The sequence below is a fragment of the Pedobacter kyonggii genome (assembly GCF_004310665.1).
Taxonomy (GTDB): domain Bacteria; phylum Bacteroidota; class Bacteroidia; order Sphingobacteriales; family Sphingobacteriaceae; genus Pedobacter; species Pedobacter kyonggii.
The window spans coordinates 115344-173014 of record NZ_SIXF01000001.1 but is presented as its reverse complement, the minus strand read 5'-3'; the positions used below and the strand labels follow the sequence as shown (position 1 = coordinate 173014).

The 57671-nt window shown below is 39.4% G+C and carries 55 protein-coding genes and 2 tRNA genes (2 of these 57 cut by a window edge); 46 read left to right on the top strand and 11 right to left on the bottom strand.

Translation table 11 applies throughout. The features are described from left to right. On the top strand, positions 1–560 hold the 3' portion of the coding sequence (locus tag EYS08_RS00735; RefSeq protein ID WP_131027959.1) for a lycopene cyclase domain-containing protein. The gene continues 130 nt to the left of window position 1, outside the view; only the last 560 of its 690 coding nucleotides appear in the window; the start codon falls outside the window, past its left edge; its stop codon occupies positions 558–560. A gap of 674 nt (positions 561–1234) precedes the next feature. Beyond that, a complete protein-coding gene (locus EYS08_RS00730) occupies positions 1235–1477 on the top strand; it encodes a cytochrome b5 domain-containing protein (RefSeq protein WP_131027958.1) in 243 nt (80 codons plus the stop codon). A gap of 146 nt (positions 1478–1623) precedes the next feature. Here the strand turns inward: EYS08_RS00730 and EYS08_RS00725 are convergent, their stop codons facing one another. Then, the gene (locus EYS08_RS00725) at positions 1624–2544 is read right to left on the bottom strand and encodes a PfkB family carbohydrate kinase (RefSeq protein ID WP_131027957.1); all 921 of its coding nucleotides are present in this window, start codon (positions 2542–2544) and stop codon (positions 1624–1626) included. A gap of 144 nt (positions 2545–2688) precedes the next feature. Between EYS08_RS00725 and EYS08_RS00720 the strand changes: the two genes are divergently transcribed. Then, positions 2689–2765, top strand: a tRNA-Asn gene (locus EYS08_RS00720). 142 nt (positions 2766–2907) lie between these two features. On the opposite strand, the gene EYS08_RS00715 is transcribed toward EYS08_RS00720, so the two are convergent. Next, positions 2908–3810, bottom strand: coding sequence for a PhzF family isomerase (locus tag EYS08_RS00715; protein WP_131027956.1), 903 nt, complete (start codon positions 3808–3810; stop codon positions 2908–2910). A 216-nt stretch (positions 3811–4026) separates the two neighbouring features. Between EYS08_RS00715 and EYS08_RS00710 the strand changes: the two genes are divergently transcribed. From EYS08_RS00710 to EYS08_RS00690, 5 genes are all read left to right on the top strand, one after another. Beyond that, complete coding sequence (locus EYS08_RS00710) at positions 4027–4350, top strand: ArsR/SmtB family transcription factor (RefSeq protein ID WP_086549015.1); 324 nt, start codon at positions 4027–4029, stop codon at positions 4348–4350. 6 nt (positions 4351–4356) lie between these two features. After that, complete coding sequence (locus EYS08_RS00705; RefSeq protein ID WP_131027955.1) at positions 4357–4824, top strand: SRPBCC domain-containing protein; 468 nt, start codon at positions 4357–4359, stop codon at positions 4822–4824. 6 nt (positions 4825–4830) lie between these two features. Beyond that, a complete protein-coding gene (locus EYS08_RS00700) occupies positions 4831–5211 on the top strand; it encodes a DoxX family protein (protein WP_131027954.1) in 381 nt (126 codons plus the stop codon). A gap of 64 nt (positions 5212–5275) precedes the next feature. After that, complete coding sequence (locus EYS08_RS00695; RefSeq protein ID WP_208745760.1) at positions 5276–5860, top strand: YdeI/OmpD-associated family protein; 585 nt, start codon at positions 5276–5278, stop codon at positions 5858–5860. A 286-nt stretch (positions 5861–6146) separates the two neighbouring features. Then, on the top strand, positions 6147–6713 hold the full coding sequence (locus tag EYS08_RS00690) for a DUF4256 domain-containing protein (RefSeq protein WP_208745771.1): 567 nt from the start codon (positions 6147–6149) through the stop codon (positions 6711–6713). Between the two features lie 7 nt (positions 6714–6720). Here EYS08_RS00690 and EYS08_RS00685 read toward each other — a convergent pair whose 3' ends face one another. Then, positions 6721–7221 (bottom strand): GNAT family N-acetyltransferase, encoded by a 501-nt coding sequence (locus tag EYS08_RS00685; RefSeq protein WP_131027951.1) that lies wholly within the window; start codon positions 7219–7221, stop codon positions 6721–6723. Positions 7222–7471: 250 nt separating this feature from the next. Here EYS08_RS00685 and EYS08_RS25615 point away from each other — a divergent pair, with 250 nt between their 5' ends. The 8 genes from EYS08_RS25615 (at position 7472) to EYS08_RS00650 (ending at position 17457) form a co-directional block, all read left to right on the top strand. After that, positions 7472–7630, top strand: a complete 159-nt coding sequence (locus tag EYS08_RS25615) for a hypothetical protein (protein WP_165456336.1) — start codon at positions 7472–7474, stop codon at positions 7628–7630. Positions 7631–7772: 142 nt separating this feature from the next. Beyond that, positions 7773–8342 carry a helix-turn-helix domain-containing protein gene (locus EYS08_RS00680; RefSeq protein WP_131027950.1) on the top strand — a complete coding sequence of 190 codons (570 nt, stop codon included), beginning with the start codon at positions 7773–7775 and terminating at the stop codon, positions 8340–8342. Positions 8343–8434: 92 nt separating this feature from the next. Beyond that, a complete protein-coding gene (locus EYS08_RS00675) occupies positions 8435–9325 on the top strand; it encodes an alkaline phosphatase (RefSeq protein WP_131027949.1) in 891 nt (296 codons plus the stop codon). 155 nt (positions 9326–9480) lie between these two features. Beyond that, complete coding sequence (locus tag EYS08_RS00670) at positions 9481–10800, top strand: DUF5690 family protein (RefSeq protein ID WP_131027948.1); 1320 nt, start codon at positions 9481–9483, stop codon at positions 10798–10800. Positions 10801–11111: 311 nt separating this feature from the next. Next, complete coding sequence (locus tag EYS08_RS00665; RefSeq protein WP_131027947.1) at positions 11112–12272, top strand: TIGR03364 family FAD-dependent oxidoreductase; 1161 nt, start codon at positions 11112–11114, stop codon at positions 12270–12272. A 105-nt stretch (positions 12273–12377) separates the two neighbouring features. Then, on the top strand, positions 12378–15605 hold the full coding sequence (locus EYS08_RS00660; RefSeq protein WP_131027946.1) for a SusC/RagA family TonB-linked outer membrane protein: 3228 nt from the start codon (positions 12378–12380) through the stop codon (positions 15603–15605). 10 nt (positions 15606–15615) lie between these two features. Further along, positions 15616–17184, top strand: coding sequence for a SusD/RagB family nutrient-binding outer membrane lipoprotein (locus EYS08_RS00655; RefSeq protein WP_131027945.1), 1569 nt, complete (start codon positions 15616–15618; stop codon positions 17182–17184). Between the two features lie 196 nt (positions 17185–17380). Then, positions 17381–17457, top strand: a tRNA-Asn gene (locus tag EYS08_RS00650). 196 nt (positions 17458–17653) lie between these two features. On the opposite strand, the gene EYS08_RS00645 is transcribed toward EYS08_RS00650, so the two are convergent. Beyond that, a complete protein-coding gene (locus tag EYS08_RS00645; RefSeq protein WP_131027944.1) occupies positions 17654–17908 on the bottom strand; it encodes a hypothetical protein in 255 nt (84 codons plus the stop codon). Between the two features lie 80 nt (positions 17909–17988). After that, a complete protein-coding gene (locus tag EYS08_RS00640; protein WP_244215821.1) occupies positions 17989–18804 on the bottom strand; it encodes a helix-turn-helix domain-containing protein in 816 nt (271 codons plus the stop codon). Positions 18805–18921: 117 nt separating this feature from the next. Here EYS08_RS00640 and EYS08_RS00635 point away from each other — a divergent pair, with 117 nt between their 5' ends. The 6 genes from EYS08_RS00635 to EYS08_RS00610 all read left to right on the top strand — a co-directional run bounded on the left by EYS08_RS00635 (position 18922) and on the right by EYS08_RS00610 (position 22500). Continuing rightward, positions 18922–19482, top strand: a complete 561-nt coding sequence (locus EYS08_RS00635) for a DapH/DapD/GlmU-related protein (protein WP_317130065.1) — start codon at positions 18922–18924, stop codon at positions 19480–19482. A 2-nt stretch (positions 19483–19484) separates the two neighbouring features. Beyond that, positions 19485–20546: an alpha/beta hydrolase gene (locus EYS08_RS00630; RefSeq protein ID WP_208745759.1), complete on the top strand. Its 1062-nt coding sequence runs from the start codon at positions 19485–19487 to the stop codon at positions 20544–20546. Positions 20547–20553: 7 nt separating this feature from the next. Then, on the top strand, positions 20554–21036 hold the full coding sequence (locus tag EYS08_RS00625) for a cyclophilin-like fold protein (RefSeq protein WP_131027941.1): 483 nt from the start codon (positions 20554–20556) through the stop codon (positions 21034–21036). Between the two features lie 9 nt (positions 21037–21045). After that, a complete protein-coding gene (locus EYS08_RS00620; RefSeq protein WP_244215820.1) occupies positions 21046–21546 on the top strand; it encodes a cupin domain-containing protein in 501 nt (166 codons plus the stop codon). Between the two features lie 108 nt (positions 21547–21654). After that, complete coding sequence (locus EYS08_RS00615) at positions 21655–22062, top strand: putative quinol monooxygenase (protein ID WP_131027940.1); 408 nt, start codon at positions 21655–21657, stop codon at positions 22060–22062. Positions 22063–22098: 36 nt separating this feature from the next. Next, complete coding sequence (locus EYS08_RS00610; RefSeq protein WP_131027939.1) at positions 22099–22500, top strand: (R)-mandelonitrile lyase; 402 nt, start codon at positions 22099–22101, stop codon at positions 22498–22500. A 296-nt stretch (positions 22501–22796) separates the two neighbouring features. Here EYS08_RS00610 and EYS08_RS00605 read toward each other — a convergent pair whose 3' ends face one another. Next, on the bottom strand, positions 22797–23051 hold the full coding sequence (locus EYS08_RS00605) for a hypothetical protein (RefSeq protein WP_131027938.1): 255 nt from the start codon (positions 23049–23051) through the stop codon (positions 22797–22799). A gap of 130 nt (positions 23052–23181) precedes the next feature. Here EYS08_RS00605 and EYS08_RS00600 point away from each other — a divergent pair, with 130 nt between their 5' ends. The 9 genes from EYS08_RS00600 (at position 23182) to EYS08_RS00560 (ending at position 29896) form a co-directional block, all read left to right on the top strand. Beyond that, positions 23182–23511 carry an ArsR/SmtB family transcription factor gene (locus EYS08_RS00600; RefSeq protein WP_131027937.1) on the top strand — a complete coding sequence of 110 codons (330 nt, stop codon included), beginning with the start codon at positions 23182–23184 and terminating at the stop codon, positions 23509–23511. A 56-nt stretch (positions 23512–23567) separates the two neighbouring features. After that, positions 23568–24035 (top strand): DUF6428 family protein, encoded by a 468-nt coding sequence (locus EYS08_RS00595; protein WP_131027936.1) that lies wholly within the window; start codon positions 23568–23570, stop codon positions 24033–24035. Positions 24036–24041: 6 nt separating this feature from the next. Then, positions 24042–24527, top strand: coding sequence for a GNAT family N-acetyltransferase (locus EYS08_RS00590; protein ID WP_131027935.1), 486 nt, complete (start codon positions 24042–24044; stop codon positions 24525–24527). A gap of 22 nt (positions 24528–24549) precedes the next feature. Continuing rightward, entirely contained in the window at positions 24550–25629 is a 1080-nt protein-coding gene (gene arsB / locus EYS08_RS00585) for an ACR3 family arsenite efflux transporter (RefSeq protein ID WP_131027934.1), read from the top strand. A 19-nt stretch (positions 25630–25648) separates the two neighbouring features. Then, on the top strand, positions 25649–26419 hold the full coding sequence (locus EYS08_RS00580) for a metallophosphoesterase family protein (protein WP_131027933.1): 771 nt from the start codon (positions 25649–25651) through the stop codon (positions 26417–26419). Positions 26420–26422: 3 nt separating this feature from the next. Next, complete coding sequence (locus EYS08_RS00575) at positions 26423–27157, top strand: metallophosphoesterase family protein (RefSeq protein ID WP_131027932.1); 735 nt, start codon at positions 26423–26425, stop codon at positions 27155–27157. A gap of 1120 nt (positions 27158–28277) precedes the next feature. Then, positions 28278–28415, top strand: a complete 138-nt coding sequence (locus EYS08_RS25610; RefSeq protein ID WP_165456335.1) for a hypothetical protein — start codon at positions 28278–28280, stop codon at positions 28413–28415. Between the two features lie 3 nt (positions 28416–28418). Further along, positions 28419–29285 (top strand): hypothetical protein, encoded by an 867-nt coding sequence (locus tag EYS08_RS00565; protein WP_131027931.1) that lies wholly within the window; start codon positions 28419–28421, stop codon positions 29283–29285. Between the two features lie 158 nt (positions 29286–29443). After that, the gene (locus EYS08_RS00560) at positions 29444–29896 is read left to right on the top strand and encodes a DUF2059 domain-containing protein (protein WP_131027930.1); all 453 of its coding nucleotides are present in this window, start codon (positions 29444–29446) and stop codon (positions 29894–29896) included. An 88-nt stretch (positions 29897–29984) separates the two neighbouring features. Here the strand turns inward: EYS08_RS00560 and EYS08_RS00555 are convergent, their stop codons facing one another. The 3 genes from EYS08_RS00555 to EYS08_RS00545 form a co-directional block, all read right to left on the bottom strand. Beyond that, positions 29985–30236 carry a hypothetical protein gene (locus EYS08_RS00555; RefSeq protein WP_131027929.1) on the bottom strand — a complete coding sequence of 84 codons (252 nt, stop codon included), beginning with the start codon at positions 30234–30236 and terminating at the stop codon, positions 29985–29987. A gap of 279 nt (positions 30237–30515) precedes the next feature. Beyond that, a complete protein-coding gene (locus tag EYS08_RS00550) occupies positions 30516–32378 on the bottom strand; it encodes a right-handed parallel beta-helix repeat-containing protein (RefSeq protein ID WP_131027928.1) in 1863 nt (620 codons plus the stop codon). Positions 32379–32596: 218 nt separating this feature from the next. After that, positions 32597–33010: a VOC family protein gene (locus EYS08_RS00545; protein WP_131027927.1), complete on the bottom strand. Its 414-nt coding sequence runs from the start codon at positions 33008–33010 to the stop codon at positions 32597–32599. Between the two features lie 517 nt (positions 33011–33527). On the opposite strand from EYS08_RS00545, the gene EYS08_RS00540 reads away from it, so the two are divergent. Genes EYS08_RS00540 through EYS08_RS00530 form a run of 3 tightly spaced genes read left to right on the top strand, consistent with a single transcriptional unit; the run spans position 33528 to position 36472 of the window. Further along, on the top strand, positions 33528–35045 hold the full coding sequence (locus EYS08_RS00540; protein ID WP_131027926.1) for an alpha-L-fucosidase: 1518 nt from the start codon (positions 33528–33530) through the stop codon (positions 35043–35045). A gap of 28 nt (positions 35046–35073) precedes the next feature. Further along, positions 35074–35412, top strand: coding sequence for an L-rhamnose mutarotase (locus tag EYS08_RS00535; RefSeq protein WP_131027925.1), 339 nt, complete (start codon positions 35074–35076; stop codon positions 35410–35412). Position 35413: 1 nt separating this feature from the next. Beyond that, entirely contained in the window at positions 35414–36472 is a 1059-nt protein-coding gene (locus tag EYS08_RS00530) for an aldo/keto reductase (RefSeq protein WP_244215819.1), read from the top strand. A 70-nt stretch (positions 36473–36542) separates the two neighbouring features. Here EYS08_RS00530 and EYS08_RS00525 read toward each other — a convergent pair whose 3' ends face one another. Continuing rightward, a complete protein-coding gene (locus EYS08_RS00525; RefSeq protein WP_131027924.1) occupies positions 36543–37157 on the bottom strand; it encodes a hypothetical protein in 615 nt (204 codons plus the stop codon). Between the two features lie 382 nt (positions 37158–37539). On the opposite strand from EYS08_RS00525, the gene EYS08_RS00520 reads away from it, so the two are divergent. From EYS08_RS00520 to EYS08_RS00500, 5 genes are all read left to right on the top strand, one after another. Then, on the top strand, positions 37540–38358 hold the full coding sequence (locus EYS08_RS00520) for an SDR family NAD(P)-dependent oxidoreductase (protein WP_131027923.1): 819 nt from the start codon (positions 37540–37542) through the stop codon (positions 38356–38358). Positions 38359–38433: 75 nt separating this feature from the next. Further along, on the top strand, positions 38434–39324 hold the full coding sequence (locus EYS08_RS00515; RefSeq protein WP_131027922.1) for a helix-turn-helix domain-containing protein: 891 nt from the start codon (positions 38434–38436) through the stop codon (positions 39322–39324). A 409-nt stretch (positions 39325–39733) separates the two neighbouring features. Beyond that, positions 39734–40795, top strand: a complete 1062-nt coding sequence (locus EYS08_RS00510; protein WP_131027921.1) for a sensor histidine kinase — start codon at positions 39734–39736, stop codon at positions 40793–40795. Further along, the gene (locus tag EYS08_RS00505; RefSeq protein ID WP_131027920.1) at positions 40792–41484 is read left to right on the top strand and encodes a LytR/AlgR family response regulator transcription factor; all 693 of its coding nucleotides are present in this window, start codon (positions 40792–40794) and stop codon (positions 41482–41484) included. The genes EYS08_RS00510 and EYS08_RS00505 overlap by 4 nt, the downstream gene beginning before the upstream one ends. 16 nt (positions 41485–41500) lie before the next feature. Continuing rightward, entirely contained in the window at positions 41501–43255 is a 1755-nt protein-coding gene (locus EYS08_RS00500) for a CocE/NonD family hydrolase (RefSeq protein ID WP_131027919.1), read from the top strand. A gap of 178 nt (positions 43256–43433) precedes the next feature. Here the strand turns inward: EYS08_RS00500 and EYS08_RS00495 are convergent, their stop codons facing one another. Continuing rightward, positions 43434–44243: a helix-turn-helix domain-containing protein gene (locus EYS08_RS00495; protein ID WP_165456334.1), complete on the bottom strand. Its 810-nt coding sequence runs from the start codon at positions 44241–44243 to the stop codon at positions 43434–43436. A 93-nt stretch (positions 44244–44336) separates the two neighbouring features. Between EYS08_RS00495 and EYS08_RS00490 the strand changes: the two genes are divergently transcribed. From EYS08_RS00490 to EYS08_RS00460, 7 genes are all read left to right on the top strand, one after another. After that, a complete protein-coding gene (locus tag EYS08_RS00490) occupies positions 44337–45395 on the top strand; it encodes an SDR family oxidoreductase (protein WP_244215818.1) in 1059 nt (352 codons plus the stop codon). 223 nt (positions 45396–45618) lie between these two features. Continuing rightward, positions 45619–47154, top strand: coding sequence for a SulP family inorganic anion transporter (locus EYS08_RS00485; RefSeq protein ID WP_131027916.1), 1536 nt, complete (start codon positions 45619–45621; stop codon positions 47152–47154). Positions 47155–47867: 713 nt separating this feature from the next. After that, the gene (locus EYS08_RS00480; RefSeq protein WP_244215817.1) at positions 47868–50708 is read left to right on the top strand and encodes a SusC/RagA family TonB-linked outer membrane protein; all 2841 of its coding nucleotides are present in this window, start codon (positions 47868–47870) and stop codon (positions 50706–50708) included. A gap of 34 nt (positions 50709–50742) precedes the next feature. Next, a complete protein-coding gene (locus EYS08_RS00475; RefSeq protein ID WP_244215816.1) occupies positions 50743–52257 on the top strand; it encodes a RagB/SusD family nutrient uptake outer membrane protein in 1515 nt (504 codons plus the stop codon). Positions 52258–52268: 11 nt separating this feature from the next. Continuing rightward, complete coding sequence (locus EYS08_RS00470; RefSeq protein WP_131027913.1) at positions 52269–53378, top strand: discoidin domain-containing protein; 1110 nt, start codon at positions 52269–52271, stop codon at positions 53376–53378. A gap of 37 nt (positions 53379–53415) precedes the next feature. After that, positions 53416–54504, top strand: coding sequence for a DUF5007 domain-containing protein (locus EYS08_RS00465; protein WP_131027912.1), 1089 nt, complete (start codon positions 53416–53418; stop codon positions 54502–54504). Between the two features lie 21 nt (positions 54505–54525). After that, positions 54526–57671, top strand: partial view of a SusC/RagA family TonB-linked outer membrane protein gene (locus EYS08_RS00460; RefSeq protein ID WP_244215815.1) — the 5' portion only. 4 nt of this gene lie beyond the right edge of the window; 3146 of the gene's 3150 nt are visible here — the first part of the coding sequence; the start codon lies at positions 54526–54528; its stop codon lies off the right edge, out of view.

Genomic DNA, 57671 nt, shown 5'->3' with positions numbered 1-57671 from the left:
TGTTTTTAATTTGGGATATCCTGTTTACCAAACTCAATGTGTGGTCTTTTAATCCCGATTACCTTATTGGGGTAAATCTTTTGGGGCTACCTTTGGAAGAGATTTTATTCTTTTTAACAGTTCCTTATGCCTGCGTATTTATTTACGAATGTTTGAATGCCTATTTCCCAAAAAACGATCTGCAAAGGTATAGCCTTGCATTAAGTAATTTACTCCTAGGACTTTGTGTGGCTATTTTATTTTTCGGTTATAACAGGTGGTATACGCTGATCAATTTTGGCTTTTTATTTATGGTGCTGGCTTATGTAGAGTATGTAAATGTCGAGTTCAGGTTTATGTACAAGTTCTATAGGGCTTATCTGGTTTCGCTTATCCCATTTTATATCGTTAATGGATTTTTAACTTCTATCCCTGTGGTGATGTATAACGATAAGCAAAACCTTGGTTTTAGAGTAGGTACTATCCCTTTCGAAGATCATTTTTATTTAATGGGACTGTTGTTGATGAATATCTGCCTGTACGAAGTTTTTAAAAGTAAGGGAGGCAAAAGCCAAGCGTAAAATAAAATTTTATTTATAGAAAACGAATGTTCAGTGGCTCTTGGCGCAGTTCGGTCCCGCTCTACATTCCTCCCGACTTAACGTGGGGATTCATTGCATCCGACAGCTATCGGATCGGGTTTAGGAACAGGGGTTTGTGCACCCTGCAACCCGAAAAATGAAATGCTGTCGAGGCCAACTAGCCGCGGTTGAAGAGATGCCCTGGAGCAACGAAGCGTAGAGCGTAAAAAGGGAAGCGACTTTACTGTTTTGTACAGGTATTGCGCTCCAAATGAAATCGATAATTTTTTAATAGGGAAACGAATGGCCTGTGGTTCTTGGCGGTTCTTAGTCCTGCCATTCGCTGTAGCTCCGATAGAAGAATCGGAGGCTGCCGCTACTGTCCCTTAGGTTTAAAGATAAGGGTTTGTACATCCTGCAGCCCCAAAAATGAAATGCTGTCGAGGCTAACTAGCCGCGGTTGAAGCGATACCCTGCAGCAACGAGGTACGAGGCAGCGAAGCGTAAAAGCGTAAAACGGGAAGGAAGTTGGTGTTTTGTAGCGAACTTGCGCTTCAAAAACAATAGCTAATCAAGGATATAAGGCATTGAAGGAAATATAAGCTTATATGGTACTTAAATTTCTTATATGGTTAAAAACCTTTTTGATTATCTTCAACCCGAAATTAATTTAAATGGATTTACCCAGCTATACCAAGCAGCAACTCGCATTACGTAACGGACAGGATAAACCTCAAATATGGGTGGCTTATAAAGGTTTGATCTACGATATGACCGATAGCAGGCTGTGGCGGGACGGTAAACATTATGAGCACTGGGCCGGACAGGATTTAACAGACGAACTGCCCGATGCACCCCACACTGAAGCTGTTTTTGAGAAATTCATACCGATAGCTATACTTGCTATACCAAATTGATTTTGGTATGTACAGATGGTTTGGTGTAAAGACTTTACTCTATAAAAAAGCCGCAGATTTAAAAGAATTAATCTTTAAATCTACGGCTAAAGTTTATTTAATTAGAACTGGCAACTGAAAATTGCCTGCTGTTAACTGAAAACTTATTAAACTTCTATTGTAAAAGCACTTAAGCTTACAAATTCCTGAATTCTTGCTGCAACTTCTTCATCGGTTAAATTTAATAACCTTTCTGTTCCAAATTTCTCTACGCAGAAAGAAGCTAGTGCAGAGCCATAAATGATCGCGTTTTTCATGTTATTGAAGTTAATTGTGCCCACTTTAGCCAAATAACCGATAAAGCCTCCTGCGAAAGTATCGCCGGCACCAGTTGGATCAAATACTTCTGCCAAAGGCAAAGCCGGAGCTGAGAAAATCTGATCTTCGTGGAATAACAATGCACCATGCTCACCTTTTTTAATGATTAGGTACTTTGGCCCCATGGCAAGAATTTTTTTAGCAGCTTTAACCAATGAGTATTCACCCGATAACTGACGTGCTTCGGCATCATTTATGGTTAATACATCTACCAGTTTAATGGTTTCCAATAAATCATCCATCATAATGTCCATCCAGAAGTTCATGGTGTCCATTACGATCAGTTTCGGGCGGTTTTTAAGGCGTTTAATTACCGTTTGCTGCACCTGTGGGGTTAGGTTTCCTAACATTAAGTATTCGCAGTCTTGATAGCTCTCTGGGATAATCGGATCGAAATTTTCCAGTACATTCAGTTCCGTAATTAAAGTATCGCGACTATTCATGTCGTTATGGTATTTTCCTGACCAGAAGAATGATTTTTCACCTGCTTTAATCTGTAATCCTTCGGTATCAATACCGTGTGCCGTGAAGGTGTTGATATCTGATTGATGAAAATCATCGCCAACAACTGCTACAATTTTTGCTTTATTATAAAAGTAAGATGCCGCTAAACTTGCGTAAGTTGCTGCTCCGCCTACAATTTTATCCGTTTTTCCGAAAGGAGTTTCAATAGCATCAAAAGCTACAGTACCTATGATTATCAGGCTCATATTTATGTGTTAATTTTTTTTTAAAATTTTTCACTGCAAATATTGCATAAATAATTTAAAAGCCCTAATATTGCATTCCCAAAACGAACAAGGGTATGTGTGCTGTAAAGTGCAAAGAGCCTCGTTTTAGGAAACGACCAGTACTCCTTCTTAGCTCAGCTGGTTAGAGCATCTGACTGTTAATCAGAGGGTCGCTGGTTCGAGCCCAGCAGAGGGAGCCAAAACCCACAACGAAAGTTGTGGGTTTTTTGCGTTTATGGCTGGGTGAGAAGGGATCAAGCAAAAAAGTTGGGGAGTCACTTTAAGCATAAATTTTAGATAATCTAAACAGAAAGAAAATGTATTAAAGCCTTTGGATTATTGTTATATTTTAATTTCAGTTTTAAATACTACCGTTGCATCGCCTTTTATCTTGATTAGCGAAGGTAGACCATTTTCAATTCCGACGCTAACGCTTATCATTCCGAATCTGTTTATCTTTTCTCCTTGTTTACCATTGAATTCGAAAAGGTTATCTTTAAAATCGACGATTTTATTTTGTATAAGGTATCCACCTAATGGTCCATTTGCATTACCTGTAACCGGATCTTCATTTATTCCGATCGCAGGGGCAAACATTCTTCCATATGTTAATACGTCATCATCATCCGAGTCAAATGTGAATACAAAATAGCCATTGCAATTAATCTGTTTACTTAGGTCAATCAGGCTATTGTAATCAGGGTTCAGATTGTTTAGCTTTTCTCTGCTTTTTATCCCGATCATAACTTTCGAATGTCCTGTAGAGGCAATCTGAATGGGGCATTTTTCATCGGTATCATTATAATGAAGTCCTAGCGCTGATAATATTTGTCTGGTTGTAATGTTGTCAAATGCAGGGCTAAGTTCAAATTTACCTTGAGTCATTATAATTTGGTAATCCTCATCTTTTTTGACGATCTCAAAAGGCAGCGTGCCAACCTTAGTTTTGTATCTCAAAATACAGGTGTCTAAATTGTATTCAATGGCTTTTGCATACATCGCGGCAATTGTAGCATGGCCACAAATGGGAACTTCTGATGTTGGCGTAAAATACCTGATTAGGCCATCGGCACTATTATCATCTGGAGAAAAAAGAAAGGCTGTCTCAGAATTGTTTAATTCTTTGGCAATCTGTTGCATTTGAGTATCAGTCAGCCCGTCGGCATTCACGACCACGCCCGCCGGATTTCCACTAAATCTCTCTTTTGTAAAAGCATCTATTTGGTATATTTTATACGTTTTCATGATCGTTTCAGGTTTGTTAAAAGGGCTTTCTTCTCTTTTTGCATACACTGATCAAATATATTCAATTTTATAAGCCGGATCCTGATGCTTTAATAGATGTGACGGATGAAACCAGACTTATGACGATCTGTTGAAGAAAGTCCCATTAAAAAAACTTTCATAAAAATTTGCGTAGTTAAATGACTACATTTATATTTGTAGTCAAATAGCTACATAATGAATTTAAGAAGAGATGTATTTCAGGCCATTGCTGACCCTACAAGAAGGGCAATATTGCTTTTAGTTGCTTCGCAATCGATGACGGCTGGTGCAATAGCCACTAATTTCGACACCGCAAGGCCAACTGTTTCAAAACACCTGCAGATTCTCACCGAGTGCGAATTGTTGGAGCAAAAACAAAACGGCAGAGAAATTCATTACCACACTAACGCAAAAAAAATGAAGGAAATTGCCGATTTTATTGAGCCGTTCCGCAAAATGTGGGATGACAGATTTAATAAACTGGAAGATATCATGAAAAACTATAAACCAGGCAAATAGCATAACATGGAGCAGAAAACAAAAATTGAGGCTGAAAATGGTAAACAGGAAATGATCATTACCAGAGAATTTGATCTACCTGTGGCATTGCTTTTTAAGGCTTATGTAGAACCTGAGATTGTGGAGCAATGGATGGGGACGAAAGTGCTTAAGCTTGAAAACAAAAAGTATGGTAGTTATCAGTTCGAAACTGCTGGCCCTAAAGGAAATGTAGCATTTGTTGCTACAGGGGTAATCCACGAATTTGTACCCGATGAAAAAATAACGCGGACATTCGAAATGGAAAATACACCTTTTGGCGTTCAGCTTGAGTTTTTAAAGTTTGATAAACTAACCGATGATCGTAGTAAACTCACGATGCATGTTGTTTATAAATCAGTTGCACTTAGAGATCAAATACTGGCTTTGCCTTTTGCGCAGGGCATCAATATGGCACATAACCGCTTACAAAATATCGTACACCAATTAAAATAACACATCATGACAAAGAGAAACAAAATCATCTATTGGATTGCTACCGTTTGGCTTGCATTAGGCATGTTATCAACTGGAATAGTACAGTTGATAAAAATGAAAGAAGAAGTAGCGTTGTTTAACCAATTGGGTTATCCGCTTTATTTTCTGACGATATTGGGTGTTTGGAAAATTTTGGGTGTTGTTGCTGTGCTTATTCCTAAATTTACTTTATTGAAAGAATGGGCTTATGCAGGCTTTTTCTTTGTGATGTCTGGTGCTGTTTTCTCACATCTGGCTGTTAGGGATAATAGTTTTTCGGCATATTTTGGACCAATGTTATTACTCGTGCTAACTATGCTGTCGTGGTACTTCAGGCCTGCAGATAGAAAGGTTAATTTCGCTTAAATTAATGATCAAATTTTGAATATTTAAAATGGAAGGGCGAAAAAATACAACAAAACCAGCTGACATGAAAACGAATCCAAAAGTTGATTTTTATTTTAACAAAGCAAAAAAGTGGCAGGAAGAACTGCTGCTGTTGCGGGCAATTGCACTAGATTGCTGGCTTACCGAAGAATTAAAATGGGGAGTGCCTTGTTATACCTTAAACAATAACAACATCGTTTTAATACATGATTTTAAAGAATACTGTGCATTTTTATTTTTTAAAGGCGTTCTATTAAATGATACCGCCGGGATCTTGATCCAGCAAACGAAGAATGTACAGTCGGCAAGACAGGCGCGCTTTACTAATGCCCTCGAAATAGTAGAACTGAAATCAATTTTGAAGACTTATATGTATGAAGCCATTGAGGTAGAAAAAGCTGGTTTAAAGGTAGATTTGAAAAAGACTACGGAATATACCGTTCCCGATGAGTTTCAACATAAATTAGATCATATTCCTGATTTAAAAGCGGCATTCGAAGCCTTAACGCCTGGCCGTCAAAGGGCTTATTTACTTCATTTTGCGGCACCCAAGCAAGCTAAAACCCGTGAGGCAAGGGTTGAGAAATTTATGCCACAGATTTTGAATGGCAAAGGGTTGAATGACTAATCGTTTCCCCGTTTCGCGGTGTCGGATGTTGTCATCTGTGCGAGGAATCGTCATTGCGGGAAGGCTTTTTCAGCCGGCGAAGCAATCTTTAGGGCCGGGGCCGCCAGTATGAAAGATTGCTTCGTCGTTCCTCCTCGCAATGACGACTTTTCTTTTGTAGCTGCCAATGGCGGCGTAGTCGGAAGAAAATCTTTTTTAATTATATTGACTGTAAATTAATTTACCAAACAGTTACCGGCTTTGAGAAATGCGAAGCATATTTAATCAAATAAAACATATGAGTAAAATAAATAGGAATAAAAAAGAGTTATCGCCCGAACAGGCTAAAGAACTACTCGATACTCTGAGAATTCGTTTCGAGAAAAACATGGACCGCCATAAAGGTATTGAATGGGTTAAAGTAGAAGAAAGGTTAGCGGCCAGGCCTGAAAAACTATGGGTGCTTGATGAAATGGAAATAACTGGTGGCGAACCCGATATTGTTGATTATGATAAAGAAACAAGCGAGTATATTTTTTACGATTGCTCGGCAGAAAGCCCTAAAGGCCGTAGAAGTATTTGTTATGATTTGGAAGGGCTAGAATCAAGAAAGGAGCATCAGCCAGAAAATAACGCCATTGATATGGCTGCTACAATGGGTGTAGAGCTCTTAACCGAAGAACAGTACCGCTTTTTGCAGCAATTTGGAAAGTTCGATACCAAAACATCGAGCTGGATTGTTACTCCTCCCTCGATCAGAAAGTTAGGTGGTGCTCTTTTTGGCGATCACCGCTACGACCATGTGTTCGTGTATCACAATGGTGCACAATCGTATTATGCTGCAAGAGCGTTCCGTGCTTTGTTAAGAGTGTAACTGATGATCACAATGATTTTTGATAACAAAAGAAACGTAGCCCAGGTCGTTTAGCCAGGCTGATTTCGCCACTAAACTGATAACCAAGCTTCGGGAAAAGCGCTTGGGTGGCCATGTTTTTGCTATTGGTATCGACCCTTAAGATAGAAATACCCGAAGCTTTTGCTACTACTTCAGCCTGGTTCATTAAAGCCTTGGCAATGCCCATGCCCTGGCAGTCCGGATCTACCGCTAAACGGTGGGTAACAATTGCTTTTTCGTTAATATCCCAACCTACATCTGCATACTCGGGATCCTGATCTGTAGTAATTGCAGAAACACCAACAAGTTTGTCGTCCAGCTCCGCTACCCATAACTGACTTCTAGTAATATCGCTGGTAAATACCTCGGGGTTCGGATAATCATCTCCCCACTGAAAATTCCCTACAGCATGCATTAATGGTACAACCTTGCTTACCAGGTGCATTATTTTCAGGATATCTGCTGTTATGGCTAATCTAATTGTCATGGCTGCAAAGGTAACAGAATAGGTTTGATGTAATTAGTCCTTGGTTCAATGGGCATTGGTTGCCAGGCGGCCACCTAACCATCAACTATGGGTCATAGACGAGTAAGCTATCTCACTTTCATGAAGCTATCAAGGTTGATAACATGAATTAGTTTTTTCTTTAAAAAAATTAAACTTTTCTCTTACCCCTCCGTCAAAATAAAACACACAGCATAAAGCTTGATTTATTTTTTACTTAAAAGATTAGGTTATGAAAAGGATTGTAAATGCATTGCTCTTATTGGTTATGGCGGTTAATTTTAGTGCATGCGTGGTAAGCGCACGTGCACCAAGGGCACGCTGGGTACGCGGGCATTATAATATTGGCCCTCATGGCGGTCGGTATTGGGTGCCCGGGCATTACCGTTAAATTTTTGCTATCGCCGCCTTTTTATGGCGGCAGTTTGTTTTTATAAGCATGTTGAAAAATGTAATTCGGTAACTTGTACGATTGTTGATCTAGATTGTAGGAATAAAATAATACATTAGCGTTATTAACACGATTTTAGCATATGCAAGAAGAAATTCTTTTACAGATTAGCCTTAAAATTAAAGAAAGACGTAAAGAGCTAGGTATTACCGTTCAGGAGCTTGCAAATAAAGCAGAGGTAAGTAAAGGGCTTATCTCTCAAATCGAAAACAGCCGTACTATTCCGTCTTTAATGGTATTAATGGATATTATTAAAAGCCTGCAGATAGACCTGAACAGTTTTTTTAAGGATATTAATTTTCATAAAAAAGATGCCCCCGTTCTGGTGAAACGAAAAGATCAGTACCAGAAGTTCGAAAAGGAACAGGCCACAGGTTTTAACTACTCGCGTATTCTAACCAAGAGCATTAAATTTTCGACCGCCGATTTTGTACTGCTCGAGCTCGAGGTGAATGCGCATCGTCCAATGGTGAAAACCGAAGCATTCGAATTTAAATACATGATAGAAGGTAAAGTAGAATATCAGTTTTCGAAAAAGAAAATTATACTCGAAAAAGGAGATTCCATGCTTTTCGACGGAAGGCTTTCTCACACCCCGGTTAATGTTGGCGATAACAAGGCGCTAATGCTGGTCATTTATTTTTTTGAGTAAAACTTATGTAAACAAAGTTTATTATTACTTAACAATTATTTATCTTCATCTTTATAAACCAAGCTTAGGTTTGGTGATAGAAAAATATGAATATGAAAAAATTTTTGAAAAGTACTTTAGTGTTACTTTGTTTATGTGTATTTGCGCAGGCACAATCTAAAAAAATTAAACACGTAATTTTAATTGGTTGCGATGGTTTTGGTGGCTACGCTTTGCCAGAGGCAAATATGCCTAATCTTAAAGCATTAATGGCCAACGGTTCGTGGACTACACAGGCACGCTGTGTATTGCCATCTTCCAGTGCTGTAAACTGGGCTTCCTTGTTAATGGGCGCTGGGCCAACCGAGCATGGTTATACCGAATGGGACAGTAAGGTTCCCGAAATTCCATCTATCACCAAAACATCTTATGGTTTGTTTCCAGGGATATTTAGTGTAATCAGAGATCAAAAAAAACAGGCTAAAACGGCCATTGTGTATAGCTGGAGCGGTATTGGTTATTTATTTGAAAAAGAAGCAGTAAATATCATCGTTAGCGGAAACGATAAAGATGATTTTTGCACCGATACCACTGTTGCAATTATCAAAAAAGAAAAGCCTTATTTTACCTTCCTACATTTAGACGAACCTGATGGTACGGGACATTCAATAGGTCACCGTACACCGGCTTATTATAAACAATTAGAGTTGGTAGATCAGCGGATTGGTAAAATTGTAAAAGCGGTTAACGATGCAGGCATAGCTGATGAAACCGTTATCCTGGTTACTGCCGATCATGGCGGTAAAGGTAAAGGCCATGGTGGTAAATCGCTTGATGAAGTGCAGATCCCGTGGATTATCGCAGGCCCTGGTATTCGTGAAAACCACGAATTAAAAGACGCAATTATTACTTACGATACAGCCGCAACACTGGTCTGGTTAATGAAGTTGCAACAACCGCAATGTTGGAGAGGAAGACCGGTATTAGAGGCTTTTGCCAAATAAAACACCAACCCTGCACGGCAAAAACTTAACAATTTGATAATCTTGATTTTGTTTACTAATAATAAACAATGTTTACTATTGTTTTTTTAAGTGAATAGATATGTCAATCAAATTGGTGGCGTTCGGTATGATAAACAACATAAGCGGATATTAGGATGGGTTTACTTCATATAGCCCGCAAAAAAGCACTTAATTGGCCTTATTGGTTAATTACAATGCTTGGTGGTATATCAGCATTTGGTTGTTATACCAGCATGTATGCCTTTCGCAAAGCTTTTGCCTCCGCTACTTTTGAGCATCAGGAATTTCTGCATATCGATTATAAAGTTTGGTTGGTTATTGCGCAAATGGTAGGTTATACCTTAAGTAAATTTTATGGTATCCGTTTTATTTCCGAATCGGGGAAAAGTAACCGCGCAAGAAGCATCATTTTTCTGATTCTTTTTTCTTGGCTTGCCTTGCTCGGATTTGCTTCGGTACCTGCACCCTACAATATTGTATTTCTTTTCCTCAATGGTTTCCCTTTGGGCATGATATGGGGTTTGGTATTCAGTTATTTGGAAGGAAGAAAAACAACCGAATTTATGGGGGCACTAATGTCGATCAGTTTAATATTTGCCTCAGGTTTTGTTAAAACGGTAGCACGTACACTAATGTCGTTTGCTTTGGTAAGCGATTATTGGATGCCTTTTCTTACCGGACTGGTTTTTCTGCTTCCGCTATTGCTGTTTGTTTTTTGCCTGGAGGTTATTCCGCCGCCTTCAAAAGAAGATCAGGAACTACGTACAAAACGGGTACCGATGGATGCGAAACAGCGGAGAAAATTTATCACTACATTTTTACCGGGTATTATCTTAACCATTATCATTTATGTATTGCTTACCTGTATCCGCGACATGCGCGATAATTTCGAAGTAGAAATCTGGAACGGCCTAGGTATTCATAACAACCATATCTACACGCAGATTGATACCCTGATTTCGGTTGTGGTATTGGTGATGATGGGGCTTTTGATCCTGATTAAAGATAACCTCAAAGCTTTTACCGTGATCCATATCATGATTATTTCGGGTTGCTTGCTGATCGGAGTAAGTACATTCTTTTTCGATAGGGGGCACATAGGGCCTGTAAGCTGGATGGCTTTATTGGGGATGGGACTTTATATGGCGTACATTCCTTATAATGCTATTTTCTTTGAACGGATGATTGCCAATTTTCATTACAAAAGCAATATCGGGTTTATTATGTATGTGGCCGATTCCATTGGTTATGTAGGTAGTTTTTCGATACTGCTGTTTCATGAGTTCGGTGAAACGAATACCAGCTGGATGCACTTTTTTAAACAGTGTTTGTTTGCAATACCATTAATTGGTGGGGTGTGTAGTGTGCTCTCACTGATTTATTTCAGAAAGAAAACATTGGCTACAAATAAAAGGATGCAGGCAGCGGAGCAGTTGGTTTTAACAGGGAAATAAGTAAGGACTAATTGTTTCCATTTTTTATCATGTAAGGCCATTTAAGCTTATATGGTTCTTATGTTTTTTATATGGTTGAAATATAGGGGACGTGGTGGGGCTCAGGTGATCGTCATTGCGAGAAGGCTTTTTCAGCCGACGAAGCAATCTTACAACGATCGCTACAAGCGTGCGCATTAAGATTGCTTCGTACCTCGCAATGACGAATCTCTATTGAAATCATTGGTGGGGCTAAGAACAGTTAAAAGAATATTAACATTGATGCCGGATTGACTTAGAAACATCCTAGCATCTCACATAAAAAATAAACAATGAATAAACATTTCGATCTTATTGTAATTGGTGGAGGGATTTTAGGAACATTCCATGCCTACCATGCTTTACTTTCGGGCAAATCCGTATTGCAGCTCGAAAAAGACAATTTTCCGGTAGGCGCTACCGTGCGTAATTTTGGTCAGGTGGTACCCTCGGGTATGGACGCCGAATGGTTTGGATATGGTGTGGCTGGTCTAGATATTTATAAATCCATTCAGCAGGAATTCGATATTTCTGTTCAGCAAAATGGCAGTGTTTACATCGCATCAGATAACGATGAGCAGACCTTGATCCATGAGCTGAAAGCACATTACGATACCATTGGTTACGAAACCAAACTGCTTAGTCAGGAAGCGGTTTTAAAAAAATATCCTGCTATTAAATCTTCTTATGCCAAGGAAGCCATCTTTTTTCCCCAGGAAATTAGCGTAGCACCAGATCAAATGATCTACCGCCTGCATGAATATATGCAGACTAAGTTTGCACAGTACACACTTAAATACAATAGTCCGGTTACCTCCTGCGAAAGTAAAGGTACTGGTGTTGAAGTAGGTTTAAGAAACAATACCGAGCTTTTTACAGCCGTGAAAGCCATTATCTGTAATGGTTACGAATTTAAACTGCTTTATCCCGAACTGTTTAGCGAAAGCGGTATCGTGGTAAGTAAACTGCAGATGATGCGCAGTATACCTATGCCTGAGGTGGCTTTAGCAGGTAATATTTTAACGGGGCTCACCACTAGGCGCTACGAAAGTTTTGAGCACTATTGCCCATCTTTCAAAAGCATTAAAACTCCTGAACATTACGAAGAGCTGAAAAAATGGGGTATCCATATCCTGTTTAAAAAGGCTGCAGATAATACGATCATTATTGGCGATTCGCATGTATATGCTGATGTAAACCATTTCGACGATCTTGGTTTCGATTTAAGTCATCACATTAACGAGCTGATGCTGGAAGAAGCCGCCCGCATTGTTGATTTCGATGTGCGCAAACTGCAAAGTACCTGGGCCGGATTTTATCCACAGCACCCAACAAAACATATTGTAACTTACGATCTCGACGATCGCATCCACATCCGTACAGCTATTGGCGGTAAAGGAATGACCGCTAGTGCAGGTTATGCTGAAGAAAGTATTAAGAAAATATTTAGTTAACAAATACTAAACAGAAATAGGGGTTTTTGTTAACTAAAAGTTGGCATTGGGCTAACATATACATCTTATCATTGCATCTATAAAACCTAAAAAAATTATAGATAAATGAAACATCTCTACAAGATGAAGATGTGCATGGTAGCTTTGCTGTTACTGTGCCTCACGCCTTATTTTACTTGGGCACAAACAAAAATAGCTGGTCTGGTTAAAGACGATGCGCAGCAGCCGATTCCAGGCGTTAGCGTAATGGTAAAAGGAACTAGAAAAGCTACTTCTACCGATTTATCGGGCCGCTTTACACTTGATGCCAAAACAGGCGAAACACTTGTTTTTAGTTCGATCGGATTTCTTCCGCAAGAAGTTCAGGTAACGGGCGCAAACCTGACTATAACTTTAAAAACAGATTCGAAAAACCTAAACGAGGTAGTGGTTACTGCCCTTGGTATCCGTAAAGAGAAAAGAAACCTGGGTTATGCCATTCAGGAAGTAAAAGGAGCCGATCTGGTAAAAGCCAGAGAAGCTAATCCGGTAAATGGATTGGTGGGTAAGGTTGCCGGTTTAACTGTTGGGGTATCTTCAGAGCTTTTAGGCCGTTCGTCGCTTTACCTTCGCGGTAACGATGTTAATTTAGTGGTGGTAGATGGGGTGCCGATCAATTCGGACACCTGGAACATCAATCCTGATGATATTGATACTTATACTGTGCTTAAAGGCCCGGCTGCTGCGGCGCTCTATGGTTACCAGGCTTATAATGGTGCATTACTAATCACCACTAAAAGAGGCAAGTTAAGTGATAAAGGTTTTACCGTTGAACTAAATTCGAGTACGCAGTTTAACAAAGGATTTATTGCTTTGCCGAAAAGTCAGGACGAGTACGGGCCAGGTGGGCACAGTGCCTATACATTTGTTGATGGAAAAGGTGGAGGTTTAAATGATGGCGATTATGATATCTGGGGACCTAAATTCGAAGGGCAATTAATCCCTCAGTACGATAGTCCGATTGTAAATGGTGTGCGCCAGGGTACGCCATGGGTAGCCCGTGGAAAAGATAACTTAAAGCGTTTTATCCAAACTGGATTGCTTTCTGCAAACAACATTGCTTTATCGTCTGCAACTGATAAGTATAATTTAAGGGTTTCTATTTCCAATAATTATCAAAAAGGAATTATCCCGAACACACAATTAAATATCAATAACTTTAATGTAAGCGGTTCGTATAACATCAGTCCGAAATTAAGGGCCGAAGCCTATATCAATTATAGTCGCCAGTTTTCTGATAACATACCAGATGTAAACTATGGCCCGAACAGTGTGATTTATAACATGACACTTTGGGGCGGTGCCGATTGGAATATCGACGATATGAAAAACTACTGGCAGCCGGGCAAAGAAGGTATCCAGTCTATCTATGCCGAATACCAACGTTACCATAACCCTTATTTTATGTCGTACGAATGGTTGCGCGGACATAAAAAGAACGATATTAACGGTTATGCCTCATTAAACTATAATGTAACCAAAGGATTGGATGTATTGTTAAAAACACAGATTTCGACCTACGATCAGTTAAGAACCGAGAAAATGCCATTTTCTGCTCACCCTTACGGACGCGAAGAAGGTTTAGGCGATTACAGGGAAGACCGACGTAGCATGTTCGAAAACAATACCCAGCTGATTTTAAAATACAACAAAAACGTTGGCGATTTATTCGAAATCAGTGCTTTTGGCGGCGGTAATGCCCGTAACTTCAGTTACAACTCTAGTTTTACTACTACAGATTATTTAAACGTTCCGAATGTATATAATTTCTCGAACTCTAAAAATCCGGTAAAAGCATTCGATTTCAATTCACAAATGTTGGTGTTAAGTGCATTTTATTCTGTTGATTTAAGCTTTAAAAAGTACCTGAATATTAATACGACCGGCCGTGTAGATAAAAACTCTGCACTTCCTCCGAGCAACAATTCGGCTTTTTATCCTTCAGTTTCTTTAAGCTCGGTAGTTTCTGATTACGTGAAGATGCCTGCGTTTATCTCTTTTGCAAAAGTAAGGGCATCGTATGCCAATGTTAAAGATCCAGGCTTAGGTACACAGGATTTTATCGGTGCAACGCCATTGCAAAGTTATCCAATCGGTTATGGTGCAGAATATACTTCGTCGTACGGTGGCCCAGGTTATGGTCTATCTTCGCCATATAGCATCAGGCCAACCTATAACAACCAAACAGGCGCTTATTATACCAATAACCTGATCGATCTGAATGCCGTAAAAGCACAAAGCAGAACTAATTACGAAGGTGGTATCGACCTGAAATTTCTTAAAAACAGGTTAGGTTTCGAAGCTACTTATTTTAGGTATATCGATGGACCGAAAATTATCAGACAAAATATCTCGGCAGCTACAGGTTACCAAACCAATACCATCAACGGCCGTAAAACGCAAAACAGCGGTGTAGAGTTAAGTTTATCGGGCGCACCGATTTTGACTGATAAATTTGGTTGGGATGTAATGATCAACTGGTCTACCTATAAACAGATTTACAAAGAACTTGCACCGGGCGAAACATCGGTTGATCAATTCTTTAAAACGGGCGACCGCATCGACAATATTTATGGTTCTGTTTTGGCCAAAACACCAAGCGGACAGGTGATCCATACTTCAAGCGGTACACCGATTTCGTTACCAGTTAACCAGTTGTTAGGCCATGCCGATCCAAACTGGGTATGGAGTATCGGTAATAAATTCAGGTATGAGAATTTCTCTTTCAGCTTCCAGTTAGATGGTAAAGTGGGTGGAGTAATGCAAGATTATGTCAGGTTAAAATCGTTTCAGGGCGGTCGTCAGATCGAAACCGTTCAGGGTAAAATGGGCGAAGCCAGATATCAGGATTACCTGCGTGTAAACGATCCGACTTATAAAGGTACATGGGTAGGAGATGGTGTGGTTATTGCTAATGGCGGTAAACTTAACTTCGATCCGGTTACAGGTGTAATTACCAATTATGGCGATCTAACTTTCGCACCAAACACCACTACTCAATTGTTGCAGGATTATCTGGGCGTTTTTTACGGTGCCAAAGAAAATACCATGATGAGCCGCACCTACGCTAAATTGCGCGAAGTAACCTTTGGTTACCAGTTACCTAAAAAATTATTGGAGCGCACATTTATCAAATCGGCCAATATTTCGGTAGTGGGGCGTAACCTGTTGTACTTTATCAATTCTACCTATAACGACGTGGATGTAGATCAATATTCGGGTAGAGAAGGTACTTCTACGCTGCAAACACCAACCACAAGAAGTGTAGGCTTTAACCTTAATGTTACTTTTTAATCGCTAGAACATGAAATCAATGCATAAAATCCTGTTTTTCTTCATCATCGTGGCTGTTTGCGGCGGATGTAAGAAAGAATTTGAAGAAAATTTCAAAAACCCAAACCAGGCCGAAACCGTTCCGCCAAATTTATTGCTGAACGGTATTTTGTTCGATATGTATGAAGTACCTTTTTCGGGCTCAGAAAGATGGAATCAGTACACCGCTGCCAATTATTTTTATTATGCCAACAATAACTACGATTGGACAGGCGCTACTTTAGATTATACTACTTTAAAAAATGTGGTAAAAATGGAAGAAGAAGCCAGCCGTTTAGGTGGTGAAGTAGCTAAGCCTTACCTGGCTTTGGCTAAATTTTTTAAAGCATATTTCTTTGTGAAAATGAGTTTGAAGGTGGGCGATCTACCGATGACGGAAGCCCTAAAAGGCTTTGGCAACCTTACTCCAAAATACGACACCCAAAAAGATATTTTTAAACAATCGTTAACCTGGTTAGAAGAATCGAACAGCGATTTAACGGCTTTAATTGCTGCGGGCAACAAAGAATTAAAAGGCGATATCTACCTTAAAAACGACCTGATGGCCTGGCAAAAGGTAGTGAATACCTTTAAATTAAGAACGCTGATCCAGTTGAGTGCCAAGGTAGACGATGCCGATCTGCAGGTAAAACAACAGTTTGCAGCAGTATTGGGCAATGCTAGCAAATACCCCGTAATGGATAGTATGGTCGATAATCTTCAGTTTGTATACAACGAAAGTTTTAATAAATACCCGAACAATAAAGATAATTTTGGTAACGATGCTTTGCGTTATAACATGGCGGGTACGTATTTAAATACGCTTTCGAGCTATAAAGACCCAAGGGCCTATATGGTTGCCGAGCCAGCACGAGGCATAGCAGAAGCCAATGGTTATGCCATTACCGATTACCGCAATTTTATAGGCGCAAGCTCTGGCGAAGATCAGGGGGTAATGTTCGATAAGGTACAGAAAGGTCTGTATTCGCTTATTGGGCGTAACCGATACTACAGCGGTTATACTGCTGAAAATACCTTTATCATTTCTTATCCTGAACTGTGTTTTATCAAGGCCGAAGGTATTAATCGTGGCTGGGCTACTGGCGATGCCGAAAGCTGGTATAAAAAAGGTATCCAGGCTTCTATTGCTTTCTATGGGATTAAAGATGGCAGCAATGTGGTAACCTTTTTGAAAAAAGACGGTAAACTAGGCGAATTTGAAACCTACAATGTAAACTTCACTTTCGAAACGGATTATTATGCGCAGCCTGTAATAAAATATGTTGGCAATACAGCTGCGGGTTTAACACAGATCCTTACCCAAAAATACCTGGCTTATTTCCGTAACTCTGGTTTCGAAGCTTATTATCAGTACCGCAGAACAGGCATTCCTGAATTCCAGGTAGGGCCAGGTACAGGTAATAGCCAAAGGATTCCGAAACGTTTTCAATACCCTGATATTGAAAGAACAACCAACGGCGAAAACCTAAAACAGGCTTTACTTCGCCAATATAACGGAACTGATGATATTAATCAGGCACCATGGATTGTTAAGCCGTAATTGTTAACGATCTGATATTCAGTTTAAAATTCGAAAAGCGATCCTCCGCTTTAAAGGGAGGATCGCTTTCTCAAATAATAATTGAATTAATTTTTGCATAAATAGTTTAAAAGCGCTAATATTGCACTCCCAAAACGAACAAGGGGTGTTTAACTGCAAAGTATAAATAAACCTCGTTTTAGGAAACGACCAGTACTCCTTCTTAGCTCAGCTGGTTAGAGCATCTGACTGTTAATCAGAGGGTCGCTGGTTCGAGCCCAGCAGAGGGAGCCAAAACCCGCAACGAAAGTTGTGGGTTTTTTGCATTTAGGGCTGGGCGAGAAGTTTATCCCGATTTTTACATCGGGGAGCCCAGCAGAGGGGGGCAATGTTTTTAGCTGATTTTCAAATCGTTGAATATTGTAAATGAAGGCTGGTTTTTGGTTCGAGCCCATTTTCGTACCCATACCGTGCAAAGCCTTTAAAATTTTTAAGTTTGCTTCACTAACATCTTATTAACAAATAAGTTATAGTTTATATTATGTGTTTTTTTTGGTTCGATGCTGTTAAACTCTAAGGGATTGCAGATTTTGCTTGCATTATATAGTTTAAATGAGTGTTCTGAAAAGAAATACACCAGGTCAATATATTTTTCTGCTTCTTCAACTGAAAGAATTGTGCCTTTAGCCTTGAAGTCTTCGATTACCTTTTTAGTGGTTAAGGATCTTATTAGTTGACTTTCCATTATGGTGAGATTTGGTAAACAATACGATAATTTAATATTTTGTGATTGTTTTTTCAGAACTCCTATAATGTAGGAATTATTCAAATTCGCTCCCGGTATTCCTTTGGCGTTACCCCAAGCAATTTTTTTACATAGCGTGTAAAGAATGAACGGCTTGAAAAATCCATTTCATCGGCTATTTCGGAGATATTAAGGTTCTTATTTTGCAATAGGATTATAATACGCTCTTTTGCGTTGCGCTGTATCCATTCAGATGCGGTTATTGCAGTATTAACCTTGCAGATATGATTTAGGTATTTGGGCGTGATATTAAGCTGATCACTGTAGAAGCGCACTTCCCTCTGCGTCATGCAATGTTGCTGTACCAATTGTATGAACTGTTCGTACAGGGTTCCGCTTTGCAAGCTTCGCTTTCTTCTGTCGAGTTCGTCCTCAAAAATGTGCCACATTTCCAGCAAGAAAATTTGCATTTGGAGTTTGAGCGCTTCCTCGTAGAACCGGTGGCCTGTTTCCTGTGACATATCATATAGCAACTCAAAATTTTTCAGAATCTTCTCCTTGTCTTTTTTATCCGGATGCAAAATCGGATATTCTTTGGAATGTATAATGCTGTCGATACTCGCCGTGGCACTCGGCAAACTTTCTGTAAGCAGATCGCTATCGACAAACAAAATCGTTGCCCTGAAACTTGTTGAGAAAGACAAGTCCGAAACATTAATGCCTGCCAACCAAAAGACAAACTCGCCTTTTTTACTTTGATATTGCTTGCCATTAAAGACAAATTTCAGGCTCCCACTTTGACAATAAATATGTGTATGAAACCGGATATTAAAATCCACTGGGAATTCACTTCCCGATACCGCTTTGCAGAGCATAACTTTTTGATTTGCTGCCATATTAAGTAAAAATATAACTATTAGTTGATAATAGGTAATATTTGACATTACTTGCGAAATAAATGTAACATAACACCTTTTAAAACCTTTTATCTTTGGCTTATAAAAATTATGGTTATGAACACAAAGGATATTTTCGAAAGGTTACGCAATGGGGAAATTATTTTACCGAACGATCCAGATGCTTATAAAATGATGGAAGCTTCTTTTGCAACAAAAAAGCTTTTGGTCCAAATGAATAACACAACTGAGCCTGAAGAAATCAGAAGCTTTTTAAGCCAAATTACAGTTTCACAAATTGACAGAACTGTTAATGTATTTACGCCTTTGCACATCAATTACGGAAGGCATACAAAAATTGGTAAAAACGTATTCATCAATTTCGATTGTGTATTCTTGGATCTGGGCGGAATTACCATTGAGGACGATGTATTTATTGCTCCGAAAGTAAGTTTGTTATCCGAAGGGCATCCAACCTCAAGCGAAGAACGGCATTCGTTAATTCCGAAGGCTATCCACATCAAAAAAAATGCCTGGATTGGTGCAGGAGCAACCATACTTCCGGGTGTAACCATTGGCGAAAATGCGGTTGTTGCCGCTGGAGCAGTTGTCTCAAAGGATGTTGCTCCGAATACAATTGTCGGAGGAGTTCCGGCAAAGTTTATTAAAAACATTTAACTATGAAAAAATCAATTCTTATTGCACTAATTGCAATCCTTTCTTATGGTTCCGTAAGCGCACAATCAACATCAAATTCAGTACAGATGAAAGAAATATCAGGAAAAAAATATACCACATTTAAGGTGAGTGACAAGGTAACTATGTATGCGGTTAGGTTCAAGAACCAATATCAGATGGCAGCTGCGGGGCACCTTTTTATCCCCAATGACATGGACAGAAAAACAAAGAACCCTGCAATTATTGTCGGTCACCCGATGGGGGCGGTAAAGGAACAAAGTGCCGATGTATATGCTTCAAATATGGCAGAACGTGGATTTATCACCTTGGCCATCGACCTTTCTTTCTGGGGCGAAAGTGAGGGCGAACCACGTAATGCGGTCTTGCCTGATGTATATGCGGAGGACTTTAGCGCAGCTGTTGACTTTTTGGGAACCCGTGATTTTGTTGACAGGAAAAATATTGGTGTGATTGGCGTTTGTGGCAGTGGGAGTTTCGTGATCAGTGCTGCAAAGATCGATCCGAGGATGAAAGCTGTCGCAACGGTTAGTATGTATGATATGGGATCGGCCAACCGTAATGCGCTGAACCATTCACAAACGCTGGAACAGAGAAAGCAGATCATTGCTGATGCAGCGGAACAGCGGTATGCCGAATTTATAGGTGGAGAAACTAAATATACTGGCGGTACGGTTCTAAAATTAGAGGCAAACACACACCCAATTCAACGTGAGTTTTTCGATTTTTACAGAACTTCCCGTGGAGAATATACGCCAAAAGGGGCATCTAAAGAAACCACAACAAAACCGACCCTGAGCAGTAACACCAAGTTCATGAATTTCTATCCTTTCAACGACATAGAAACTATTTCTCCTCGCCCAATGTTGTTCATTACTGGAGACCAGGCACATTCGAAAGAATTTAGCGAAGATGCCTACAAAAGAGCAGCAATGCCCAAAGAGCTGGTTTATGTGAAAGGTGCAGGCCATGTAGACCTTTACGATAAAACCGATCTAATCCCATTTGATAAACTGGACGCATTCTTCAAAACACACTTAAAATAAGAAGAGGATGAAAAACTTAATAACAAGCCTGATCCTATTTACCTCCCTGTCGTTAGGTATGGTAAGCTGTGACAAGGACAATAACCCTACCTTAATCCCAGAAAATGGAAATTCTAATGTAACTATTACCAATCCAACAGGAAGTAAGATGAAAATAACAATAGGCTCTGCTGTTTTTACGGCTACACTCTATGATAACCCGTCGGTAACCGCCTTCAAGACAAGGTTGCCACTTACTATTAACATGGAGGATTTGAATGCAAATGAGAAATTTTACTATTTCTCCAGCAACCTGCCGACCAGTGCAGCCGTGGGTGGAAATATACAGGTGGGAGACCTGATGTTGTATGGAAACAATTGTCTTGTACTTTTCTACAAGGGGTTTAATACCTCATACAGTTATACAAGGCTGGGCAAGATTGATGATGTTGCAGGTCTTGTCTCTGCACTGGGTGCGGGAAATGTGACCATAAAATTTGAGAATAATTAAAACGAAATCATGATGAAAATAAGTTTAAAATCTGTTGTGCCAATTATATTTGCTTCAATAACGATACTATCGTGCAGCAATCAAAATCAGGAAAAAATTAATACAGATAAAAAAGAACTGGCTGAAATTTTCCCGAAGGGAGAAAAGGGTTCTAGCGAAACATTTACGGGCAATGCGTATCCTACGGCCTTGGTAAATTCAGATAGTATTTACAATACCGTAGTTGGAAATGTGTATTTCGAGCCTGGCGCAAGAAGCAATTGGCACAGTCATCCTGCGGGTCAAATTTTAATTGTAACTGACGGAATTGGCTATCACCAGATCGAGGGAAAACCCATTGAGATCATCAAAAAAGGCAGCGTCGTAAAATGTCCGCCAAATGTGCGTCATTGGCACGGAGCAAGTGCTGATGTAGGATTACAACAATTGTACATTGTTCCCAACACCGAAAAAGGAATTGTAAATTGGAATGAGGCGGTAACAGATGAAGTGTATAAAAGTCCCAAGTAAATTGATTTAAGAATTATTCTAGTTCAGCTACATTGATTTTTTGCAAATAATAAAAGTATATTTTTGTATTAATTAATTTGTATCCTTCTCATTTAAAAAATAGAATTTATGAAAAGAAAATATCCAATACTTAACTTGTTCGCTTTAATTTTTATTTCGTTAACAATGATAGGAACAGCCAAGGCACAGAATGACAATAGAAAATTTCGCATTGCAAAAATACAAGTCTATCCTCAATATCTTGAAGAATATAAGGCAGCACTCGCTGAACATGCAAAAGATGCAGTCTTATTAGAACCCGGGGTATTGGCACTTCAAGCGGTTTACGACAAGTCTAATCCCCGAAATGTCACTGTTTTTGAGGTCTACGCAAACGAAGAGGCCTATCAAATACACTTAAAAACTAAGCATTTCTTGAAATATAAAAATGGCACGTTAAAAATGGTAAAGTCTCTGGATCTTGTTGAAGTTGCCCCAATTGGTATCGAAATTAAGAACGTGCTTTCAAAGCAATGATTTTTCAACTAAAACGTAAATCTTAAATACTACTAGATGAACACCATAGAAATATTCCCTATAGGTGAACCGCTATCCAATGATTGGTTTACCGGCAATGCTTTTTTATGCCCATTAGTCAGCAAAGACAAGAACAATGAATTTTCGGCTGGAAACGTAACCTTTGAACCTGGAGCAAGAACCAATTGGCATACCCACCCGAAGGGTCAGGTGCTGATAGTTATTGAAGGTAATGGTTTTTATCAGGAACAAGGCGGTAGTGCACAACCGATAAAAAAAGGTGACGTGGTAAATATTCCTGAAAATGTGACACATTGGCACGGGGCATCCGCTACAACCAAAATGGTACACATTGCCATTACCAATTTCGTGGATGAGACACAGGTAACGTGGTTACATCCTGTATCCAACGAAGAATACAATGAAGTAGTTAAGTAAGAGACTTTCAGATAGTAAGGCCGTAATAAATAGGCTCTGGTTTGTGATATTTTCAAATTAAGAGCAGTATGCTTAAATTATTCTAAAGGATTTTCGTTAATTTTTGCGATTCTCGTAAGGTTATCAAGTAGGTTTCTGGAAAAGTACTCAGTCTCGGGAGCCAATGCCCTTCACGATATCGTGAAGGGCATTTTTGTTTTTAGCTGATTTTTAAATCGTTGCATACGGTAAATGAAGGCCGATTTTTGGTTCGAGCCCAGTGTCCGCACCCATACTGTGCAAAGACTTTAAAATTTTCAAACTTGCTTCACTAATGCCTTCTTAGCGGATAAGTTATAGTTTATATTATGTGGTTTTTTTGGTTCGATGCTGTTAAACTCTAAGGGATTGCAGATTTTGCTTGCATTATATAGTTTAAATGAGTGTTCTGAAAAGAAATACACCAGGTCAATATATTTTTCTGATTCTTCAACTGAAAGAATTGTGCCTTTAGCCTTGAAGTCTTCGATTACCTGTTTGGCTGTAAGAGATTTTGCACCTTGATTTTCCATGATTTCCTATATAAGTTTTTAAATTCTAATTTATTTAACTGTAGTTCAATACCTTAGTTATATTAATCGTAATTTTACAATTAATATTTTGAAATAATAAACAAACATCGTAATATTGCGATATAAAATTATGGGACTTACAAGATCAGAAATATTTACCGATGAGCAGAACAAGCTTTCAACATTGCTAAAAGCAATTGCGCATCCCGCTCGTATTGCCATCCTACAAAGGATTATAATCTCCAACACTTGTATCTGTGGCGACCTAGTAGGCGAACTTGGACTGGCGCAGGCAACCATATCACAGCACTTGAAGGAGCTAAAAACTGTTGGGATCATACAGGGAACGATAGAGGGTGTCAGCGTTTGCTATTGTATCAATCCCAAAACATGGAAGCTTCTGGAAGACCAGCTTGGAGCTTTCCTAGGTTCATATAAGGGTGAAACAACCTGTTGTTAACCTTTTTTGTCCCTGTCAATCGTTAAATTGCAATAATACTTTAAATAATACATATCATGAAATTATCAGAAATAAAAGAAATCTTAATAAGCGCAGAAAGCGTTAATTTCCAGTTAGAAGATGGCACTACCGTTCCTGAACATTTCCATGTTACGGAGGTAGGAATCATTACAAAAGATTTTATCGACTGTGGCGGTAAGGTGCGTCATGAAAAGGTGGCAAACTTTCAGTTGTGGGATGCCAATGACTATGAGCACCGTTTGAAAGCGGGTAAACTTTTAGGGATTATTTCCCTTTCGGAAAAGGTATTGGGTATGGAGGACTTGGAAATTGAAGTTGAATACCAATCGAACACTATCGGAAAGTATGACCTTGGTTTTGATGGTACAAACTTTCTGCTTCTTGCCAAACAGACTGCCTGCCTGGCAAAAGAGGCCTGTGGCGTGGAGGATGCGCCAAGAAATGGAATAGTCAACCTAGCAGGTGCAGCGAACAGTTGTACCCCTGGAGGAGGTTGCTGCTAAATATTTATGGAAATACGAAATCTATTGGCTTCCGACTGGGAAGCAGTCAAGTTAATCTACGAAAAGGGCATTGGTACAGGTAATGCTACATTCCAGACCAGCGCCCCGTCTTGGGAAGAATGGGACAGCTCGCATCTAGCCGGTTGTAGAATTTTGGCTGATGAAGTAGGAAAGGTTGTTGGATGGGCGGCACTGACACCAGTATCTTCACGTTGCGTGTATGCAGGAGTAGCGGAAGTTAGTGTATATGTTGATCCTGCATTTTCTGGAATAGGTATCGGTCTTACACTTTTGGACCGCCTTGTTAATCTGATCGAAGCTGAGGGAATATGGACACTACAGGCTGGAATTTTTCCCGAAAACATTGCCAGCCTTCGGATCCATGAAAAAGCCGGATTTAGAATACTTGGAACAAGGGAGAAGATCGGTAAACAGGATGGAATCTGGAGGGACACGGTTCTGCTGGAAAGAAGAAGTAAAGTTATTTTGTAAGTAAATAGATCAGCAAACAACCATGAGTGCAAACAATTGTGCCCCCGTAATAGAAAGAAAAAAACTAGGTTTCCTAGACCGCTACCTTACCCTTTGGATATTTATAGCTATGGCAATTGGTGTAGCTGTTGGTTATTTTATTCCATCATCTTCAGGCTTCATCAATTCCTTTTCCAGTGGCACCACCAACATTCCTCTAGCCATCGGCCTGATACTGATGATGTACCCGCCCCTGGCCAAGGTAAAATACGAGAAGATGGGCGAAGTATTTAAGGATACCAGGGTATTGAGCGTTTCATTGGTACTTAATTGGGTGATTGGCCCACTTTTAATGTTCTTCTTGGCCATTACTTTTTTAAGGGATTATCCCGAATATATGGTCGGCCTTATACTGATCGGTCTTGCAAGATGTATCGCTATGGTTGTGGTATGGAACGAACTTGCAGAGGGCAACAGGGAATATGCCGCTGGACTTATTGCGCTGAACAGCATCTTTCAGGTTTTGCTCTACAGCGTTTTCGCTTATGTTTTCATCACCGTACTGCCGCCATATTTTGGACTTAAAAGCCTAGAAGTAGATATAACGATTGGAGAGATTGCCAAAAGTGTGGGCATCTATTTGGGACTGCCTTTTGCAATGGGTATTATCAGTAGGTATACCCTGATCAGACTTAAAGGTGAAGACTGGTTCCAAAACAAGTTCGTGCCGTTTATATCGCCAATCACTTTGATCGCTTTGCTGTTTACCATTGTAATTATGTTCAGCCTAAAGGGTAACCTGATCGTGCAGATACCAATGGATGTAGTCCGTATCGCCATACCTCTGGTGATTTATTTCTCTATCATGTTCGTAGTAAGCTTTTTTACTGGCAAGTACTTTGGTGCAGATTATTCAAGAAGCACTTCGATTGCCTTTACCGCCACCGGGAATAATTTTGAGCTGGCCATTGCTGTTGCCATTGGGGTATTTGGCATTAACTCGGGACAGGCTTTTGCAGGGGTCATAGGCCCATTGGTTGAAGTGCCAGCACTGATTGCTCTGGTCAACCTTGCATTCTGGTTCAGGAAAAAATACTATCGCACACAAGAAACCAACAATTAAGAAAACCAACAACTATATTATGAAAATTGCTTTATTCTCTGACATCCATGCCAATCTTCCGGCGCTGGAAGCATTCTTTAAAGACGTTGAAACCAGAAATACCGATGCCATCTATTGTTTGGGCGACCTTGTCGGCTATAACATCTGGCCGAATGAGGTGATTGATGAAATCCGAAAACGAGGCATTCCCACCATAGCAGGGAATTATGATTGGGGCATTGGCCGTTCAAGTGACGATTGCGGTTGTGCCTATAAGACCGATGAAGAAAAAGCAATGGGAAAAGTTTCCATTTCCTACACAAATGAAGTGGTAAAAGATAAACAGCGTGCTTACCTCAGAACGCTACCTGCCCATATCAGATTGGAATATCAGCTTAACCATGACAAGCGCAATATCCTTTTTGTACACGGCAGCCCAAGAAAGGTAAATGAATACCTCTTTGAGGATCGTGATGAGAAAAGCATGTTAAGGATCTTGGAGCAGGCAGAAGCCGACATTATGTGTTTTGGTCATACCCACCAACCTTATCACCGCATTTTAAATTCTGGAACGGATGGCAGTGATCATTTCAGGCATGCAATAAACATTGGTTCGGTTGGCAAGCCAAAGGATAAAGACCCTCGGGGCGGATATGTCATCCTGACCATTAATCCCGACAGCACGGTCACTGATAAGGACAGTATTAAAGTTGAGTTTATCCGTTTTGAATATGATATAGAAAAAGCGGCGAAAGCGGTGGAAGACAGTCCATTGCCAAACGAGTATGCAGACATGTTACGCAACGGATAGGCCATGAGGATAGCGCTTTTTTCTGATATACATGCTAATCTTCTAGCTTTCCAAGCTATGCTAAAAGATATGGACAGTCAAAGACCTGATGCTGTTTATTGCCTCGGAGATTTGGTTGGTTACCACATATACCCTAATGAAGTGATTGATGAAATAAGGAGACGGGGCATACCTACGCTTAAGGGCAATCACGATGAAAAGGTTGAAAACATAATCACTAATGCAGAAAGCCATATTGAACCAGGCAAGAAATACGCATATCATTTGATCCGTGAAGATAACAGAGAATATTTAAGGACACTTCCAGCTCATATCAAACTTGAATTTAAAATGAATAACGAAAAGTTCAACCTGGTATTTGCACATGGAAGTACTCGACATATTGATGAATATGTGCTAGTGGACACAGATGAAAATTATGTATTACAGATGATGAAGGAAGCGGATGCTGATCTACTTTTTGTGGGGCATTCACATAAGCCATACCATCGCATTATACAAACTGATGGCAGATTCAAACACGTTGTCAATCTTGGCTCGATTGGAAAACCTAAGGATGGTGATCCAAGGGGATGTTATGTAATGGTCACAATAGATAATGACACTACAACATTAACCAGTAATCGCCTAAAGGTAGCATTCAGAAGAGTTGAATATGATGTGGAAGCCTCTGCAAAATCAATCGAAGACAGTCCACTTCCTAATGAATTTGCCCAATCGCTAAGAGAGGCCAAGTAGATGATTTTTAATGAATTTTTTTGTGCTAAATTTCGATTTTTTTAATTAATTATCTCAATAATTACATTATTCTAATTCATTTTCATCAATCCTTGAAATTCTAGTAAGGTCATCAAGTAGATTTCTGGAAAAATAAATAGGCTCGGGAGCCAAAACCCGCAACGAAAGTTGTGGGTTTTTTGCATTTAGGGCTGGGCTGGAAGTTTATCTTGAGCGCAGACGAAGGGAGCCCAGCAGAGGGAGCTCAACTTCACAGCCTGTGAAGAATTAAAAAACCCCAATTATAGCAATAGGATGGGGTTTTTACTTACAGAGAGGTATAAAAAATTACTAGATATTAACACGAAAATTGCTCAGCGTTTATCAAACAAAATGGTGGCGACTTATCTCAATATTTCACAGGAAACATTGAGCAGGCGAAAATCAAAACCATAATTTCAGGTAACCATATCAACGCCACTTAGATGATTTTTTAAAGAAATTCCACATGTATTCATTGATATCCAGGTCATTTGTTGTTTGGCCGAGTGGATAACCAATATTAAATGGATCTCTGCCGGGCCAGGTGTGGCCACCATTAATAATGGTTACAAGGACAACAGAACTAAGATCGTCCCTAACTTCTTTTATGGTCACAGATGTCCCATCTTTCCTATCTGAATCAAATGACCTGTTTTTTTGCGCATGCACAGGGAGCTTATTATGGGCCACCCAATAATCAAAAGTTGAAATAGCCGAACTATATGCCAGGTTTTTGCCATCTATCTAGTAAAGATTTAGCGTAAAAATAAAAAAGCGGCCCTATAAGCAACAGGGAAGCTAGACCTATAAATATCAGTTCAAGGTGAATGTGATCGGCAAATTTCAGTATGATGGACTTGCCTATTCGAAACGATAATACAAGAAAGAGAAAACTTAGTAGTCTATTAGCGACTGCTAATCCCTTTTTAGCCACTAGAAAGTACATTGAAATGAGGAAACCGTGAAGAACACCCAGTCCACTGATTAGAACAAGAAAAATATTTGTAATCGACATTTATAGTAATTTGATAGGACTGATTGCGGGTGCTAATTTAATGAGCAAGAAGTAATTAATTGAAAATTATAAAAAAATAAAATCATGGAAAAATTTGAGAAGGTAAAACAGTTAATTTCCGATATCGAAGCAGATGCAGGAAAGCTCTATAACTCCAAGAATGGTGCTGACTGCTTGTATTATGGAATATTATACTTTAGTGCATCTTCTCTAAAAACCTAAAGCATGAAAAGTATTCAATTGGTATTAACCAAGCCATGTGCACAACAATGGAGCGACATCGAGCGAGCGGATGGGAACCATCATTGTAGCCTTTGCGAAAAAAATATTCTGGATCTTACGGCCAAATCGGATAGAGAACTAATCGATTTCTTTCAAAATAAAAATGATAATGTTTGTGGACGGGTACTTGCCAGTCAGTTAAATCGGGATCTTGTTTTGCCTTCATCAAGGCTTAACTGGCATTGGTTAGTACCATTTGCTTTAAGTACATTTATGGTTAGCCCGGCTCAGGCACAAAATTTAAAATCTGCTATAGTGAATAAGGATCAACATCCTAAACCTTCTTCATCATCGATTGAGTTATCACATACACCACCTCCTTTAGTTATTTTGATTACAGGTAGGGTAGTGAATAATTTAAATGGCCATCCGTTAAGCGGAGTAGAGATCAGGAAAAAGGGTGATGAAAAGGTGTTGGCCATAACAGATACAACGGGCACATTTGAACTTAGTATACCTGATAAAGATGCCTTATCTAAGTTCGTCTTTAATGTGCCAGGCTTTTCGAAGGTGGAGACTTACATCAATGACAAAATTGTGGTGAAGTTAAGTGCTGAGCGCATGATCATGCTGGGGGCCGTTTCAACAGTATCAATAAATCAAAAGCCGCTTTACTATGTTTACGGCGGTAATAAAAGCTGTATCATCGATTCTTCCAGGATGAATGAAATATCGCCTGATTGGATCGAGAAAATAGAAGTACTAAAAGATGCAAAGACAACAGCGATATATGGCGTTAAAGGCGCTAATGGCGTAATATTGATTGAGATTAAAAAAGAATACATAAAGAAGTTCAATTTCTTGAAATAGGAACAATTAATTGATCTTAACATCCCGATAAGACCAAATTTTAGCGAAATAAAAGGAACTCAAACAGGATCAATCGGAATCGTTGCTGAGAATCGGAGTATTAAGCATAAGTCTTGGATTACCTGGGTAAAAAACCTATATTTTTACCGAAAAAAAACATGAAAATATCTATTCTAACATTGCTACTCACGTTTGTTACAACTTTTTCTTTTAGTCAGGAGAATAATAGTTACAAATCATCATTAACAAAACTAATACAAGTATCAGGTTCAGAGGCTGCTTACAAAGGTATTTTAGATCAAATGGTTTTTATGTTTAAACAGCAGCAATCAAATGTTCCTAAAGAGTTTTGGGATGAGTTTACTATTGAAGTAAATAAAAATGCAATAGATCAGCTTGTTAACCTGGTTTTGCCAATATACCAGAAGCATTTAACAGAAGCAGATCTTCTAGGTGTAATTGCTTTTTATGAGACACCTGCAGGTAAAAAATTCGCTGAAAAAACACCTCTGATTACTCAGGAATCCATGCTTGCAGGTCAGGAGTGGGGTAAGCAAGTAGGCCAAAAAGTGGTAGACAGGCTTAAGGAGAAGGGGTATTTGAAAGAATAGCTGCTAACGATACCGGTTCTTCCCCACTTTTGGTGGTAGGCTAAATGCTATACCAGAAATGGATGATCCTTGGTCCATCCACAGTACTTTACAACCGCTTTTTTAAGCGAATTTCATTTGGGTCAATTTCACTACCGAAAGTGGGAAAGAACCAGTTTGAAGCGGAATGATGTGTCGCTTTGAAACGGAACGAGCAGCCATTTCCCTGAAATACCCATAATAGATTGCTAAATTTGCTGTTCAAACTTACTTCTGTTAGAATGTCGCCATCATCCCAGCTTAAGGTTGAATCGTGAGCTAAGCTTATTTCTGCCGATATCCAGTCATTTATTTTTTTCATCCACATGGGAAAGGTATGTGATTGCATATATCCAATCAAACAGGTTTTTACCACATCCTTATCATGCCTACAATTTTTAAATCTTTCGATACACTTGAATTTCTAGCCTGCTTGTTTTGTTCATATTCTCCAATCGCATACTTGTATATTCAATAAAATAGCCGAAACTCCTAAGGTGATATCTTCTCATTTTTTTGGAAAAATTCTACTTATGAAAAACCAAACTACAATAAGAAACTATGTAAGAGATACTATTCGTTATCAATTTGTAATATTAACTTAAATCCAGCTACCGGATTTATATACCTTTATTTCTTTGTTCGTTGGATTTATCCAAACGAGATCATCTTTTAAATTTACAAGAGGTTCGTCAGGAGTTATCAAAAGCATATCATTTGCTCTTTTTGTATTAGTCCATTGTCCAATTTGCTCAGCAATAAACCAATAATTATTATGATACTCAAGTGTTAATTTGCTTCCGATTTCTCGAGATGATAAGTTCCCTCCAACAACACTTGGTAAGATGTTATTTGCATCAGAAACTATTGTCATCCAATTACTGCTTTCAACGAGAAAACTTATGCGTTGTCCCTCCGTGTACTGTTCATTTCTAATATAATATATAGGATTATCTGACAAGCCAAGATTTGTATACACCGTATAAAATCTGCCATAGGTTACAATCTGGACAGCCGTCGAAGTCTCCCAATAGAATCCTTTTAGAATATTTCTGATATCAGAAAGCACTAATCCCTTTTTAGCCTGTATATATTTTACATCGGAATCTAAGATGGATAGATATATAGATTTTATATTTGGGTTTGTACTATCTATTACAATCGGAATCGTTGTATCATCTCCAACCTCCGTTTTTCTTATTGTCAAATTGTGAATATTGATTCCTACATTTCGATAGGCATTAACCGGATCTTCTTTAATAATATTTATACCATTCCTGTAATAAAAAAAATCGCTACGTGAGGTATTCCAATTCGTTAATATTGGATTGAGAATATTGAGAGCCAACGTTCCTTCCTTTCCAAAGTTTGATATCAACAACGCACCCTGTTTATTATTTTGCCAAACTGGATTTAGTAAATTGATACTTCCCACTAAACCATCGCGCACATTAGGTATGAAAAAACCATGCTTACTGCTGTCATCGATATGCCTTGAAATTGAAATATCAATGTTAGGGTTATTTTCTATAGTAATGTCGTTAGTGAAAAACAACATGATACCTGACCCAACATTGTTGGAAGTAAGCGGATCGTTAATTACTATTTTATCGATCACAATCGGCATCCCGTCCAATCCCTCTGGTTCAATATCTATTCCAGCCTCGGGGGCAGCTCCATTGGTATTGAATATTCTCGGGTTATTTAATGTTACATTTTTCGTTGATGTAATAGAGATACCGTTCCTACGGACATTGTCAATGAAAGCATTATTTATGGTAACTTTATTCGTCGAAATTGTCGAAGTTGCATCCCAATACTGATTTCCTATGTAAATGCCATCGCCCCAACAATTGCTAATCACGGGATTTTCTATAACAATGTCTTCCGAATTTGTTATCGAGATTCCATGGCCCCATTCTCCTGAGATTCCAACGTGATGGACTCGCTCCCCCACAATTCGTGGATTTACTATTCGCACATTTCTTATGTTATAAATATTTAGTAATCTATAATTGGGAGATGACGAGGGGAGTGCTACTATTTCCCCAAGAGGATTGAAAACAAGTTTGCTATTACTCTTTAATTGGATCCCCGAATTATCATTATCTGCACTTATGTAATAAGATTTACTAATAGACACTGACAAACAAACCTCGATGCACTTTGTAATTGCACCCGCATTATCCACTAACGCGTTAGCAACTGCTCCAAAATATTGAACATCTACTTGCCCCTCAAAATTATGTTTTAACTTAATACCTCCTATGTTAAAAACGCTACCGCCATCGTCTTCTTCGATTGTATCAGTTAAGAAGTAATTTATTGGATAGGGTGTATCATCTTTTTCGTAATAACCCAATAACGTCACTCCTAAATATTGTCCGCTTTCCAGACCGGCTATCTCTTCAACTGATAAATTTCTTAACTGCGGAACATTCTCCACGAAGATAAATTGGTTCATATAACATCTTTTGATTTCTGAAATTAGCGAAATATACTTGTAAGATCAAAGGTTAAAGTTAGTATTTGGACATTTCGGCCAAAATGGCCGCCCGTTCCGCATTTAAGCTGTCACCCTATTTCGCTTTAAGGTACCTACCACATATCGAATAATCCCCAACAAAAAAGGGCAAGCACGAAAAATCCGTCACTTACCCTTTTTATTAACGTTAAATATAATTATCCCTGGTGCTCAGGTGCTCCATTCGGATCCATCCATACATATTCCCAATGGTGGCCATCAAGATCGTCGAAACTATGTTGGTACATAAAGCCATAATCGGTAGCCGGATTAGGTATTGAGGCACCAGCCGCTACAGCTTTTTCTACCATTTCGTTAACAGCATCTTTACTGTCGGCCGATAAGGCAATGGAGGTTTCTATTGCTTTGTGGGCATCAATGATTTCTTTTTGGGTAAAAGTTTGGAAAAAGGGTTTGGTGAGCAGCATTACATAAATGGTATCGCTAATGATCATGCAGGTTGCTTTCTCATTGGTAAACTGTGGGTTAAAAGTATAACCAAGTTTGGTGAAAAACGCTACCGACTTGTTAAGGTCGCTAACAGATAGGTTCACAAAAATTTGAGTTGCCATATTGTTTTCTGATTTTATTTATTCAAAGGTATTATAAAGCTACCCAGCTGTTAATGTGCAAAAACGACAAGTTAAGGGGTTAAACGCGACTTTTTTCATTGCTAATATATCATCTTTTTTAACCGCAAAGACCGCAGCGCTATGTCGCCATCTCGACTGAAGGGCAACGAAATGGAGAGATCTTTTAAAGTGATGCTTTTATGCCATCATCGGTTTTTAATCACCCATACTTAACCTGCTGTACAATTGGTTTTTTATAGGTACTCGGCGATATGCCGATGAGTTTCTTAAATGATTCGAAATTAAGAAAGAGAATCAAGATCGATTTGGATAGCAATTTCAGAATAAATCAATCGACCGGGCTGAGTACATAATCTACATTCAGCAAGGAAAAGGTGTTCTATAATGCTTTTTTGATTATGTCTTAAATGTCGGATTTTTACAACAAATAGTCTAATTATCTCAAGAATTGAGCGGATGAGTTGCCTATTTTTGATTAAAACCAAATATAAGGTAGATGAAAAAAATAGTATTAGTTGGCCTTATGGCGTGTTCCCTAGGCTTAAACCTAAAGGCACAACAAAAAACGGATAAAGTAGAACAGGGGATTTTTAAACCTACTGATGAATCCTTAAAGCAGTATAAATATCCAGACTGGTTCAGAGATGCCAAGTTTGGAATCTGGTCGCATTGGGGCCCTCAGGCAGTTCCCAGACAGGGTGATTGGTATGCCAAGAATATGTATGTTCAGGGCAGTGCGCAGAATAAGTACCACGTGGCAACTTATGATACGCCATCTAAATTTGGCTACAAAGATATTATTGCTTTATGGAAAGCAGAGAAATGGAACCCTGAGCAGTTGATGGCCTTATATAAAAAGGCCGGGGCCAAATATTTTGTAACCATGGGCTCGCATCATGATAATTTCTTTCTATGGAACTCCAAAATCCATAAATGGAATTCGGTAAACATGGGGCCAAAAAAAGATGTTGTGGGTTTATGGCAAAAAGCGGCTAAAAAAGAAGGACTCCGTTTTGGCGTTTCGGAGCATCTGGCGGCCAGTTTTAACTGGTTTCAGCCAAGTCATGGTGCAGACAAAACAGGTCAATTTGCAGGGATTGCTTATGACGGGCACGATCCGAAATATTCTGATCTTTATCATTTACCTGCTGATTCGGCCGACATGAAAGAGTGGTTGACCAATAATCCGGGCTGGCATAAACAATGGTTGGAAAATGTTAACGAACTGGTAGATAATTATCACCCCGACCTGCTTTATTCGGATAGTAAACTTCCTTTTGAAGATATAGGGCGTAAAATGGTTGCGCACTACTACAATCAGGATATGGCCAAAAATAAAGGCAAACTTGAGGCAGTATATACACCGAAAGAGCCATCTGAAGGTAAATGGGCACAAGATGTAGAACGCGGAGTATTGGATTCGATCAGCCCATTTCCATGGCAAACCGATACTTCAATAGGAGATTGGTATTATAGAACCGGGCAGAAATATAAAAGTGCAAATGAAATTGCCCAGCTTTTGGTCGATATTGTAAGTAAAAACGGGAATCTTTTGATCAATGTTGTACAGACTCCAGAGGGAGACTTGGAGCCGGATGTTGTTAAAATTGTTACAGAAATTGGCGACTGGACCAAATTGAATGGAGAAGGTATTTATGCATCAAGACCATGGAAAGCATATGGAGAAGGCCCATCTACCATTAAATCAAACCAGAAAAAGGGCCACTTTGGTGGCTTAACCGATTCTGGTGAATATCAATCTACCGATATCAGGTATACCACAAAGGAGGGCAATCTTTTTGCTTTCTGTTTAAATGTGCCAAATGAAAGCATCAGGATGACCCTACTTGGACGCAAATCGAAATACCTGGAGAAACCCATTACTTCGGTTACGATGCTGGGCAGTAAAAGTAAATTAAAGTGGGTGCAGGAAGATGATGCACTTGTAATTAGCAAACCTGCAGATTACCCGGCCTGGTTGGTAACTGGTTTCAAAATAGAATTCAAAAAATAGGGAGAGCAGCTCACATTTAAAGTGAAAAATGAAAAGATATTGTTTAGCACTGGATCTTGTTGATGATTCAAAACTCATAGCGGAGTATGAAGCTTATCACCTTAATGGTTGGCCTGAAATTAAGCGGAGTATTATCGAATCGGGGGTTTTGGAAATGGAAATATACCGTATTTCAAACCGTTTGTTCATGATTATGGAAACTGAGGATGATTTCAGTTTTGAAAAAAAAGCAGCCATGGATGTTGCTAACCCTAAGGTGAAAGAGTGGGAAGAACTGATGTGGAAATATCAGCAGGCATTGCCATTGGCAAAGCCTGGAGAAAAGTGGCTACTGATGAAAAATATATTTAAGCTAAACGAATTGTGATATGAAAAACCCGAACGGGCACATGCACACTGAACAGATTGATCTTGAGCTACCCGCTGTTGTTTTTGGAACAAGCAGTTTGGGCAATCTTTATCAGGCCACTGATTATTCTGTAAAGTTGGCTATTGTAGAGGCTTGTGTAAAATCGGCCAAGCCAGTTGCATTTTTTGATACCGCTGGTAAATATGGAGCTGGCCTAGCGCTTGAATCATTAGGGAAATGCCTTGCTGATTTAAATGTTAATAAAGAAAATGTGGTGATCAGCAATAAGCTTGGCTGGTATAGAACAGAACTTTTGACTCCTGAGCCAACATTTGAACCAGGTATATGGAAAAATATCGGGTATGATGCCGTACAGATGATCAGTTATGAGGGGATAATGAAATGTTTTGAACAGGGTAATCATTTGCTAGGCGATTATCATGCCCAAATGGTTTCTGTACATGATCCGGACGAATATCTGTTGGCGGCTGATAACAGATCGGATTACGAGGAAAGGTATCAGCACATTATTGAAGCCTATGGGGCATTAGGAGAGCTAAAGTCAGCTGGTTTGGTGTCTTCTGTGGGGATAGGTGCAAAAGACTGGAAAGTGATCGAACTGATCACAAAAGATATAGCACTGGACTGGGTGATGATTGCCAATAGTTTAACCTTAAAATCACATCCTAAAGCACTGGTAGATTTTGTAAAACAGCTAAATCAAAAGAACATACAGGTAATTAACTCGGCGGTGTTTAACGGAGGGTTTTTAACAGGGGGCGATTTTTTCAATTATCAGCAGGTTGATCCTGATACAGTATCGGGAAAAGCACTACTCGATTGGAGGAACGAATTTTTTAAAGTTTGTGATGAGTTTGATGTGCTTCCGGCTGAAGCCTGTTTTAATTTCTCTTTCCAGTTTCCCGGGGTGAAAAGTATTGCCTTAAATACCACAAGGCCTGAGAAAGTTGCCACCAACGTTGCCCTTGCCGCAAAAGAACTGCCCTTGCAATTTTGGACTGAAATGCAGCACCGTGGATTAATCGAAACGGAATCATTTAATACAGTATCTAGATAATATAAATCTTGGGTTTTACTTAAAACCAAAAGGAGAATGGTTTTCGAACATTCTCCTTTTGTATTTTCTGTTAATCAATGAATTGTATCTGTTGTACCAAATAAGCCTTCCCAAACTTCTGCGGATCGTGCACCACTGTTGCTTTAATGGCCTTCCATTTTGGCCGTTGCCCTTTTTGCCAGTTTGCACGGATTTCTTGTACATTTAGCCAAATTTCTTCAAGTTCATTCTGTATGGTACTGTCTGCGTAAGTGAGCTGTAACTTATCTGGAATCAGATAATAATCGTTTCCTGTTTTGCTTAGTCTGATATTTGGTCCGCCAACAGCGTAATTGGTAATAAATTGTACGGTGAAAGATTCAGTTCCTTTATACTGCACTTTGCTAATTATCTTTTCGAAAATAAAGTAGTATTCAGGCCCGTCTTGAAGTGGCTCTTTATCGCGGTTGAATCGGGCTTTGACACGGTAAGTATAGCCGGGCTCTCTTTGGTCAAAACCCGATAGTGAAGCACCAGCATCTACATTGCCAGGTAACTTTAAAAGCACATCATTATCTGCAGCATAACGAGGGCTTACCAGCAGTTCAACTTCCTGTCCGTTTTTTAAGTTCAGCGGACCATATCTTTCCGATTTTTTACATGAAACAAGTGCAAAGGCTACAAAAAGAAAAAGTAGGTTTTTCATAGGTGAGTGGTTTTTAGATTAATTGCTCCTCATAAAACGTAGATATACCGATAGACGCTACAACATATTGATAATATCACCTTTCTTTAAGCCATTTTTCTCTGCAATTGAACCTTTGGTTAATTGAGTAAGTAAAGCGTCGTTGTTATCTGGAAGGTCGGCAGCAGATCTTTCACCCGAACTTTCGATTTTTTAAACCTGGGACCTAACCACTCAACTGTTATAATCTAAATTCCTCAATACGGTTCTTTTCGGGCTATTATTAAATATGCGTACAAGTAATTTAGCTAAACCTTAAAATGTGCTATTAATCCCGTGTTTTGTATAAATCGTTCTCCGCACTTGCCAATACCTTTGTTATCAATATTTAACAAAGAAAAAAATGTCGAAAATAATTTTAATTACCGGTGCTTCACGTGGCTTTGGTAAAATCTGGGCTAAGGCCCTTTTAGAGCGTGGTGATAAAGTAGCTGCAACTGCAAGAAATACAGCAGATTTAAATGATCTGGTAGAAGCTTATGGCGATGCCGTGTTTCCGCTTCAATTGGATGTAAACGATAGAGATGCCTGTTTTGCCGTAGTTGAAAAAGCTAAGCAGCATTTTAGCCGCATTGATGTATTGATCAATAATGCTGGATTTGGTTTATTCGGTGCGATAGAAGAAACCACCGAACAACAGGCCCGTGCACAAATGGAAACAAACTTTTTTGGATTGCTGTGGGTAACCCAGGCGGTTGTTCCGGTAATGCGCGAACAACAAGCCGGACATATTATTCAGGTATCAAGTTTCCTTGGTTTAGTAAGTTTACCTGTACTGGGACTATATAACGCATCTAAATACGCAGTAAATGGCTTAAGCGAAACGCTAGCTCAGGAGGTAAAAGGTTTTGGAATTAATGTAAGTTTAATCGAACCAAATGGTTTTTCTACCGATTGGTCGGGTGCTTCAGCTTTCCAAACAGAGCCGCTAGAAGTATATGCTCCAGTTAAAAAAGCATTTTTTGATGCTTCAACACCCAATAGTTGGGGCAAACCAGAAGCAACGGTACCAGCTGTATTGGCATTGATCGACAGTCCTAAACCTCCTTTACACTTCTTGTTGGGCAAAGTGGCTCTACCAGGTGTTAAACAGGTTTATGCAGAACGTTTGGCTGAATTTGACGAATGGGCTGAAGTAGCGGCCAATGCGCACGGTCATTAATAAATCATTTAAAACCTTTAACTACAAGCTGTACGGGGTAATTGTGTAGCTTGTAGTTAATTACTATTTAAAGGGATGAAACACTATAAAAATTTGGCCGAATTACACAGAGAAAACACATTTCCGCCGCCAGAGAACCCATTGTTTAGCATTTACAAATGCGACCACAGGTGTACCATGGGCGACCGGGAGTTTACCAGTGATTTTTATATGATCGGTTTTAAAAAGATTATTGCGGGACAAATCCTTTACGGACGTACAAAATACGACCACGAGAGTGGTTCGATGATGTTCTTTAAACCTCATCAGGTAATCGAAATGAAAAACTTAGAGATGGAGGAGGATGGTTTTTTGATTTTTATTCACGAAGATTTTTTGAATGGACATATGTTGCATGATACCATCAAAAAATACCACTACTTCGATTACGAAACCAACGAAGCGCTGCATCTCTCGCCCAGTGAAGAAAGCACAGTATGGGAGTTGTATCATAAAATAGAAACCGAATATCGAAACAACCAGGATGAATATAGTCGCGAATTGATTTTGGCCAATATAGATACTTTGCTTAAGTACAGTCAACGTTTTTACAAAAGGCAATTTCTTAACCGCACAGAAATTTCGGGCAAAACAGTAACCAGGTTTAATGAAGAGATTAATAAATACGTTGCTAATGGATTATTAGCTACTAAAGGTTTGCCATCCGTGCATGATATGGCAGCGCGTTTAAACATTTCGGCAGGTTATTTAACAGATGTTTTAAAACAGGAAAGTGGAAAAACGGCTTTAGAACATATCCATATTTACCTGATAAGTGAAGCAAAAAACCGTTTGATGGGTGAAGATAGGTCGGTTTCAGAGATTGCTTATGCATTGGGATTTGAGAATCTTTCTTATTTCTCGCGTTTATTTAAAAAAGAGGTTGGTATTAGCCCGAATACCTTTAAAAAGCAGTTGCTGAATTGATGTTTTCGTCTATTGTTAGTCTAGATTTGCAATCCGGACCCGAGTGCTATGGATTTGTAATCCATTTTAACTATTTATTTGTCCCGCAGATTTAAAAGATTAACGCAGAGGGCACGAAGCTGAGTTTGTTTCTTTGGCACAATATACTTCAGACTCTCAACTTCGGGCTAGCCATCATCCATCTTATAACCAATAAGGCAGGAAAGACACAAAGACATGTTTTATTTCTTTGGCGCAATTGACTCTGGACTTCGGACTCCCGACTTCGGACTAGTCTCGTCATCCATCTTACATTTTCCATCCTTTTACTCCAGACTAAAAACCACTCATCCCCCAAAACCATACGTTCCTGTACTTTATCTTTTTTCTTAAAATTTGTTTTCGTTGTTTTGTTTGGAACAGAAAAATTTTGGAAAAGAAACCCTATATATCGCTTTATTGGAAATGTCAGCTAATCGGCTGGTCTGTGGCCGCTTTGTATTGGGCATTTCAAGGTTGGTCTGCTGCTGGTAGTTTCAGATTCGATATGGCTGTTGCACATTTTGTTTTGGACGTGGTCATGTACATTTTGATTACCCATTTGTACCGTAATTTTGCAAATAAAAACCATTGGCAAGACCTGGCGCTTCAAAAGCTGATCTGGCGGATGTTGATCGTTATTCCGGTAATGGGTATTTTTTATACCATAGTTACCGTTAGTAAGTTGTACCTGGTAAGATTACTGTTTCTAAGCCATCCATCCCAGTCGTTTGCTGATTTTTTTAATTTAAATGCATCAGGTATTTTTGTTGCTGGTATCCGCTTAATGGCCATATGGCTTTTAGCCTACCACCTTTACCACTACGCAAAAAGAGAGATACGGTTATCGGTAGAAAATACCAGATTGGAGCTTAGCTTTAAACAATCGCAACTGGATAATATTTCTGCTCAGCTAAATCCTCATTTTTTATTCAATGCACTCAATAACATAAAATCTTTGGTATATACCCGGCCTGATGATGCAGGTAGGGCAATCGATCTGCTAAGCGAACTGTTGCGCAGTGGATTGTATAAAGGCAATGCCATGCTCATTAGGTTAAATGAAGAAATAGATCTGGTGAAAGATTACCTGGAGCTAGAAGGTTTGAGGATGGAAGAAAGATTAACTTACGAGCTGGATATTGATATTTCGCTCTCCGGGCTGATGGTGCCACGGCTATGCATTCAAACATTGGTTGAAAATGCAGTAAAGCATGGGGTTGTGTTAGAAAAGCAGGGTGGAAAGATTGAAGTAATAATTAACGAGCAGAATGGATTGGTAAGCATCTGTGTTTTAAACCCCGGCAAGTTGGAACCGGATAAAACGGTGGCAGGTATAGGGCTTCGGAACTTGAAAGAACGGCTCGACCTGAATTACCAGCACCATGCATCTTTTAACCTTTATGAAATGGGGAAAAAGGTTTGCGCCGAAATTAAAATCCCAATCAGATGAGAAATATTAGGACGCTGATTGTTGACGATGAACGTGGTGCAAGAAAGGAACTGGCCAGGATGCTGAAAAGCTACCCACAGGTTATTGTATTAGGTGAGGCTGCCAATGCTGATGAAGCCGAACAGCTTATCGGTCTTTTAAAACCCGACCTGATTTTTTTGGATATACAGATGCCTGGCCGTTCGGGTTTCGACCTGTTGGAAAATTTGGTACATGTGCCACAGGTGATTTTTGTAACCGCTTTCGACAGCTATGCAGTGCAGGCTTTTGAAGTAAGTGCCATGGATTACCTGATGAAACCAGTGCGGGAAGAACGTTTTAAAAATGCAATGGATAAAGCCATAGAAAAGATTGGTGCGAATGATGGCGTAGCTGTTTTTGTAAAGGATAGGGGTAAACACCACCTCATTAAATGGAAAGATATACACCTGATCGAGTCGGTAGAGAATTACGCCAGAGTCTTTTTCGGGCAAGAGCAGGTATTGCTCAAAACCTCTTTAAACAAACTCGAAGAAAACCCCGATTGTGAAAGATTTTTTAGAGCCAGCAGAAGTATATTATTTAATCTCGACCACATCAGTTCGGTAAAAAAAGATAATGAGGGGATGTTTGTAGCACTTAAAACGGGAAATTTAATCAGAATATCAGAACGGCAGGCTGTTAAATTAAGGAGCCTCATTAAAAGATAAACTATAACTTTTGATCATGAAAATAAACTTAGTAAAACTGGGTGTGGCTATGCTATGCCTAATAATGAGCATCGAAACCTTTGCACAGCAAAAGCTAACCTTGCCCGATAGCACTAATTATATCATTAACGATAGTGTGATGATTAAAACAAAATACGGCATTACTTTATCTGCCGTGGTGGTGAGGAAAAAAGGTTTGCCACAGAAATTACCTGCCGCACTCTTTTATTTTATCTATTCCAACACCAATAGAAGTTTGATGGAAGCCAAATATGCTGCCGATCATGGTTATGTTGGTATTGTTGCCGATGCCAGAGGTAAACGGCTCAGCCCTGACGTTCCAGTACCTTACGAGCATGAAACAAAAGATGTAAATGCTGTTCTCGATTGGATTATCAAACAATCGTGGAGCGATGGCAGGGTTGGGATGTATGGTGGAAGTTATTCAGGTTTTGCACAATGGGCAGCGGCTAAACACCTGCATCCGGCACTTAAAACCATTGTGCCCTATGTTGCAGCGATTCCAGGACTTGGCCTGCCCATGGAAAATAATGTTTTTTTAACTGCCAATTACCAATGGGCCTTTTATATCACCAATAACAAATACACCGATGATGCTGTGAATAACGATAATGCCCGCTGGCGCAGGATGCGGAATAACTGGTGGGAAAGTGGGGCCGCTTACAATAAGATCGACAGCATTGATGGCACACCAAATCCATTGTTGCAGAAGTGGCTTACTCACCCCGATTACGATGCCTACTGGCAGTCGATGGTGCCCTATGGTAGCGAATTTAAACACATCAATATTCCCGTGCTCAGCATTACCGGCTATTACGATGATGGACAGGTTTCGGCACTTGAATACCTTAGGGAGCATTATAAATATAATCCCTCAGCCAAACATTATTTAATTATAGGTCCTTATGATCATTTTGGATCGCAGATAGGTGGAGTAGCCAGGCTGAGGGACTATGAGGTAGATTCAATAGCACTAATAAATACCCGCGAAATCACTTTCCAATGGCTCGATTATATTCTTAAAGGCGGAAAGAAACCTGCACTGTTAAAAGATAAGATCAATTTTGAGGTAATGGGCGCAAATAAGTGGAAACACGCTCCTTCACTGGCAAAAATTGAGGATTACCATATCCGTTTTTATTTGGACAGCACTACAAACGGAATGCTGCTGTCGGAGCAAAAGCCAGCTAAAGAAGTTTTTATGCATCAGCAGGTTGATCTGGCAGACAGAACCACATTCTACAATGATTATTACCCTGATCCGATCATAAAAAAAGAAATCGACAGAACCAATGGACTTTTCTTTATCACCAAGCCGTTTAATCAGGCCATTTCAGTATCGGGTGCACTGAAGGGAGAACTTCGCGCCATCATCAGCAAAAAGGATATGGATGTAGGCCTGGTTCTGTACGAAGTTACGCCCTCAGGCGAATATTTTCAGCTCTCTTATTATTTAGGAAGAGCCAGTTATGCATATGATATGAGCAAAAGGAACTTGCTTAAACCTGGGAAATTAGAAACCATACCTTTTTATAGATCGAGAGTATTCAGTAAGCAGCTACAAAAAGGTAGCAGATTGCTTTTAGTGCTTAATATTGATAAAAATCCTTTTGCGCAGATCAATTACGGAACGGGTAAGGATGTGAGTAAAGAAACGATAAGGGATGCGGGCCTTCCACTTGAAATTAAATGGTCTACACTGAGTTTTATTGAGCTAGGTTTGTCGGTAGATGTTAAAGGTTTGTTTTGAATAATGTAGCGGGTCTGGATTTGCAATTCGTTTTTAATTATTTATCCCGCAGATCTAGAAGATGAACGCAGAATCAATTCCAACATCCACCTTACGTTTTCCATCATTTAACCCCTAAGTCAAGAAGCGCACAGGCATATTTCTTCTGCAGCATAGACTTCAGACTCCCGACTTCGAACTAATACATCTTTCCTCCCTTCGTGCTCTCCCGCATCAGTTTACTTACGTGGCTTTCATCCACAAGGCCAAACTCTGAGGCAATTTGTTTCAACCCAAATCTTCCGCTTTCTATTCGCTGTTGAATTAAATTGTGGCGGTAATCGTGGATATACTGACGTAAGGTTATGCCTGTATTTCTTTTAAAATAAGGACCTATATAATCTTCTGAAAGGTTAAAATGTGCCGCCATTACATTCGCCTTTAAATTTTTAGGCTGGTAAATGTATTTGTGCAGGTAACAGAAGATGGCTTGAATATCTTTTGAGTGTTGTACACTGTTTTTGATTTCGGGCATATTGCGCTGCATGATGTCGGAAAGCACTAAGATCTGCGTCCAGATTAAAGCTTCATTTTGCAACATGTTTGCGTTGAGCGATAAGACAAGAGCAATGATATTTTCAACAATCAACTGATCGTTTGCCGTAAAGTTAAAATCTAGAAAATGTGTTTCACGGCTTTTGATCAGGTATTCCAGATATTGCATGCCCGTTGGGCTTACTTCTTTTTGATGGATGAATATATCGGTAAACTTGATATAAATGAAATGTGTTTTTTCTTCAATTTCGAAACGATGATCATCATCCGGACCAATTAAGAAGAGATTTCCTTTTTTGTAAGCAATGGAGATTTCGCTAATGATGTGCTGACCTGATCCATTTTTAATGTAAATCAGTTCATAATGGTTGTGCCGATGTAGAGGATGCTGCCACTTGCTTACTTCAAATTCTGAAATAACAATTGGTTGAAATTGGACATATCGCTTTATCATAGATTTATACAAATCTATCATACTATTTTACAAAAACACATCTGTGGTTTGTCAGGATCTTTGCTTTTCATGAATCAATTTAAATCAAAAGAGATGAATAATAGTAAAACAGCATTGATTGTTGGGGCAAACGGGGTAATTGGCAGTAATTTAATCAGCTACCTAGAAAATCTTGGCGATTGGAATATTATCGGTTTATCGCGCCGGGGTGGACTGGATACAGATAAAACAAGGTATATTTCTGTAGACCTGCTCGACCCAGAAGACAGTACGAAAAAATTGACCCCTTTAACTATGATAACACATATTTTTTATGCCGCATATCAGGATAAGCCCACATGGGTAGAGTTGGTAGCACCTAATTTGGCTATGCTTATAAATGTGGTTAATGCCATTGAAGGTATTGCAAAAGACTTACAGCACATCAGTTTAATGCAGGGCTATAAAGTATACGGGGCGCATTATGGTCCTTTTAAAACACCGGCAAAAGAAACCGACGGCGGACATATGCCCCCAGAATTTAATGTAGATCAGCAACAGTTTCTTGAAGCACAGCAAAAGGGAAAAAAATGGAGCTGGTCTGCGCTCCGGCCATCTGTGGTTGCGGGTACAGCATTGGGTAATCCAATGAATTTGGTTTCTGTAATTGCAGTTTATGCATCCATATCGAAAGAACTAGGTTTGCCATTGCGCTTTCCTGGCAAATTTGGAGCTTATGATAAACTTTTAGACATTACGGATGCTGGGCTATTGGCGAAAGCAACGGTATGGGCGGCTACTGATCCTGCATGTGCCAATCAGGCTTTTAATATAACCAATGGTGATTTGATACGCTGGAATGATCTTTGGCCTAAAATCGCAGCTTATTTTAAAATGGATACTGCCCCTCCACTTCAAATGCCTTTGCAAACCGTAATGACTGATAAATCGACTTTATGGACGCAGATGCAAGAAAAACATAACCTAGCCAAGCACAGTTATGAAGAAGTGTCTTCATGGGCCTTTGGTGATTTCGTTTTTTCTTGGGATTACGATTTCTTCTCAGACAGTACGAAAGCCAGGCGCATGGGCTTTCACGAATATATGCAGACTGAAAAGATGTTTTTTGACCTGTTTGACGAACTTAAACGCAAAAAAGTTATCCCGAATTAGTTTTCTAGCCTTTATGCTGGTTTAGATTTTCAATCCAGGCCCGGGTGCTACGGATTTGCAATCCGTTTTTAGTTATTTATTTGTCCCGCAGATGTAAAAGATGAGTGCAGAATCAATTCCATCATCCGTGTTTCATTAGTTAAAGTGAATTGCAATTTGAAGAGTCTATATAGCACTAATGTTCTCATAATTTAGATATTTGCAACTGCTAATAATTTAACTGATGAAACCTTACCTGCAACTTTTCGATTTTTCTAAGAAAATTAATTATAAAACTGAAATTCTTGCGGGTTTAACGGTGGCCATGACGATGATCCCCGAATCGTTATCATTTGCTATTCTTGCAGGTTTCCCTCCTTTAACAGGTTTATACGCAGCCTTCATTATGGGGTTGGTTACGGCTGTTTTAGGTGGCAGGCCAGGTTTGGTTTCTGGTGGGGCAGGTGCAACAGTAATTGTGCTCATCGCTTTAATGAAAACCCAGGGTATAGAATATGTTTTTGCAGCAGTTGCTTTAGCAGGCGTAATCCAGATTATAGTGGGGCTATTTAAACTTGGGAAATTTGTCAGGCTGGTTCCGCAGCCCGTAATGTTCGGCTTTGTTAACGGTTTGGCAGTTATTATTTTCATGTCGCAACTGGAGCAGTTCAAAACCCTTGTTAACGGCAGAGTAGAATGGTTGAGCGGTAATCCTTTATATATCATGTTGGCTTTGGTATTGCTTACCGTTGCAATAGTGATCATTCTGCCTAAAATAACCAAAGCCATTCCATCCTCATTAGTGGCCATTATTGTGGTTTTTCTTATCGTTTTATGTTTTGGAATTGATACCAAGTTGGTTAAGCATATTGCTTCAGTAAATGGAGGGTTTCCTCCATTTCATATTCCGAAAGTGCCATTGAATCTGGATATGCTAAAGATCATTTTTCCTTATTCGCTGATTATGGCAGGTGTGGGCTTAACCGAAGGCCTGCTTACCTTGAACCTGGTCGATGAAATTACAGAAACCAAAGGCGATAGGAACAGAGAGAGTATTGCCCAGGGAATTGCCAATATTGCAAACGGTTTTTTTACGGGCATGGGCGGTTGCCCAATGATTGCCCAAACACTGGTTAACCTTTCTGCAGGTGCCAGGGCAAGGTTATCGGGTATTATTGCTGCCTTAACTATATTGGTTATTATTTTGGTAGGTGCTCCGGTAATCGATCGTGTACCCATGGCAGCCCTGGTTGGTGTAATGATGATGGTAGCCATTGGCACTTTTGAATGGATGAGTTTTAAAGTGATTAATAAAATGCCTTCGCAGGATATTATCATTGGGATTCTGGTGGCTGTAATTACAGTTTGGCTGCATAACCTGGCCCTTGCGGTATTAATAGGCGTAATTATTTCGGCACTTGTTTTCGCCTGGGAAAGTTCTAAACGGATACGTGCCACCAAACATATCGATGCCAGTGGTGTAAAAACCTACGAAATATTCGGCCCCTTGTTTTTTGGATCGATTGCTAATTTTAACGAGCTGTTTGATGTGGCTCATGATCCCCAGCATATCGTAATTGATTTTAAGCACAGCCGTGTTTTTGATATGTCGGGTATTGATGCATTGAATAAACTTACCGAACGTTACCGTTTGGTTGGTAAGAAGCTCCAGTTAAAACACCTGAGCAACGACTGTAAGCGCTTGCTGAAAAATGCAGATCAGATTATAGAAGTAAACATTATAGAAGATCCTACCTATCGGGTGGCCACCGAAAAATAAATAAATTTTACCTTTCTGTTTTATGGTATAAAATACCATTACGTCGAAGCTAATGTTATAATGTATAACATGGTAATGGTTGGCCTCGCCCCTAAATAATTTTTGTTGGTTTAATCTTTACTACTTTCTCGATGTTTCATGTTTTTACTAAAACGTTTAAGTACTTTGAGAAAATAGCAACATAAAATTGTTCGATTTATTGTTATTGCAGGCTAAAAATATCCTTATTTACTGTTTTATAGGATGTTAATTTTTTAAGATATTCTGATGATATTTATTTTTTTACCTGTCTATCTGACAATTATTTTAATATAATTAAATATTATTGCGTTGTTTTATTAAAATTTCATAAAAATGACAATTCGTTATTAAAACGTTTTAGTATAGTATATATTTGAGTTAACCAAATACTAAATTTTATGAGAACCCTTAACTATTACTACCGAAGTACCTGTCTCTTTAACGTGGGACATACCATGCCGTTTCCAAAAAAATAAGTTTTAGAAATCATTTTTTTACCAATTAAAGATCCATTAACTATGCGATACTTATGGGCGTGCCTTGTTTTTTTTGCCGCGTTTACATTAAACGTTTTACCTGTTTTTTCGGCGGGCAAAAAAGTTCATAAAGGCCTAACAACCAATCTTTTTGTTCTGCAGGATACAACTAAAATTAAGTATGTATCGCCAAAAGACTCTTTGAGGAAAGACAGCTTGGAACAAATTAAACTTAAAACAATTTATCATAAATTATCGGGAGGTGTACAGAAAGATGTTCAAGATCTTTCACTGTTTCCTGCCATTTCCTTACAGCAGAGTTTGAAAGGAAGTTATGCGGGCCTATACGTACAGGAGCCATCCGGCGAACCTGGCTCTATTCAGAATATGATCATCAGGGGCGCTGCTACGCCGCTGCTTTCAAAGAAGGATGTATATGCCGTACAGCCATTGGTGGTATTGGATGGAATCCCGTTAATCGGAGAGCATCCTTTTGCTTTCGATATCCAGCAGTACGATTTTAACAGAATTGGCCCAGCTACTAATCTCCTTGCCGGAATTGATCTCAATAACATTGCATCTGTAGAGGTATTAAGCGATTTGGCAGGATCATCTATTTATGGCCCCAGGGGAGTAAACGGTGTTATCGTATTAACCTCAAAAGCGGCTTCGGGCAATTCGAGGAGCATTAGCTTTAATTCATATATAGGTATGGTGCAAAAACCAACGGTTAATACCATTAATGGTAAATATGAAAATGAATTCAGGCAAAGGTTCTATGGTATTTATACAACCAATGGCAGGTACTCTGATGATGAAGAATATCCTGTTTATTTAAGCGACTCGCTTAATAATGTATATAGTGGTAAATCGAACTGGACGGATTTGTACTATAAAAACGCATTGATATACGGTATAAATTTTGGCTTAACCGGCGGATCGGACCGAGCGAATTTTAGATTTTCGTTAGGTAATGCCAAAAGCCAGAGTGTTGCCGATGGTACAGGCTTAGACCGTTACAGTGCCATGTTCAACATCAACATGCGCCCGGTTAAATGGTTGCTTTTCTCCGCAATGATTAACGGCAACAGATTAAACCGCGACCGCAACAGGGCACTTAGGGATCGGTTTGCACAGATTAATTACTTTCCTGATCTTAGCGCCCCACCCGCGCCTAATAAAGATTATTATGGTACTTATTTAAATGAATACAAGAAAGGTTTTGATGATAATAAAACCAACCTGATCCAGGGTTATGCCAAATTGGTGGCTACACTGGGCAAGGTTAAATTATCATCGGCTTTTAATGTAGATTATAATGAAGGTTACCGGGATATATTTTATGCCAGAACCTTGTTGCAGGGCAATAGCTATGCCTCAAACTATTATGGTTTTAACCAACGGTTAATGATCGATAATAAGGCCGCTTACGATTTCAAGCTTAATACCGCACACGATTTTCATGTAGAGTTAGGCCAATCGATGATGTGGGATATTTATAAGTATAACTATGCTTATGCGTATAAAGGTGCCAATGATTATATCAAAATTAACTTATTGGATTCTGATCCAAAATTGCCAAACGGAGATAATAACCCGAATTACCTGGTGCCAAAAGCATTTCCCAGAGAACTAACCTATCGCTTTTTAGATAAAACGGAAGATAACCTGTTATCATTTTATGGTAAGGTAAACTACTCGTATAATGATAAGTACTTCTTATCCGGAACATTACGTTTAGATGGATCGTCTAACGCACAGCCAAGCAAACGCTGGTTTTATTCTCCGGTAATTTCGGGCGCATGGAATGTTAAAAACGAAATACTAAAAGATACCAGATTGGTTGATGATTTAGTTTTAAGGGCAAGTGTTGGCCGTTTAGGCAGAACATTTACCTACGATAATTATGCCCAGGGGCCACAGTACACTGCATCAGTTGGTTACACTGGCAATTTAACTGTGCCAGGATACAATGCCTTCGGTGTGCTAACCAGGCCCTATTCGTTTGGCTGGGTGGGGTATGGTGTGCCGTGGGCCTATTCAGATCAGCTAAATATCGGAGCTGATGTAGCCATGTTAAAAAACCGCCTGCATGTTTCAGTCGATTTTTACACCAAAGCTGATAAAAACCAGTTGATCGGCATTCCATCGTATGCAGAATATGGTTACAAACAATCAATAGAAAGTGGAATGGATGTGAGCAATACAGGCGTCGATTTATCCATCCACGCATTGGTAATGGCTAAAAATAAATTCTCGTGGAATTCTTCACTGAATTTTAACCACAATAAGAATACCTTAAAAGCATTGCCACGAGGCTTAAATGAAATTATAATCGGAAACAGGCTGTTAAGAGTGGGCGAACCGGTAGATCAATATTGGTTGTTGGAAAATGAGGGCATCTATACTTCTACTGCACAAGTTCCGGTAGTAAATGGTCAGCCGTTAAAGTATAACGGACAGGCATTAAAAGCAGGCGATCCGAGATGGAAAGACCAAAATGGTGATCATGTAATCGACGAAAAAGACAAAGTACTAAAAGGGCACTCATTGCCAACACTTTCTGGTGGTTTTGATAATGCTTTTACCTATGGCAACTGGAGTTTAAGTACCAATTTATATTTCAATTTGGGCAGGAAGCTAATTAACCAGGAAATGGCCAACCGCTTCGATTTTGTTAACCGCGAAGGTAATACCGATGTAAACTCGGTGAAAGAAATTACTTTTTGGGAGAAACGAGGCGATTATAGCAAATATCCGCTATACAATCCATGGAGCACTGTTATTCCTTACCGTGTAGATCAAGATCTTTTCCTGGAAAACGCCTCGTTCTTGAAATTGAGATCGGTATCTGTAGGCTATGAACTTGGCAACCTGTTGAAAAAGAGAAATATAAAGATCAATAAATTCTTCGTTTACGGCGCAGTAAGTAATGTATTTGTCATCACGCCGTACACCGGGCAAGATCCAGAACTGGTAAGCTATGATGGTGTAGATACCGGCTATGGTCAACCGATACCAAGAACATACACTTTAGGAGTTAAAATGGAATTATAATATGGAAATAGCTACTAAAAATACATCAATAACGATGAAAAATATATTATACGCATTTCTGCTTGCTGTGGCGGCTTTAACCAGCTGCAACAAAGCATTGGAAACGGACTCGAGTAGGGTGGTGGGCGAAAAAAATATGTGGAATAAGGTAGAGGATGCCCGTGCCGGAATTCTGGGGGTTTATGCCTTAACCAGAGCTGCACTTTCCGACAATAACAGCCACTGGATTTATGGAGATGTAAGACCAGGCGAGTTTACAAGTCCGAAAAGACAGGATTTAAAAGCGGTTATCAGCAATAATTTAAATGCATCTTACCCTGTAGTAGAGTCGCTTTCTGATTGGACCAGGTTTTATGCAATTGTTAATGGTGCTAACGTTTTTCTAGAAAATATTGCACACGTTAGAGCAACTGATAAACGCTACTCGGATAATAACATGACAGTAGATATTGCCCAAGCCAGGTTTTTACGGGCTTTTGCTTATTTCTACATGGTGCGTATCTGGGGTGATGTTCCTTTTATCATATCTTCAAACGAAGGCGTTTTCGAAAATAAAGCCAGAGAAAAACAAGCTAAGGTTTTAGCCTGGGTAGAATCGGAAATGTTAAGAGCTGCTGCCGATCTGCCATTTATTTATAGTGGAAACGATATTCAGCAGCCAGGCGATTATTATAACGAAAACGGAGGAAGATGGGGCGGTGCTTTAGCAACTAAGGTTACAGCTTACGCAGTACTGTCGCATGTTGCTGCCTGGAATGCAGATTATGCCAGTGTTGCCAAATACACCAAATTTGTTGAAGATAATTATGGCAGAAGCGGAGGTGGTTATACTTCAACTACCGACTTAAGCAATTCAAACGGCTTTTTCTACAATAAAAATAACCGACAAATGTTTGGCTTTAATTCAGATTATGGTCATATCGATGGTTCATCAACTGGCCATATCGAAGAATTAACCCTTGCAGAGCCCATCATTACCAAGTCGGTTCCTGATATCTATCTCCCAAAAGATTCGATCTTAAAATATTTCAATTTACCGAAAGATGAAAGATTCTCTATCGATACGTTGGGCCAATCGAAATTCGACAGGTATTTCACCAATTTAAATGGTAAATATCCAATTTTCAGTAAAATCAAGGTTATTCAAGGTGGTGGTACCGATCCAAACTTCAGGTATTTTACCAGTGCATTGATCTTTACCCGGTTAGAAGATATTGTACTGTTAAGGGCCGAAGCACTATCTGTTTTAGGAGATCAACAAGGAGCGACTGATGAGTTAAAGCAGGTAATGAGCAGGCGTTTACCTCCAGATACTGAAATTAAATTCGATTTCAGCAAAGATGATATCATTAAAATCATATTCGAAGAGAGACACCGCGAACTATTGGGAGAAGGGCATAGGTGGTACGACTTAATCAGATACAATAAAATTAAGCAGAACGATGCCAGGTTTATGACCTTGATCAATTCGGGAGGGATCTACTGGCCGATATCGCGCAGGCTGATCGCTCAAAACAGTTTACTAACTCAGAATCCTTACTGGCGCTAAATAATATTGATATGAAAAATTTTATAAAATATATTGGTGTGCTAACAATACTCTTGTTATTCACCATCGTTTATTCGGCTTGTAAAAAAAATGGGGGCTATTACGATGTAGAAGATAGCGCAGTACCCTATAATGGAAACATTTACGAATATTTAAAAAGTAAGCCGGGGGTATACGACTCGTTAATTGTGGCGGTTGATCGGATGGGCTTAAAGAAAACCCTTACCGATAGTAATGTAACGCTTTTTGCGGTAACCAATCCTAGTTTTCAGCTAGCCTTAAGGAACTTAAATACTTTAAGAAAACAATCAGATAAAGACCCGTTGTTTTTATCGAACATTGACGGAATTCAGTTAGATACCATGGTGTCTTACTACATTATCAGGGGCGTAAAACCTTCTGATTCTTTGAAACTGCAGGATGGACTGAATTTAACCAGTGCTAAGGTATCCTATCCCATGCATGCCAAATCGGTGAGGGGCTCTGCCTCGGGCGAGGTGGGGGCCGGTCCGGAAGTGATTCAGTTTAGCAATACCAAAAAGAGCAAATTCATCAGAAACTGGTCTACAAGTACGACTGCTTCGAATAACATCAAAACCAAAAATGGCATTGTACACGTAATCAGTCCCGATCATATTTTCGGTTTCGATGGCTTTGTTACCCGCTTAACTTTTATTCCACCTCCGCCAAACTTAATGGTTACTGTGGGTGGTACTTTCTCTGCCAACCGCGAAAACGGCGGTGGACCAACCAGTGGTGAAAACTCTAAAAAAGTGATCGATGGAGACGACCACACCAAGTTTTTATGCGATCTGCAAGGATTTTTAACCATGCAGTTTAAACTTAAAACGCCAGAAGTATCGTCTGTTTATACTTTAATCTCAGCAAATGATGAGAATGGAAGAGATCCGAAAGCCTGGACTTACGAAGGCTCGCAGGATGGTGTTAACTGGACAGAGTTACACCGGGTAACCAATTTCTTTTTCGAGGAAAGGTATCAGCAAAAAGTTTTTAGATGTACCAATACTGTTGCTTACCTCTACTACCGTATAAATATTACTGAATTAAGGAGCGGTGGTACTTTCCAGCTTGCAGAATGGACTATAAACAAATCGAAATAGGGTGATGGGACATAGAAAAAATAAAATAACGAAACTTATGAAGTCAATCGTAAAAATAGAAGTGGTTGTGGTTTTGTTTGCATTGATTGCTTTTGGCGGATGCAAAAAACTGTACGACCTGCCAGAAGAAAAAGATTACCTGAGTAATAATGTAAACTTTAGCAATAAGGTATTTGAACCGATTATTGGCAGAACCAATCTAATGGGAGGTTTTAATGGCGATAATTCTACGCAACCTATCACCTTCGAAATTGTGAATGCACGTTTTGGTGATGGTAAACCGGTTACCGATATTTTTCAGAAAGTGCCTACTTATGTGTTCACTGCTCCATATACAGGCTTAGAAAAAAGCCTGGCAGAAATAGAGGCTAAAAGAAAGATAGAAGAGCACGCTTTGTTTGAGGTACGTTCTTCAGGGGAGTTTATACTTTGGAGCTCATCTACCAATCAATTAATCAAACCAAGACCAATTGATAGTACAAACTTTTCTCAGGATACCCGCTTTTTTGATGTGAAGATTAAAAATACTGGTGGAGAACGTTTGATCAGGGATTTACAGATCAGACCTTTTAGAGAAAGACCTTACGAACCTTCTAATGATTTTAATGCTTACACCGGTTTGCCTGCTCCCGATCCTAAATTTCCTTTAGATAAAAAGCTGAGAGATTATATCCGCCCATACCTAAACAATGTAATTGGTGCTACAAGCAACAAAAATCTGGTCAGTAACAACGATCAGAAAGATGTAGTGGTATATATCCGCCAGTTTACAGGGGGCAATGGTCACTCGCTTCGCATTAAAGCCTTAAATAAAGATTCGGTTGAAATTAATCCATCTTCCTTTAACGAAACTGTTTGGGATAAAATGATCCATGGTTTTAACATGCAGAAAACGGATAAGTATGTTCAGTACGATGTAGCCTATCCGATTCCATTGGTAGAAATTCCAACCTTTTATGCACCAGGAGGTTCGAGGGCGAAAGCGCAGTTGAGTTACTCAAGAGGCGCTTTCGGTGGTGGGCGTATCATTGCCAACTTCGGGGTCGATTTTGCCATTTACCAGGCTGGAGATTGGGAAATTGTATTTCACTTCAAAACAGATGATCCAAAGTTTATCAGCGAATAGGCAATATTTAAAGCTAATATTATGAAAAGAAATATACTTTTTTATACATTACTTGTGGTGTGTATAATGATTGGCACCAGTGCTTTTTCGCAAGAGAAATTTAACCTTGTGAATGGTACCGTTGTTGATAAAGAAACAAAACAAGGCGTTCCGGGTGTATCTATTATTTTAGAAAGCACCAATAAAGGTTTAACCCAAACCAACGGTAGCGGAAAATTTTCGGTTAACGTGCCCGAAGGTTCTACCTTACTATTCAAGTTTATTGGTTACAATACACAGCGTGTAAAAATTACCAATCAGAATAATATCACTGTAACCATTTCTGAAGACCGTAAAGAACTGGATCAGATTGTTATTGTGGCCTACCAAAAAAGGTCTAAACAAACCACTACCGGATCTTCGGTTTTAATTCAGGCCAAAGAGGTTCAGGATATTCCGGTTTCTAACGTAGAGCAACTTTTACAGGGTAAAGTGCCGGGATTAAATATTCAGAATAACACCGGTGCACCAGGTTTTAGGGGTTCGGTACAGGTTCGTGGGTTATCAAGTTTAAGTATCTCGGGCAGTGGTAATGAATCATTTCTGCAGCCAACCTCACCATTATATATTATTGATGGTGTTCCATTAGATGCAGATAAAGCTGCAGAGTTTGGTTTTCAGAGTCAAGGGCCTGGTGTGAGTCCGCTTTCATTGATCCCTCAGGAAGATATCGAAGACATCCAGATTTTAAAAGATGCCCAGGCAACTTCTATGTATGGTTCGAGAGGGGCATACGGGGTAATTATCATTACCACCAAAAGAGGTAACTCTAAAGTTCCAAGAATTAGATATGTATCCAATTTCTTTGTTAAAACCCCGCCAAAACTTCGCGAAACTTTGGGTGGTAACTCGGAGAGATCATTAAAAATCCAGCAGATTATTTTAAATGCTTCAAATGTTGATGACATCAGAAGAATTTCTAATACTTCGTTCCTTGCCGATAGTTTAAATGCATACTGGAACAACTCTACAGATTGGCAGGATGTATTTTTCCAGAATACCTACAACCAGAGTCATAACCTGGCCTTAGATGGCGGCGATCCTAGATTTAACTATAAAGCCAACCTGGGTTATTATACCGAAAAAGGGGTAATCAAGAATACGGGCTATAACCGTTACAACCTCAATATGAATATGGAGTTTAAGCCAAACGATAAATTTAGATTTTTTGGTTTTATTAATGGCTCCGTAGGAAAGCAGAATAAAGGAAATGGCGTAGGGCTTTTACAATCAGGTGTTGCTGGAAATGGGCAGGTATCTACTTTGTTGCCTCCACCATCTTTCTATCAGGCATCGGGAGGGGTTTTATCGGCATTACAAACATTGAATGATAATAACTCCCGAAACTTAAGAACTAACGTAGAGGCACGTTACGAGTTTATTCCTGGTTTGGCTGTATCTTCTACTTTAAGTTACGATTATACTTCTGATACCGAATCTACCTTTACACCAGCAGCAGCAAACGGCCAGTTTGCTAAAGTATACGATTATGTAGGAAGAAATTTCCAGTTGTACAATAGAAATGGGATTACTTACGCTAAAACTTTTGGCGAAAAACACAGTCTTTTTGTAAACACCTTTAACGAGATTTACAAACAGGGTGCACAGGCTGGCATTACCCGCCAGGAAAGAACACCTAACGATCAGTTACAGGGACCATTAGGTTACGATGCCTATTACTCGCGTGGTGGAGGGGTATTGTCTAACTATAAAAACGCAACCATTGCATCGTTTGCAGGTTCGGTATCGTACGATTATGATAAAAAATATGTAGCCGAATTTTCTTACCGTTTGGATGGTACCTCATCCAGCGGACTGGAAAATCCATATTCTAAAAACCCTTCAATTGGTTTAAGATGGAACTTTAACAAAGAGAACTGGCTGGCTGATATGAAATGGTTGTCGTACGGTAGCTTGAGGTTAACCTGGGGACAGAATATTGTGCCAACGGGTAATCTCCAGAGTATTTATGGTATTTATAACCTGAACAATAACTTCAATAACAACCCAACCATCGGAATCGATTATAATATTATTCCAAATCCTAATTTAAAACCAACCACAACAAGCCAGTATAATTTGGGTTTTGATCTGGGGTTATTTAACGATAAAATCTCTGTAAACTTCGATACCTATTTTAAAAAGGTTGATAACTTGTTGTTTGATAGGTTTTTATCCAACACCACCGGGTTTAATAAGTTGGCAAGTAACGATTTAGGTATTGCCAATTATGGATCGGAGATCATGATTACCGTGAGACCGGTAGCGAGCAAAGATTTTGATGTTTCGGTTTCGGTAAATGGTGCACTTAACCGCGATGTGCTGTTAAAACTTCCGGCAGAGTATAATGGTCAGTTTATCAAATTTGATGGTTCTGGTTACCTGCAGCACAACGTTTACCGCGTAGGTAGAAACACACTGTCCAACTACTTAAGAATAAACCAGGGCGTTTATCAAACTGATGCCGATGTGCCAACTGACCCTGTAACGGGTAAAAGATATCAATCTAACGGGCAGTTTTTCTTAGGTGGCGATCCGATTATGAAAGATGTAAACGGAGATTATATTTTAGATGGCCGTGACTACGAGGTTACCGGTAATTCACAGCCTTTAATAACGGGTGGTTTATCTACCAACATCAGGTATAAAAAATGGGGCTTGAATGTTTATGCTACTTACACCGCCGACAGAACCATTTTAAATAATGCCCTGGCTGATAGGATAGCCATTATGCGCGATCCGTATTCACTAAAATCGGTGGTGCCATTAAATGATCTTAATATCTGGACAAAACCTGGTGATATTGCAAAATACCCTTATCCGTACGATTACAAAAGGTTTGATCAGATTCAGCCGTTAAGGGCCGATCAAACACTTTGGCAAGAAAGCGGAACTTATTTAAAAGTTAGTAACGTAACGCTTTCTTACATGTTCGATAAAAAGTTTATCGCACGTTTTGGAATGAGCAGTTTAAGAATTTATGCCTCTACAGATAACCTGATTACTTTTTCTAAGTACACCGGGCCAAACCCTGAAAACGTAACCACATTGGGGCGCGATATTTCTACAGGATATCCTGTTCCGCGTACTTATAACCTAGGCGTTCAGTTAGAACTTAATACAGGCAA

What these genes read in the sequence shown, in the direction of transcription:
- EYS08_RS00730 (WP_131027958.1), top strand. Translation starts at nt 1,235, where the DNA reads ATGGATTTACCCAGCTATACCAAGCAGCAACTCGCATTACGTAACGGA.
- EYS08_RS00725 (WP_131027957.1), bottom strand. Translation starts at nt 2,544, where the DNA reads ATGAGCCTGATAATCATAGGTACTGTAGCTTTTGATGCTATTGAAACT.
- EYS08_RS00715 (WP_131027956.1), bottom strand. Translation starts at nt 3,810, where the DNA reads ATGAAAACGTATAAAATATACCAAATAGATGCTTTTACAAAAGAGAGA.
- EYS08_RS00710 (WP_086549015.1), top strand. Translation starts at nt 4,027, where the DNA reads ATGAATTTAAGAAGAGATGTATTTCAGGCCATTGCTGACCCTACAAGA.
- EYS08_RS00705 (WP_131027955.1), top strand. Translation starts at nt 4,357, where the DNA reads ATGGAGCAGAAAACAAAAATTGAGGCTGAAAATGGTAAACAGGAAATG.
- EYS08_RS00700 (WP_131027954.1), top strand. Translation starts at nt 4,831, where the DNA reads ATGACAAAGAGAAACAAAATCATCTATTGGATTGCTACCGTTTGGCTT.
- EYS08_RS00695 (WP_208745760.1), top strand. Translation starts at nt 5,276, where the DNA reads ATGAAAACGAATCCAAAAGTTGATTTTTATTTTAACAAAGCAAAAAAG.
- EYS08_RS00685 (WP_131027951.1), bottom strand. Translation starts at nt 7,221, where the DNA reads ATGACAATTAGATTAGCCATAACAGCAGATATCCTGAAAATAATGCAC.
- EYS08_RS25615 (WP_165456336.1), top strand. Translation starts at nt 7,472, where the DNA reads ATGAAAAGGATTGTAAATGCATTGCTCTTATTGGTTATGGCGGTTAAT.
- EYS08_RS00680 (WP_131027950.1), top strand. Translation starts at nt 7,773, where the DNA reads ATGCAAGAAGAAATTCTTTTACAGATTAGCCTTAAAATTAAAGAAAGA.
- EYS08_RS00675 (WP_131027949.1), top strand. Translation starts at nt 8,435, where the DNA reads ATGAAAAAATTTTTGAAAAGTACTTTAGTGTTACTTTGTTTATGTGTA.
- EYS08_RS00670 (WP_131027948.1), top strand. Translation starts at nt 9,481, where the DNA reads ATGGGTTTACTTCATATAGCCCGCAAAAAAGCACTTAATTGGCCTTAT.
- EYS08_RS00665 (WP_131027947.1), top strand. Translation starts at nt 11,112, where the DNA reads ATGAATAAACATTTCGATCTTATTGTAATTGGTGGAGGGATTTTAGGA.
- EYS08_RS00660 (WP_131027946.1), top strand. Translation starts at nt 12,378, where the DNA reads ATGAAACATCTCTACAAGATGAAGATGTGCATGGTAGCTTTGCTGTTA.
- EYS08_RS00655 (WP_131027945.1), top strand. Translation starts at nt 15,616, where the DNA reads ATGAAATCAATGCATAAAATCCTGTTTTTCTTCATCATCGTGGCTGTT.
- EYS08_RS00645 (WP_131027944.1), bottom strand. Translation starts at nt 17,908, where the DNA reads ATGGAAAGTCAACTAATAAGATCCTTAACCACTAAAAAGGTAATCGAA.
- EYS08_RS00640 (WP_244215821.1), bottom strand. Translation starts at nt 18,804, where the DNA reads ATGGCAGCAAATCAAAAAGTTATGCTCTGCAAAGCGGTATCGGGAAGT.
- EYS08_RS00635 (WP_317130065.1), top strand. Translation starts at nt 18,922, where the DNA reads ATGAACACAAAGGATATTTTCGAAAGGTTACGCAATGGGGAAATTATT.
- EYS08_RS00630 (WP_208745759.1), top strand. Translation starts at nt 19,485, where the DNA reads ATGAAAAAATCAATTCTTATTGCACTAATTGCAATCCTTTCTTATGGT.
- EYS08_RS00625 (WP_131027941.1), top strand. Translation starts at nt 20,554, where the DNA reads ATGAAAAACTTAATAACAAGCCTGATCCTATTTACCTCCCTGTCGTTA.
- EYS08_RS00620 (WP_244215820.1), top strand. Translation starts at nt 21,046, where the DNA reads ATGATGAAAATAAGTTTAAAATCTGTTGTGCCAATTATATTTGCTTCA.
- EYS08_RS00615 (WP_131027940.1), top strand. Translation starts at nt 21,655, where the DNA reads ATGAAAAGAAAATATCCAATACTTAACTTGTTCGCTTTAATTTTTATT.
- EYS08_RS00610 (WP_131027939.1), top strand. Translation starts at nt 22,099, where the DNA reads ATGAACACCATAGAAATATTCCCTATAGGTGAACCGCTATCCAATGAT.
- EYS08_RS00605 (WP_131027938.1), bottom strand. Translation starts at nt 23,051, where the DNA reads ATGGAAAATCAAGGTGCAAAATCTCTTACAGCCAAACAGGTAATCGAA.
- EYS08_RS00600 (WP_131027937.1), top strand. Translation starts at nt 23,182, where the DNA reads ATGGGACTTACAAGATCAGAAATATTTACCGATGAGCAGAACAAGCTT.
- EYS08_RS00595 (WP_131027936.1), top strand. Translation starts at nt 23,568, where the DNA reads ATGAAATTATCAGAAATAAAAGAAATCTTAATAAGCGCAGAAAGCGTT.
- EYS08_RS00590 (WP_131027935.1), top strand. Translation starts at nt 24,042, where the DNA reads ATGGAAATACGAAATCTATTGGCTTCCGACTGGGAAGCAGTCAAGTTA.
- arsB (WP_131027934.1), top strand. Translation starts at nt 24,550, where the DNA reads ATGAGTGCAAACAATTGTGCCCCCGTAATAGAAAGAAAAAAACTAGGT.
- EYS08_RS00580 (WP_131027933.1), top strand. Translation starts at nt 25,649, where the DNA reads ATGAAAATTGCTTTATTCTCTGACATCCATGCCAATCTTCCGGCGCTG.
- EYS08_RS00575 (WP_131027932.1), top strand. Translation starts at nt 26,423, where the DNA reads ATGAGGATAGCGCTTTTTTCTGATATACATGCTAATCTTCTAGCTTTC.
- EYS08_RS25610 (WP_165456335.1), top strand. Translation starts at nt 28,278, where the DNA reads ATGGAAAAATTTGAGAAGGTAAAACAGTTAATTTCCGATATCGAAGCA.
- EYS08_RS00565 (WP_131027931.1), top strand. Translation starts at nt 28,419, where the DNA reads ATGAAAAGTATTCAATTGGTATTAACCAAGCCATGTGCACAACAATGG.
- EYS08_RS00560 (WP_131027930.1), top strand. Translation starts at nt 29,444, where the DNA reads ATGAAAATATCTATTCTAACATTGCTACTCACGTTTGTTACAACTTTT.
- EYS08_RS00555 (WP_131027929.1), bottom strand. Translation starts at nt 30,236, where the DNA reads ATGAAAAAAATAAATGACTGGATATCGGCAGAAATAAGCTTAGCTCAC.
- EYS08_RS00550 (WP_131027928.1), bottom strand. Translation starts at nt 32,378, where the DNA reads ATGAACCAATTTATCTTCGTGGAGAATGTTCCGCAGTTAAGAAATTTA.
- EYS08_RS00545 (WP_131027927.1), bottom strand. Translation starts at nt 33,010, where the DNA reads ATGGCAACTCAAATTTTTGTGAACCTATCTGTTAGCGACCTTAACAAG.
- EYS08_RS00540 (WP_131027926.1), top strand. Translation starts at nt 33,528, where the DNA reads ATGAAAAAAATAGTATTAGTTGGCCTTATGGCGTGTTCCCTAGGCTTA.
- EYS08_RS00535 (WP_131027925.1), top strand. Translation starts at nt 35,074, where the DNA reads ATGAAAAGATATTGTTTAGCACTGGATCTTGTTGATGATTCAAAACTC.
- EYS08_RS00530 (WP_244215819.1), top strand. Translation starts at nt 35,414, where the DNA reads ATGAAAAACCCGAACGGGCACATGCACACTGAACAGATTGATCTTGAG.
- EYS08_RS00525 (WP_131027924.1), bottom strand. Translation starts at nt 37,157, where the DNA reads ATGAAAAACCTACTTTTTCTTTTTGTAGCCTTTGCACTTGTTTCATGT.
- EYS08_RS00520 (WP_131027923.1), top strand. Translation starts at nt 37,540, where the DNA reads ATGTCGAAAATAATTTTAATTACCGGTGCTTCACGTGGCTTTGGTAAA.
- EYS08_RS00515 (WP_131027922.1), top strand. Translation starts at nt 38,434, where the DNA reads ATGAAACACTATAAAAATTTGGCCGAATTACACAGAGAAAACACATTT.
- EYS08_RS00505 (WP_131027920.1), top strand. Translation starts at nt 40,792, where the DNA reads ATGAGAAATATTAGGACGCTGATTGTTGACGATGAACGTGGTGCAAGA.
- EYS08_RS00500 (WP_131027919.1), top strand. Translation starts at nt 41,501, where the DNA reads ATGAAAATAAACTTAGTAAAACTGGGTGTGGCTATGCTATGCCTAATA.
- EYS08_RS00495 (WP_165456334.1), bottom strand. Translation starts at nt 44,243, where the DNA reads ATGATAAAGCGATATGTCCAATTTCAACCAATTGTTATTTCAGAATTT.
- EYS08_RS00490 (WP_244215818.1), top strand. Translation starts at nt 44,337, where the DNA reads ATGAATAATAGTAAAACAGCATTGATTGTTGGGGCAAACGGGGTAATT.
- EYS08_RS00485 (WP_131027916.1), top strand. Translation starts at nt 45,619, where the DNA reads ATGAAACCTTACCTGCAACTTTTCGATTTTTCTAAGAAAATTAATTAT.
- EYS08_RS00475 (WP_244215816.1), top strand. Translation starts at nt 50,743, where the DNA reads ATGAAAAATATATTATACGCATTTCTGCTTGCTGTGGCGGCTTTAACC.
- EYS08_RS00470 (WP_131027913.1), top strand. Translation starts at nt 52,269, where the DNA reads ATGAAAAATTTTATAAAATATATTGGTGTGCTAACAATACTCTTGTTA.
- EYS08_RS00465 (WP_131027912.1), top strand. Translation starts at nt 53,416, where the DNA reads ATGAAGTCAATCGTAAAAATAGAAGTGGTTGTGGTTTTGTTTGCATTG.